Consider the following 57671-nt stretch of genomic DNA (forward strand, 5'->3'; position numbering starts at 1 on the left):
ATTGTACTAGAAACTGAAACTGACTTCAAGTATTGTCCCTTAGCTGCTGCTGGTTTAGCTTTAACTACTGCTTCCATTAAAGCATGAAAGTTTTGAACTAATTTTTCAGCGCCAAAAGATGCTTTTCCAAGTGGTACATGAATAATAGAAGTTTTATCAACTCTATACTCAACTTTACCAGCTTTTATCTCATTTATTGCTCTTGTAACATCAAATGTTACTGTTCCAGATTTTGGATTTGGCATTAATCCCTTAGGTCCAAGTACTCTACCTAACTTACCAACAACACCCATCATATCTGGTGTAGCAACTACTACATCAAACTCAAACCAATTTTCTTTTTGGATTTTATCAACTAATTCATCATTTCCAACAAAGTCAGCGCCTGCAAGTTCTGCTTCTTTAGCTTTTTCGCCTTTAGCAAAAACTAAAACTCTAACTGTTTTACCTGTTCCATGAGGAAGCACTACAGCTCCTCTAACTTGTTGATCTGCATGCCTTGGATCAACACCAAGACTTACAGCAAGTTCGATAGTTTCGTCGAATTTAGCCTTAGCTGTTTTCACCGCAAGTTCCATTGCTTCTGTTGGTGTATATAGAGCAGTTTTATCTACTAGCTTTGCACTCTCTATGTAATTTTTACCCATATTAGTATCCTCCTTCGTGGTTATAACGGTTTTTACCTCCCACGTAATTTATAGAAATTTATTCTTCTACAACTATTCCCATACTTCTTGCTGTTCCAGCTATCATACTCATCGCAGCTTCAATTGATGCTGCATTTAAGTCTGGCATCTTGATTTCAGCTATTTCTCTTACTTTAGCTTTAGAAACTGTTGCTATTTTAGTTTTGTTTGGAACTCCTGAACCACTTTCAAGTCCAACTGCTTTCTTTAATAGTATAGCTGCTGGTGGAGTTTTTAGTATGAAACTAAAAGATCTATCTTGATATACTGTTATTACTACTGGTATTATCATTCCTGGTTGATCAGCAGTTTTTGCGTTGAATTCTTTACAGAATCCCATGATATTAACACCGTGTTGTCCAAGTGCTGGACCAACTGGTGGTGCTGGAGTTGCTTTTCCTGCAGGAAGTTGAAGTTTTATCATTCCTGTTATTTTCTTAGCCATGAGTTTATACCTCCTATATTGTGGTGATGCGGATTAAAAATCCTCCCACTTAGTACCTAGTCTAATTTTTGTATTTGATTGAATTCTAATTCAACAGGGGTTTCCCTGCCAAACATATTAATTAATGCTTTAACCTTGTGCTTTTCCAAATGAATTTCTTGTATTAATGCAACAAACCCTTCTAAAGGTCCAAATGTTACCTGAATGTTCTCACCTATTTCGTAGTCAACAACTATAACTTTTTCTGCAATTCCCATAGTCCTAACTTCTTCTTCGGTAAGAGCCACCGGCTTAGAACCAGGTCCTACGAACCCTGTTACACCTCTAGTGTTTCTAACTATATACCATGATTCATCTGTCATAAGCATTTTAACCATTACATAACCTGGAAATACTTTTTTAAAAGTTATTTTCTTCTTTCCATCCTTTACTTCAACTACTTCTTCCATAGGAACTTGAATATCGTGAACAAATTCTTCAAGATTTCTATTTTCAATTGCTTTTTCTAGGTTGGCTTTAACTTTATTTTCATAACCAGAATATGTATGTACAACATACCATTTAGCTTTATCTGCCATAGCTCAAAGGGTGGAGTGCTCCGTCCCCTACCTCCTTTTTTTTACCTTATTTAAAGATTAGTTTATAGAGGTTATTAAATCCATAATCCAACAAACCCACAAAGATTACAAAAAGAAAAGAAAAACTTGCCACTGCAATAGTTGCCTTTTGAATATCTTTTTTTGAAGGCCAAGTTATTCTTTTCACTTCCGCCTTAAGGTCCTTGAAAAACTTAACTATTCCTTTTTGGTTTGATTTTTCTTTTACTTTAATGTTACCATTAACAGCCATTTCATTCACATCCCCCAACGTTTTGTGTTTTATGCTGTATTATTTTGTCTCTTTATGAAGTGTATGTTTGTGGCAGAACTTACAGTATTTTTTCATTTCTATCCTGTCTGGGTTATTTTTTTTGTTTTTCATTGTATTGTAATTTCTCTGTTTGCAATCAGTACATGCTAATGTTACTTTTACTCTCACAATCTACACCTCCCGGTTTTCCATCTATTTAAGAACGCTAGTGTTTAATAAGCACTATGCTATCTTTACTATTTTTTATTTTACTTAAACAATTTATCACAACTTAATAGATATGTCAATGGATTAGTTCAAGGTGTTTTTTCATTAAACGTTCCTTTTACCACAAGTTCAACATTCATATCTTATTTTCTAGGAACTAGGCATTACGCCTAGCTCCAGTTCATTTCTGATTTAGTTGTGCATTATTTCTTATATTATTTAACTATTGAAGTAACAACGCCTGAACCTACTGTTCTTCCGCCTTCTCTTATAGCAAATCTTAATCCTTCATCCATTGCTACTTGAGTAATTAATTCAACGTTCATGTCTATGTGATCTCCTGGCATTACCATTTCCATTCCATCTGGTAATTTGATTGATCCAGTTACATCAGTTGTTCTGAAGTAAAATTGTGGTCTATATCCGTCGAAGAATGGAGTATGTCTTCCGCCTTCTTCTTTTTTAAGTACATATACTTGACCTACAAATTTATCATGGGGATGTATTGAGCCTGGCTTTGCAAGTACTTGACCTCTTTCAATATCAGCTCTTTGTACTCCTCTTAATAATGCTCCGATGTTGTCTCCTGCCATTGCTTGGTCTAGAAGTTTTCTAAACATCTCGACTCCAGTACATACAACTTTTCTTTTATCTTCGGAAAGTCCAACGATTTCAACTTCTTCTCCAACCTTAAGTATCCCAGTTTCAACTCTTCCTGTAGCAACTGTTCCTCTACCTGTGATTGTAAATACATCTTCTACTGGCATTAAGAATGGTTTATCTGTTAATCTTGTTGGTGTTGGAATGTAAGTATCAACAGCTTCCATTAATTCCATTATGCATTTTGTTGCTTCTTCATCTGATGGATTTTCTAATGCTTTTAATGCTGATCCTGTTATGATTGGAATATCATCACCAGGGAAGTCATACTCACTTAATAGTTCTCTTACTTCCATTTCAACAAGTTCTAATAATTCTGGATCATCTACCATATCTGCTTTATTTAAGAATACTACTATATATCCTACTCCAACTCTGCTTGCTAGTAGTATATGCTCTCTTGTTTGAGGCATTGGACCATCTGCTGCACTAACAACTAGGATTGCTCCGTCCATTTGTGCGGCTCCAGTGATCATGTTCTTTACATAATCTGCATGTCCTGGGCAATCAACGTGTGCATAATGTCTATTTACTGTTTCATATTCAACATGCGCAGTGTTGATTGTAATTCCTCTTTCTCTTTCCTCTGGTGCCTTGTCAATTTGGTCAAATCTAGATGCTTGTGCTAAGCCCTTAGTTGCAAGTACTGCTGTTATTGCTGCCGTTAATGTTGTCTTGCCGTGATCTACGTGTCCTATTGTTCCAATGTTTACATGTGGTTTAGTTCTTTCAAATTTTGCTTTTGCCATTTTGTATTCCTCCTTATTTGAATAATTACACTTTAGTGCAAGTAAACTTATCCTAGTGTGTTGCAGGACCTTAATAATTATGGAGCCCATAACCGGGATTGAACCGGTGACCTCCACCTTACCAAGGTGACGCTCTGCCGACTGAGCTATATGGGCACTTAATTTTGGAGCGGGAAACGGGTATTGAACCCGCGACACCCAGCTTGGGAAGCTGGTGCTCTACCACTGAGCTACTCCCGCTGACGTACAACTTAAAGCTATACACCAGTTATTAATTCTACTATTGTTTGCCTTCCTTGTCAATACATTTTCACCTTTTACTTAGACATTTCTCCAATTTTCTTTTTACTCTTTGAAGAGCATTATCAATTGACTTTGCATGCCTATCTAAATCGCAAGCAATTTCTTGATAGGATTTACCATCTAAGTATGACATTAACACTTCCATTTCCAATTCTGAAAGAACTTCCCCAATTTCATTTTGAATACTTATTACTTCTTCACGGCTTATAACCAGTTCTTCAGGATCGGTAATTTTAGCACCTGATAACACATCCAATAGTGTTCTATCTGATTCCTCATCATATATTGGTTTATTTAAAGAGATATATGTATTAAGAGGAATATGTTTTTGGCGAGTGGCTGTTTTTATTGCTGTAATTATCTGCCTTGTAACACAAATTTCTGCAAAAGCCCTAAAAGAAGATAATCTATCAGCCTTAAAATCTCTAATAGCCTTGTAGAGACCTATCATTCCTTCTTGATAAATATCCTCTTTATCTGCCCCAATCAAAAAATATGACTTAGCCTTGGCTTTTACAAAATTTTTATATTTATTAATTAAATATTCTTGAGCTCTAACATTTCTCTTTTGTGCTTCAATTACTACTTCTTCATCCAACCTATCTTCAAAGCATGACATATCCACACTTACTCTAACTATTTTCTCCAATAAATATCCCCTCCACACCAAACATGTGTCATATAGATGATTATACCTTAGTGGAATTTCCATAGTCAAGACAATTCAAAGGTTCCTTCGTATTTTCTCAAGTTTTTCCAATGTTTTTTCATCTATTCTCTCTTCTATGCTATTCCTTTTTTCCAAATATTTTTTTTCTGTCTTAATTCGTATTTTTTTTTCAATGCTAATTACTTCATGATAAAATTCAATAGAAGACATTCTAATTGCACCTCTTTGAAACGTAACCTGCTGTACTAAAGAGTCAGATGTAACTACGCATATCTCAGATTTTCGACCTATATTATTTACGGTCCTTTCAATGTAATTATCCGCAGTTTCCCCTTCTCTTGTAAAAATCACGACTAAGTCACCTTGTTTTTCTTTTTTTTCAAGGCTTCCTTTAACCATGTGTGCATCAAAAACTATAATCATTTTATAACCTTTAAATTCCGAGTAGTTTTGAAGAGTGTCAATAAGTTGCTGCCGGGAAGATTCATAACTGAAATCTTTAATTGCTTTAAGATTTGGCCAGCTATTAATAACATTATACCCATCAACAAAAAATGTTTTCACGAATTACTTGATTTTTTGTTTCATAATTTCATACATTATTATACCACCCGCAACTGATGCATTCAAAGAGGTTATTTTTCCAACCATAGGTATCTTTACTAGCACATCACATTTTTCTTTTGTAAGTTTAGAAATACCTCTGCCTTCACTTCCAATTACAAGAGCCACCGCACCAGTGAAATCAGTATCAAAAATATAGCTTTCAGCCTCCATATCAGCACCATAAACCCAAACTCCACGTTCTTTGATTTCTTCTATGGCTGCATTTATATTAGTTACTTTTGCTATTTTTACATGTTCAATGGCACCAGCTGAAGTTTTATAAACTATTGGTGTAGCTCCTACATTTCTCCTCTTAGGTATTATTATACCGTGAGCTCCGCATACCTCTGCAGTTCTTATTATAGATCCAAAATTATGAGGGTCCTCAATTTCATCTAAAATAATTATAAAAGGCTTTTCTCCTTTTTCCTCTGCATATTTAAATATATCATTTAATCCAAAGTATTTATAAGGTGTTACTACCGCCATAACTCCTTGGTGTGATGAAGTTTGAGACATTTCATCTAACTTTCTTCGGTCTACTTCTTTGGTAACAATTCCCTTTTCTTTAGCTAATGCTAATACTACACTTATCGATCCTACCAAATCACCTTTGGCGATAAGAATATATTCTATAGTCCTATCTGATTTTAACGCTTCTATAACTGCATTTCTTCCTTCAATTAAATCTTCTCTCAATATTTGGGGTTCAGTTTCACCACTGGCATTATTAGTTCTAGGATTTATTTCAGTTCTCTCTTTAGTAACCTTTTTATTTTCTACTACTTTGTTTTTATCTTCTCTGTTACCTAAGCCGTCATGATTTTCTTTTGCACTTGCATCGTCGCCTCTATATCTTCTGGTAGTCGCTGCTTTTTTTTCATATTTACTACTTGAAAAACTTTTGCCTTCTTTTGAACCACCTTTGCTACTTGAAAATCCTTTGCTTTCTTTTGAACCCGCATCGCTAGTTTTAAATCTTTTAGAAGCTACTCCACTTTTTTCTCCTCTACTACTTGAAGCTCCTTTACTTCCTTTGTTTTCTTGATATTTTTTATTATCACTCATTTTAAATTACCTCTTTCTTTATCAATTTAATTGCGTATTCTTTTCTTATATCCATGGTTTTTCCACAAGACATACCACCTTCAGGACATGGTCCATTGACACAACTTGGTCCTGCATATTTGAACAATATCGGTGCTACAATTCTTACTTGCATAAGCATTGTTTTTGCCATTTGACGTATTTCCCACTGAGCTCTAGTACAACATCTCTGATTAAAGAAATGAATTAGTTCTCTAGCGTTCATAGTAACTATTATTTTAGTTTCGCAAGCATTTGGAAACACATACCGTGCGTCTTCAATAGCTTTTTTTTCAGCTTTGCCCTTTAGAATTTTGTATTGTTTTTCCTCAATCTCTTCAGGACTTGTCAATTTTTTATGAATTAAATACTCTTTTATAAGATTATCTAGCTCATCCCTGTACAATATCTCTACTAAATGATTATACTCTATTTGAACACGATTCATAGATTCTATAAAAATTTTCTTTGCGCTTTCATTTTTCTCTATATCTGGAGGAATTATGTATTCGAATTGTTGGAGCTTTACATATCTCTGACTTTGTTGAGAATAAGAAGCTACCCTATGTCTCACCAATTGATGGGTTAAACTTCTAGATATCCCCTCAATTGCAAAAGTAAAACTCACATGTTCAATTGGTGAATGATGCCCATAAGTCATCAACATATCCAGAAGTTTCCCGGTTTTTTCCTCATCTAAATTTTCTAGTATTTCATCCACACCTACGGGGCTATAACAAAGTTTAGCTGCTGCTGCTACAATTTTTTCAGGATTTGGTGTGTGCTCTATTAATTTAACCACTAGCATAATTACTCATCCCCCAAATCAAAGTTTATAATTTTCTCAAAAATATGGTTTAACCTTTCATTCTGTTCACTTAAATATAAGAACCCTACTAAAGCTTCAAATCCCGTGGCCCACTTATATTCATTCAGATCCGCATTTTTGGGAGTAGTTCCACTTTTTGAATTTCTGCCCCTTTTAAAAATACTAAGTTCTTCTTCACTTAAATTTTCTATAAGGAATTTCATATACTCACTTTGTGCATGTGCTTTTACATATGAAACTGCTTTAATATGAATTTTGTGAGCATTCATATCTCTATTTTTTTCTACAAGATAGGCTCTAATAAACACCTCATAAATTGCATCCCCGACTATCGCAAGCACAAGTGGGTTTAATTGTTTAACTTCATCTGTTGTAAATTTCCCTTTAAGCATATTAAATTCCATGTTTATTCTCCTTTTATATCTACAAGGTTATGTTATTATTCGCAAATTCTTGTTTAATTCTATCAATCACTGAACCTATTTCTATTATTTCATTATCCTCCGCACATCGCAATTTAAACTCAACACTACCTTCAGAAATCTTTTTACCTATAGTAATTCTTATTGGAATTCCAATTAAATCTAAATCCTTAAATTTAACTCCAACTCTCTCGTTTCTATCATCCATAAGAACCTCTACGCCTATTTGTTTCAGGCTATTATAAATTTCCACTGCAATTCTCATCTGCTCTTCATCTTTTATAGATACAGGTACTACTACTACTTGATATGGTGCTAAAGCCATTGGCCATTTTATACCATTTTCATCGTGATGTTGCTCTATAATAGCTGCCATTGTTCTATCAATACCTATGCCATACCATCCCATAACTAGTGGCATATTTTTTCCATCTTGGCCTATAAAAGTTGCTCCCATAGACTGTGAATAAGTAGTCCCTAGTTTCATTATATGTGCTACTTCTATGCCTCTATCAAGGGTAAGCTCCGATCCACACTTAGTGCATTTGTCTCCCTGCGCCGCCTTTCTATAGTCTCCAACCCCGCCCTTAATGTCTCTCTCATAATTAACATTTTCATAATGATATCCTGTATCATTTGCGCCAACCATAAAATTATACATACTAGCTACTTCAACGTCTACTAATAATATATCAGATACAATACCAATAGGGCCTGCAAATCCAATCTCTGCAGAAGTTGCTCTCATTACAGTTTCTTCATCTGCCAATTCAAATTTAACAGCTCCACCTATTGCATTTATTACTTTACTCTCATTTAACTGTCTATCTCCACGTACCATAACAGCAACTACTCTGTCATCCGCTTTAAAGATAAGCGTTTTTGCAAATTTTTTATTTGTGGTATTAAAGAACTTGGCTAATTCCTCTATGGTTTTTACATTTGGAGTTAATGTTTTTTTAAGTTCTTTAAAAGCCTCTTTTTCCCCTGGCTCTGAATTACTTGGTGCATTTTCCATATTAGCGGCATAGCCACAGGTGCTACAAATAATTATCTCCTCTTCGCCCACCTCAGATTTAACCACAAATTCTAATGAAGCCGAAGCTCCACTTGCTGCTGCATCAGCCTCTACATCCTTGCATTTAAGGCTACATCTTGTAAAAATATTATTATAAGCATTATACATTTTATTGTAAGATATATCTAGTCCTTCATTGTTTTCATCAAAACTACAAGTTTCACCCATTATGAATTCTCTTGATCTAATAACCCCAAATCTTGGTGTTTTCTCATCTCTATACGCTGTTTGAATTTGGTATAGATTCAAGGGTAGTTGTTTATAAGATTTAATTTCATTTCTAGCTATATCTGCAAATGCTTCTTCATGGGTAGGTGCTAAACATAATTCCCTTTGGTGTCTATCCTTTAATTTAAACAACTCTTCCCCAAAAATATTCTCTCTTCCAGATTCTATTAATAGTTCTGATGTCAGAAGCATTGATGCTAAAAATTCCTGTGCATTTGCACTGTCCATTTCCCCTCTAACAATTTCTTCAATCTTTTTTATCACTTTTATTCCAAATGGCATATAATTGTAAACTCCTGAGGACATCTTCTTTATCATTCCGGCTCTTAGCATTAATTTATGACTCCATACTTCTGCCTCAGTTGGTACTTCTCTTAATGTACTTATTAACATTTTTGATAATTTCATGAATGTTCCTCCCTATATAGCTTAGGCCTAGTAAAAAAATAACTAATCAGTAAACTAGTATTTTTCTTAGATGCCTTATTTAAAATAATAAGATAGCAAAAAATAAAAAACTCACCCTGTTTTAGGGCGAGTTAATTCGCGGTACCACCTAAATTTGTACTTATTTTTTAACGATATATACTACCGGTAGTTTTGCTACAGCTCCAAAGTGGGTTCAAAACCTTTGAAAATCTCTCAACCTAGTATTTTCTCTCTGTAAAGTGGCCTTTACTATTCCTTATCATTGCCTAATATTTAATTGTAAAAAATATTCTTTATAGTTATTAATAATAATACCTATTAAATGTTATAGTGTCAACTGTGGAATCTTTCTAATATTTGTTTTCCCACTTCTAAATCCTCAGGCGTTGTGATTTTTATATTATCGTAGCTGCCCTCATAAAGATATACCTTATTACCATACCTTTCAACTACCATTGTATCATCAGTTACTATGATATCCTCTTCACTTATTTTCATATGACATTTTAATATAAGGTCATATTTAAATGCTTGGGGTGTTTGAACACAAAATAACTTTTCTCTATCAGGAGTTTGCACGGAAAATCCTAAGGAGTCCACGATTTTAATAGTATCCTTAGGCTTTACCCCACAGGCAGTGGCTCCATATAAATTAGCATACATCACCGCACTTTTAATAATAGATTCGCTTATAAAAGGCCGCGCACCATCATGAATGAGTACAATTTCACAATTTTGTGTAGCCTTCAGACCATTTAGCACGGAATGTTGCCTCTCAATTCCACCAACAATTACATCAACTACTTTTAAAAAATTATATTTATTAATTATTTCTTCTCTGCAATAATCAACTTCGCCTTCAGCAACAACTACTATAATTTCATCAATACAATCGCATTGCGTGAAAGCTTTTAAAGTATAATACAAAATAGGATAATCTTTAATTTTTAAATATTGCTTATTAATACTCTCGCCCATCCTGCTTCCTTTACCAGCCGCCATAATTATGGCACAGTTTCTACTCATAAAAAACCTCACTTACGTAATATGATTAACTTTTTACTAAAGAATCCTTGTTTTTAGCGAAAATCATCCTACCCGCAGCAGTCTGAAGTACTGATGTTACAATAACAACTATATTTTCCCCAATATAACGTCTTCCGCCTTCAACAACAATCATTGTGCCATCATCCAAATAAGCTATTCCTTGCCCGGATTCTTTTCCATCTTTCATCACTTGAATTTTCATTTCTTCCCCTGGAAGAACCACTGGTTTTACTGCATTTGCAAGTTCATTAATATTTAAAACTGGAACCCCTTGAAATTCAGCTACCTTGTTAAGATTAAAGTCATTGGTAATTACCTTGCCATTCAAAATCTGAGCTAATTTCAGAAGTTTGCTATCCACTTCTGCAATATTCGGAAAATCTTTCTCCCAAATTTCAACTTCAATGTTTAATTCCTTTTGAATTTTATTTAATATATCTAGTCCTCTTCTTCCTCTATTTCGCTTAAGTCCATCAGAAGAATCGGCAATATGCCTAAGCTCTTCTAATACAAAAGTAGGTATTATTAGTGGGCCTTCAACAAAACCTGTTTGACATATATCAAATATCCTACCATCAATTATTACGGATGTATCTAGAACCTTAGGGTTTTCATTAGTAAATCCCTTGACCTTTTTATCTTTGAATCCATCTTTCTTTTTAATGCTTGTAAAAAAAGATAAGATTTCGTCTCTTTTTCTAGCGCAAATATCTGCTCCCAAAGCTGCCATTATGACTGTAAAAATAACAGCGATAATATTCCATATAAGAGATTGATATTTAAATAATCCTGCAAATAAAGATGCAATTACAAGACCTATTATTGCTCCACCTGTACCAAAAATAATTTGAGATGTTGGCATCTTTTGCGTGCTTTTCTCCACATAATCCATAAACTTCATTATAAAAGATACTATAATAGGAGATATTAGAAATAAAATAATGCCAAAAATCAAAGTAGAAAAAATGATGAAAATTATTCCCTGAATTGTACCACTTTTAAAATTATTAATCCCAGCTAAATAGCCTGTGCTTAGAAGCATTTCTCCTACTAAGTACCCTATAATTAGCCCTATGATTGTAAAAAGTCCTCTTAGAATTTTTTTTAACAAAAAATTTCACCTCCTTCTGAATTATTAACACTTATTCCAATTTATATCCTGTTATTATCTAATATATACTATAAGTTTCTGTATTTCAATGAAATGTGCCATACAATTAACAATTTGTTAAACTAAATTCCTTATTTTACACATTGCCTCATCCATATTAAGGTCAAGAACTAGCATTATTTCACTAGCTAACATACCTTCAACTCTTTCTAATATTTTTACCTCTCCAGGTGGAAGCATATTTTCTTTTTTTAAATAATATAAGTCTCTAATTACTTGACACATTTTTAGAGTGTTTCCACTTTGTATTTTTTTCTTATTAATTCTATATCTATTATTCCAATTACTTTCTATATAATCAGAATGGCTTGATATTGTGATTAATGTTGTTTCTAGTTCTATTTCACTTAAAACATTTCTTATCTTATAATTTTCAATCTTATCTATAGGAATCATAAAATTCATATTATCTAATAAAAGATAAATGTTTACATATTTATCTTTTATAAAATTCAATTCTCTGCTATCAATATCCTGTACATAACCAGCACCATAATCTGCTAGAAATACTCTTTCACCAATATTTAACATAACATCCCCCCCTATTAATAAAACTGCTATTGGTTTATTATATATTCAGAAGATGAAATTTGTACTTAATTTATTGACAAGAACATAATATAAAACCTATAATTAATATATTGTATTTATTTAAATCTTTATAAGGAGTTGAATACATTGAAAGATTGTATATTTGATAATTTTCAAAATTCTGTAGATGAATCACTATTACGCCATAGAAGTATTTTAGATATAATTACAAAACTTCAAGAGTCTCAGGCAAGAGTTAATAGAGCTGTTGTAAAATCTGTTACCAATTGTGGCTGCATTAAAGTTGAAGCAAAAAAGCAGTATACTCCTGATAATATGGAGGATTTGAATTTGGATACCCTTGGTGCTTCCCTTGATACTCATATGGAAGGTAAGCTTTGTGAAAACTGTAGAGAAGTGCTCGAGAGAGAACTGGGAAACAATCTTTTTTATACTACCTCACTATGTAACCTTTTGGACCTCAATTTATATGATATTATTTTAAAAGAGTATGACAAGATTAACACCTTAGGTAAATATAATATGAGATAGGAATATAGCACAAAATAAGTTAAAACTTATTTTGTGCTATATTTGTTTATCTAACATAAATTGCTCTTTTAATCTTCTTAATCCATTTTTAATAGCTTTAGCTCTTGCTTCGCCTATACCCTCTACGCTATCAAGTTGTTCATAGGACGCCTCCATTGTACCTTTTAATTCTCTAAAGTGCTTAACTAAATTTTCTATAACTGTGGCAGGTATTCTAGGTATTTTATTTAGCATCCTATATCCTCTTGGAGAAATTAGTGTATCCACTAGTGGAACGCCTACATAGCCAATTATTTTAGAAATAAAATCTAAATCTAATAGTTCTTCAGAACTCATATTTTCTATTTGTCTGTACATTTGCGTATAATCCATACCACTTTGACAATAATCTCTTATTAAGAGTATTCCATCCTCTTCAACGCTTCTAATTAACTCATTTAGTTGCATTGAAATTAATCTACCTTCATTTCCTAGTTCACAAATATATCTTTCGATCTCCCCAACTATTCTCATAACCATTTCTGTCCTTTGTATTGATGATATAACATCAAACAAGGTGGCTAAATCTTGAAATTCTAAAAGATTTAGATTACTCACTACTCGCTCAAGAACTGAAACATATTTTTCTAAGGTCTGAATAGCCTGACTTGCCTTTGCTAAGATAACACTACTATCTCTTAAAACATATTTTATATCCTCTTTGTAAACAGTTATAATATTTCTTCTTTGTGATATCGCAACAACAACAGACCCAGTTTGCTTAGCTATTCTCTGAGCAGTTCTGTGCCTTGTTCCAGTTTCAAAAGTGGGTATAGTAGGACTTGGCATAAGTTGAGTATTTGCATATAATATTTTTTTCAAATCACTGCTTATTACAATAGCCCCATCCATCTTTGCTACTTCATATATGTACGCTGGACTATATTCTGCATTTATCCCAAACCCACCATCTACAATGTCTAATATTTCCTTGCTATCTCCTAAAACAATAAGTCCACCAGTTTTAGCTCTTAAAATATTTTCAAGCCCTTCTCTAAGGGAAGTCCCCGGTGCCATTAATTTTAACATATTCATAAGTTCCTTACTTTTCTCTTCTCTCATATTTTTCTCCCTACTTAATAAATATTTTCATTAAAAACTTTTACTTAAAACATCTTTCAATGATTCTGCACCTATAATATTAATATTCTTATTAATAATTTTCTTTTTATTTCTCTCTGGTATAATAATATTTTTAAACCCTAATTTACTTGCTTCGTTAACTATTTTCTCACATTGAGCTACGGGTCTTACTTCACCCGTAAGACCAATTTCACCTACAATAATTGTTTTATCTAGCTTTATTGCTTTACCTTTTACGCTAGACAGTAGTGCAATTGCTAGGCCTAAATCTCCAGAAGTCGTATCCAAATTTAGTCCTCCTACTACATTAACATAAACATCACAATTATAAAAAGGAACTTTTAATTTTTTTTCCAGAACCGCTAAAATAAGACTTAATCTTGAATTATCCACCCCTACAGCAGTTCGCCTAGGCATTATTGCTTTAGTTTCACTAACCAAAGCTTGAATTTCAACTAATATAGGTCTTGTTCCTTCAATTATACCTATTACTACAGATCCTTCTTGACTAAAACTAGTCTCTTCTAGAAAAATACTTGAAGCATTTAATATTTGAGTAAGTCCTTCCTGTCTCATTTCAAATACACCTATTTCACTTGTTGTTCCAAAACGATTTTTCATAGTTCGAAGTATTCTAAATTCTTGATTCCGCTCACCTTCAAAATATAACACTGTATCTACCATATGTTCAAGTACCCTAGGGCCTGCAAGCTCTCCTTGCTTAGTAACATGAGCCACAATAAATAGCGGTGTACCACTAGTTTTACCTATACGCATCAATTCATTAGAGCATTCTCTAACTTGAGAAACACTACCAGGAGCCGAGGTAATAGAAGTTTTAAACAAGGTTTGTATAGAATCAATTATTACAAATACAGGTTTTATCTCATTTATATATTTTTCAATAGTTTCTACATTAGTTTCTGATACTATATACAGCTGCTTTGATACTGCGTTAAGCCTGTCACCCCTCATTTTAATTTGCTCTTCAGATTCCTCTCCTGAAACGTAAAGTACCTTTCCATATTTGTCACATATATTTTTAGCCGTTTGCAAAAGCAAGGTTGATTTACCTATACCTGGGTCTCCCGATATTAATGTTAAAGAACCTTTGACTAGTCCTCCACCAAGCACCCTATTTAATTCTTGGATACCCGTATCAAGTCTTTCATGTTCACTAGATTTAATATCCATTATACTACGAGGTGACGTACTATTGCTCATAGTAACTGCTCTTTTGAATCCAGTATCTTTCATTTCTTCAACCATTGTATTCCAACTGTTGCAACTTGGGCATTTTCCTACCCACTTAGGTTCTTCGTATGCACATTCTTGGCACACAAATACAGTTTTACTCTTTGCCATAATTCTCCCCCCCTTTAAATTCTTTTATACCTATAGGTCACCATCAAATAATAGCAAGTAATATATTGGCTTAATTATTTGCATGTGCCTATTATCTTTATTTTAAACAGTTATACCATATAAATATCATTTGTAAACTAAATTTCGCAATTTCATAAAAATTAAAAAACCACTCAAGAGTGGTTTAAACAAAAAAACTATGCTTTTTAAGTATATACTTTTTACTATATATAAACAACATCAAATGATTAAAGTATTAAAAAGTTTTAAAACTCACCTTACTATTTTTAATAAAAACACTTACATTATCTCCTTTATTAATGTTACCCTTAAGTATTTCTTCAGAAAGCATATCTTCCACCACCTTTGTAATTTCTCGTCTAAGTGGTCTAGCTCCATAAGTACTGTTAAGCCCAGCAAGAGCTAGCTGTTTTTTAGTTTCCTCATCAAAACTAATATTAATTTGTAGTTCCTTAAGGCGCTCCTTCACTACCTCAATCATTAATTCTACTATTTTATATAAATCTTCCTTTTCCAGCGAATGAAATACAATAATGTCATCTAATCTATTTAGAAATTCAGGTTTAAAGGAACGTTTTAACTCTTCCATTATATTTTCTTTCATCTTTTCGTATTCTGAGTTTACATTATTTTCTTTTATATCGAAACCTAAAGACTTCTGTTTTTTTAATGTTGTGGCTCCTACATTCGATGTCATTATAATTATTGTGTTTTTAAAATCCACTGTTTTGCCTTTTCCATCTGTTAGTCTTCCATCTTCTAATATCTGCAGCAAAATATTAGTTACGTCTGGATGAGCTTTTTCAATTTCATCGAAAAGTATAACACAGTAGGGATTTCTTCTAACCTTTTCTGTTAACTGGCCCCCATCTTCAAACCCTACGTATCCTGGTGGTGAACCAACAAGTCTTGAAACAGTATGCTTATCCATATATTCTGACATATCTATTCTTATCATATTATTTTCATTACCAAACATAGCCTCAGCTAGTGCTTTTGATAACTCTGTTTTGCCTACACCAGTGGGTCCTAAAAATATAAAAGAACCTATAGGTCTCTTTGGGTCCTTTAGTCCTACCCTTGCCCGTCTAACAGCTTTTGAAATAGACTTAACGGCTTCATATTGTCCTATTACTCTCCTGTGAAGTACATCTTCTAACTTTAATAGCCGCTCTGATTCCTTTTGAGTCAATTTTTCTATAGGGATATTAGTCCATTTTGATACCACATTGGCAATTTCAAGTTCTGAAACAATTAGTTCATCCGATTGGTTTTGAGTTTTCCAATTATTTTTAGAATTATCTAGTTTATCCTTTAATTGTTTTTCCGTGTCTCTTAGTTTAGCTGCCTTCTCATAGTCCTGTACTGATATAGCATCGGATTTCTCTTTAGAAATTTTGTCTATTTCATCTTCCAAATCTTTTAAATTTGGTGGAGCAGTTAAATTTTGAATTCTTACTTTTGCACCAGCCTCATCAATAAGATCTATTGCTTTATCAGGTAAATATCTATCAGATATATATCTATCGGATAGGCTAACAGCTGCCTCAATAGCGCTATCTGTAATCTTAACTCTATGATGTGCTTCATACTTATCTCGAAGCCCTTTCAATATATTAACAGCTTCTTCTTTACTTGGCTCTCCTACCGTTATAGGTTGAAATCTTCTCTCGAGAGCTGAGTCTTTTTCAATATACCTTCTGTATTCATCTATTGTTGTTGCACCTATGCATTGTATTTCTCCACGAGCAAGAGCTGGTTTTAATATATTTGAAGCATCAATAGCCCCTTCTGCTCCTCCTGCTCCAATAATGGTATGAATCTCATCTATAAATATAATAACATTTCCTGATTCTAGTATCTCTTGCATAACCTTTTTAAGCCTTTCTTCAAACTCTCCTCTATATTTAGAACCTGCAACCATGGAGGATATGTCTAAAGTTATTACTCTTTTATCTTTCAATATTTCAGGAATACTTCCTGTTGCTATTCTTTGCGCAAGCCCCTCTGCTATTGCCGTTTTTCCTACGCCAGCCTCTCCTATAAGGCAGGGATTATTCTTCATTCTTCTACACAAAATTTCGAGTAGCCTTTGAGTTTCATTATCTCTCCCTATAACAGGGTCAAGTTTACCTTCTCTCGCCATTTCAGTTAAGTCTTTACCATAATGATCTAAGGTTTGCGTACCATGTTGTTTTTTTTCTTTTGATAGATTGGCCTTTGGAGTATCTTCAGCACACCAATTGTTTAGTATATCATCTCTTAGTTTATTAAAGTCTGCTCCTAAATTAGCTAAAATTGTGTATGCAACACCTTCTTCTTCTCTAATTAGTGCGAGCAAAATATGTTCTGGACTAATATAATTATGATTTAAATTTCTGGCTTCTATAAGACTTAGTTCTAGTAACCTTTTGGTCCTTGGAGTCAAAGGTATCTCACTTCTTCGCATTTCTACGTCACCTTCACCTTCATACTCCAACACTAACTTTTTTACTCCTTCTGAAGAAATTTTCATATCATTCAATGATTTTTTACATAGCCCATCTTGCTCTTTTAGAAGACCTAAAAGTATATGTTCTGTACCTACATAGCCATGTTTTAATCCCTCGGCCTCTTCTTGAGCATAGACCAATACCTTTTGTGCTCTTTCTGTAAATTTATTAAACATCATATTCAAATACCTCACTTGCTATGAATTTACTTATACTTTTAATTATGCCCACTTTTATTTCATTCTTGCATATCTTAATAGAATATTAATTCCCATATATTTACTATTCTATAAAACTATTTTTTCTCCTTGTCTGAAGCAATAGTTTCGTAATTACTTTTTTTACATTTTCATACATAATATTCACAGCTAATAGTTTTTATAAAATAAAAAGCTTACCTTCTAAAAATTAAGAAGATAAACTTTTACTAAACTAAACCACATATGCCTCTAAAACTTATATTACTTCATCTGGAATGTACCCCTTAAATTGAGCATTATACAATTTCGAATATATTCCAGAAGCCTCTATTAATTCATTGTGGGTACCCTTTTCCTGTATGCCTTGATCTGTAATTACTACAATTTCATCTGCATTTCTTACAGTTGAAAGCCTATGAGCTACTACAAGTGTTGTCCTACCTTTAGATAACTTTTCTAATGATTTTTGAATTATTATCTCTGTAGCATTATCTAGTGCTGATGTAGCCTCATCTAAAATTAATATTGGAGGATTTTTTAGAAACACTCTTGCTATAGACATCCTCTGCTTTTGACCACCAGATAATTTAACTCCTCTTTCCCCAATGTTTGTGTCATACCCATCAGATAGCAACATAATAAAGTTGTGTATATTTGCATTTTTTGCGGCCTCTATTACCTCATCATCAGTTGCATCAGGTCTTCCATATAATATATTTTCCTTTATAGTCCCTGTAAACAAAAATACCTCCTGTTGAACAATACCAATGTTTTGTCTTAAAGATTGCAGTGTAACATCTTTTATACTATTCCCATCAATTAAAATGTCTCCATCAGATAATTCATAAAATCTTGGAATTAAGTGACATAGGGTGGTTTTACCTCCCCCAGATGGTCCAACAATTGCTAAAGTCTTACCTGCCTCTACATGCAAACTCATGTTAGATATAATAGATGTTTTATCGTTATAACTGAATGTTATATCCTTAAGCTCTATATCCCCCAATACATTTTTAAGTACTATAGCATTATCCGTGTCAACTATTGCAGGTTCTATGTTCATTAGCTCAATAAACCTTTCAAAGCCGGCCATTCCTGATTGATATTGCTCTACAAAAGAAGTAAGTCTTCGAATTGGTTGCATAAAAAATTGTATATATAATAAATATGCTACTAAATCAGGTATATTTATCCATTTCTTATACACGAAATATCCCCCGAACCCAATAATAATAACATTTAATATGTCCACAAAAAATTTTATACCTACAGAAAATGTTGCCATATATTTATATGCATATTGCCTGGACTGCTTAAACTGTTCATTACCTTCATCAAACTTTTCCATTTCATATTCTTCATTAGTGAAGGACTTAGAAACTCTTATACCTGATATACTATTCTCTAGGTTTGAATTTACATTTGCAACTTCTTTTCTAACATCTCTAAAGGCTTCTGCCATTTTAATTCTTCTGCTCATAGCAAACCATATCATTAGAGGCACTGTTGCAAACACTATTAATGTGAGCTTTATATTGATAGTACATAGAGCAATAAAAGATCCTATAAGCATAACTGCTGAAATAAATAAATCCTCAGGGCCATGATGTGCAAGTTCTGATATTTCCATTAAGTCATTAATTATTTTAGACATAATATGTCCAGTTTTATTATCATCAAAATATTTAAAAGATAAAGTTTGAAGATGAGAAAATATATCTTTTCTCATTTCATACTGCATTCTCACACCCATAACATGACCCCAGTATTCTATTATATAGTTAAATACTAATTTTAATAAATATAAAATCGCAAGGACCGCCGTAAACATAAACACTCTACTTATATTGTTATTGGGTAGGGCTTCATTTAAAATATTTCTAGTTACCATAGGAAATACAAGATCTAATGAGGCTACTAAAAAAGCACACACCATATCCAATATAAATAACTTTTTATGAGGACCGTAATAAGAAATAAATTTTTTAATCATGATATCTTCCTCCTAATATGTTTCTCTAAAAGTCTAGTGGCAAATAATTGTTATCTCTAAAAAATAAGCAGTAATTTAAAATTACTACTTATTCACAAATATCTATAAAAATCTACTATGCCATAAACTCTTCTATTTCTTCTACAGTTTTAATTATCTGTTTTGAAAGATTTTCGCATCCATCTTCTGTAATCAATAAATCATCTTCTATTCTAATACCCATATTCTCTTCTTCAATATAAAGTCCTGGCTCATTAGTAAGTACCATTCCTGGTTTTAATTCCATGTCACGACTTCCTACATCATGAGTATCTAGGCCTAAATAATGACTTACTCCATGAAAATAATACTTAGATAATTCACTAGCCTCTTTAATAAGTCCAAGCTCTATACATCCTGCCTCAAGTACTCTTTTAGCAGTTTCATTTAAAACTGAGAACAGTATGCCTGGTTTTGCAACTTTCGTTACTGCTTCCTGGGCTCTTAGAACTACATTATAAACTTGCTTTTGTCTCTCTGTAAATTTCCCATTAACAGGGAATGTACGGCTTATATCTGCATTGTAATATTTGTATTGAGCGCCTAAGTCAAATAATACTAATTTACCTTCCTCAAGTTCGCTATTATTCTTATCATAATGGAGTATAGTTGCATTCACGCCACAAGCTGCAATAGTGTGAAAAGCGTAATCTGTTATACCATTACTTTTTAATGTAAAATCAAAATGAGCCTCTAATTGGTATTCTTTCATCCCTGCTTTAGCATTTTGCATTAGTGCTTTTATACCTTTATCTGTAATATCTATAGCTTTTCTTAATAGTTCAATTTCTTCTTCTGATTTTATAAGTCTAAGATTTGCTATTTCATGGTATATGTTTTTCATACTTAAATATGGATATCTTTCTAATGCAACTCTCGCAAAGCTTTGCGCAGAAGTCATTGATAAATGAAACTGTTGTCTTTCAAGGTCCAAACATAAATTTTCTATTTTTGTTCTATCCATAATGGAGCCAAAAACTTCTTCAAATTCTTCTAGAAACAAAACACTTTCTATGCCAGAAATTTCCTTAGCCTGCGTTTCGGGCATTTTCTCTCCTACCCATCTAGCCATAACAGGATCATTTTTTTCTATAAATAGTGTTTCGTCAACTTTACCATTTCTTTTCACTAACATTAAAATAATTTTTTCTCTATTTATGCCTGTTAAATAGTAAAAATTTCTATTTGGAGTGAATGCATATTTTTCATCTCCTGTTTTATATGGTGCCTCACCTGCAAATATCAAGGTTATAGAATTTTCTTCTAATTTATCCCATAAACTTTTTCTGTTTTTAGTAAATATCAACTTTTTCATTCGGATCCCCCCTAAGTAATTATGTATAAAAATATAAAGACAATATATTTTCCCGTTGTCTTTCCCTCTTTATAACATAACACTCAGTCTAAAAAAATTCAATATTTTTTTGTAAATTGTTGTATATTCATTAATACTTAAACTGTGACTATTTCAAAATGTACTATGTGGAAAAATATATTTTACCAATATCTATTAATATGATATATTTTTAGTAAAGAAATATATCGATGCGAGTAAAAATAATATAGAATGGAGGATTTTCAAAGGCTCACATACCTTTGAAGTAGCACTATGGAAAAAACTATATTGGTTGTTGAAGATGATGATAGATTAAGAAAGCTTATAAGTGATTATCTTAAAATAGAAGATTTCAAAGTCATACAAGCCACAAATGGAAAGGAAGCTCTTTTAGAATTCCAAAATGAAAAAATTGATTTAATTATATTAGATGTTATGATGCCAATCTTAGATGGTTTTACGGTATGCAAAACTATTAGAGCCAACTCTGATGTGCCTATAATATTTTTGACTTCCAAAAGTGAAGATGAAGATAAGCTTAAAGGGTTTGAACTTGGTGCTGATGAATATGTAACTAAGCCTTTTAGCCCGAAGGTACTTGTGGCAAGAACTATATCTCTTTTAAAGAGAATAGAAGGTACCATAGGAAGTTCAGGTAATGTAATTGATATGGCAGGCCTAAAAGTAAATCTTTTATCCCGCCAAGTACATGTAGATAATAAAGAAATCAACCTTTCCCCCACAGAGTATGATTTACTAGCCTTCCTAATTAAGAACAAGGGCATAGTTTTATCTAGAAATGCACTACTGGATAATGTGTGGGGTTATAGTTATGATGGAGACATACGAACTGTGGACACACACATAAAAAGATTAAGAGAAAAGCTCAATTATAAATCAAAATTTATTTGCACTGTACGAGGTACAGGTTATAGATTCGAGGTGATTAAGTGAAAAAGCATGGCATTACTTTAAAATTGTTTACTATTACAGTTGTATTCTTATTTATGTTTATAAGTGCAGTAATTTTGATTCAATCCTTATTCTTCGAAAAGTTTTATGTTACCCAAAAGACAAAAGAACTAAAAACTAATGTAGAAAAATTTAAAGCTAACTACAATAATTATACACCTAACAATATTTTTAATGCTATGAGTGATTTTGAAGATAAAAACAATGCAAAAATAGCTATCTTAGAAAATAATGGTACCTTAAAATTAATACAGCAGCCTCTAGTAAAAGAAAAACAATCTAGAGATTCTGAAACAATGATGCTAGCAATTAATAATTGGATATCCTCTTTAGAAAATTATTTTGATGTTTTAAGTACTAAAAAAACAATAGTTTATACTTTTAAACACCCTTCTCTATATACGGACAATTTAGTTTTAGTGTCGCCAGTGCTCGCAAATGGTGAAATAAAAGATATTGTTTTTGTACTATCCACGCTTCAACCTGTTGGTGAGGCTGCTTCCATTACAAGAAAATATTATATTTATGTTTATATAGCTGCAGTAATTTTAATTGCTATACTTTCCTTGATTTATTCTAAAATGATTTCAAAACCACTTATTTCCCTTAACTCCACAGCTTCAAAAATAGCTGAATTAGACTTTTCTGCTAAATGCCCAGTAAATTCTAATGATGAAATAGGTAGTCTAGGCAAAACTTTGAATTTTCTATCTGAAAAACTAGGCATAACACTTAATGAACTTAAAACTGCTAATGAAAATCTTAAGGGTGACATTGAAAAGGAGAAGCAATTAGAGAAAATGAGAAAAGAATTTATTGCTAGTGTTTCCCATGAACTTAAAAGCCCAATAAGTGTTATATCAGGTTTTGCAGAAGGACTTAAAGATGGAATACCTAAAGGTGATGATATAACTTACTATTTAGATGTAATAATTGATGAATCCAAAAACATGAATTCCTTAGTTTGTGACATGTTGGATTTATCACAATTAGAATCTGGAAATTTCAAATTAAACATGTTAGGATTTAATATTACCCAGTTCATTAATTCTATATATAAAAAATTCCAAAATAGCATAAATGACAAACATCTTAAATTAAACATATCAGATGATATGAGTAATGTAGTAGTTTATGGTGATCCCTACCGGATAGAGCAAGTTATAAATAATTTGATTAGCAATGCTATAAGATACACTCCTCACAATAAGACAATAACAATTGCACTCAAAGCGCAGGAAAATAGCATATTAATTCAAATAGAAAATGAAGGAAGTTTTATTGAAAAAGTAGACTTAGATAGAATTTGGGATAAGTTTTACAAAGTCGATAAGTCAGGTAACAAACATCTTGGTGGTACTGGCCTTGGTTTGTCTATAGTTAAAAATATATTATATCTTCATAAAAGTAATTTTGGAGTTTTAAATACAGATGCAGGCGTTTGCTTTTATTTCACTTTAGCGATTATAGAACCCTAATGGTTAAATCATAACATGGCAGTTTTATAATTTTATGCATAATAAAAAAATAAATTTCAGAAAGTCTCCTTCTGAAATTTATTTCTTGAAAATATTTAAAAATTAATAGTGATAGACTACATATATATTACTTAAATCACTTAATATTATAAATCCTCATTGCTATGGCTTCGTAGTACATATTCTACATCTGCAGATAGTACCATTGATTTTGAAATAATCGTTGAATCTAAATAGATATTATTTTCCAGTGGATGTGGTGTTACCATGCCAGGGTAGTCTGAACCATATGCCTGCTCTATTAACCTAGTCTCAATAATATCATCTTTCCCTTTCCTTTTGCGATGTGATATAATACTCGCCATTTTGCGTTCCTCCTTGTTCTACAATAGTAAAATAATTGTTTTCTAACATTTTACATAATATTTTCATTTCTTCAGGACTTTTCATTTTTGAAGTAATTGTTAACTTATCATTTTGCTCAATTAACCCCATATAATCATGAATGCTGCTATAATCACTTAAGTTAATATCAGAAATAAGGTCTAATCTATATTCAGACATTCACTTCTCTCCTCTTTGGCATATTTAATATTAGTGTTTGTAATTCTAGGTAAAATATACGTATTAATATAATATTTTTTATTTATCTAATATCTTTATATTTTAATATTTTAATATTTAAAGCAAAAAAAATAAAACCGTATAACTACGATTTTATTTCATTATTATTTTATTTCTATTCCACATTTCTATGAGCTTCAATTATTTTATCAATTCCCTCTGGAGGTACTTCTTCATATCTTTCAAATTTCACTCTGAAATTTGCCCTAGCACCAGTCATTGATCGTAAATCAGTTGCATAATTAAATAGCTCTGATTGTGGCACCTCCCCTATGACTTTCTGTCCTCTTTCAACAGACTCCATCCCTAGTATTCTACCTCTTTTTTTATTTATATCTGTAATAATATCGCCCATATAGTCTTCTGGACAAGTTACTTCCACGTGCATAATTGGCTCTAATATAACAGGATTTGCTTCTTGAAGACCTTTCTTATAAGCTAAGGTGGCAGCCATTTTAAATGCCATTTCTGAAGAATCCACAGCGTGATATGACCCATCATGTAAGGTTGATTTAAGCCTTATAACTGGAAATCCAGCAAGTACACCATGCTGAATGCATTCTTTTAAACCTTTCTCAACAGCGGGTATATATTGCCTTGGAACTGTTCCACCTACTACTGCATCAACAAATTCTAAATCATCTGCACCGTCTATTCTAGGTTCAAATTTAATTTTTACATCACCATATTGGCCATGTCCTCCAGATTGTTTTTTATGTTTGCCTTGAACATCAGAGGCTTTTCTAATTGTTTCTCTATAAGCAATCCTTGGAATTTCTAATGATACATCAACGCCAAATTTATTTTTCAATTTACTTACTATTACCTGAAGGTGCGTTGAACCTAACCCTGAAATTATAGTTTGTGCATTTTCTGCACTCCTAGCAATTGAGAATGTAGGATCTTCTTCTAATAACTTTGTTAACCCATTAGATATTTTATCTTCATCACCTTTAGATTTAGTTACAATAGCCCTTGAAAATACTGGTTGTGGAAAATCCATAGTATCATACATTAATAGTCTGCCACTATCACAAAGCGTATCTCCTGTAGTAGTATATTGAAGTTTTGAAACAGCACCTATATCACCTGCCTCAATTTCATGAGTTGGAAATTGCTGTTTACCTCTTAAGAAATACAGATTACCCATTTTTTCTTCTTTTTCTTTGTTGGTATTATATACCATTGTATCACTCTTAGCTTTCCCTGTAATTACACGAAACATCGATAGTTTACCTACAAATGGATCCGCAATAGTTTTAAATACTAATGCCGAGAATGGATCAGTATCATTAATTTTAACTTGCATATATTTATTGTTTTTTATATCTTTTGCGCTGTAAAGAGTTGTATCAATAGGTGATGGGAAACATTCAATCATATCTTCTAATAAGGTATTAACTCCTATACCTAGCAAAGCAGATCCACACATTATAGGTGCAATTTCTCCCTGCGATGCTCCTTTTATAAGCCCATGGTATATTTCTTCTTCACTTAGAGAACCCTCATTAAAATATTTATCTAATAAAACTTCATCAGTCTCAGCTACAGCCTCCATAACCATTTGTTTACACTCATCCACTTTATCAATTAATCCTTCTGGAATATCGCTATCTTCCATGTTATGTGTTTTAGGATTAAATATTCGAGCTCTTCTAGATATTACATTTATTACACCTATAAAATTTTCTTCACTACCTATAGGATATTGAATTGGTACTGCAGATATCCCAAACTTTTCTTTTATCTGTTGCAAGACTACTTCAAAATTACTATTTTCTCTATCTAGCTTATTGATAAAAAATGCTCTAGGTAGATTATGCTCATTGATATATTCCCAGGCTTTTTCGGTTCCAACTTCTATACCTGATACACCACAGACAGTTATCATTGCCATATCTACAGCTCTTAAACCCTCAATCATTTCACCTATATAATCAAAATATCCAGGCATATCTACTAAATTTATTTTCACATCTTCCCATTCACTTAAAGCTACCGATGTAGAAATAGATGTTTTTCTCTTCTTTTCTTCACTATCATAATCACTAACTGTAGTACCATCATCAACTTTACCGAATCTATCTATAGCTTTTGTGTAATAGAGTATTGATTCCATTATTGTAGTTTTTCCCGAACCACTATGTCCAACAATTCCTACATTTCTTAGATTGTTGCTTTTATATTCTTTCATATACAATACCTCCTAGCTTTTCGTTAGATATATATTCATTTATACTACCTCTATCATATATTCTACCTTTAAATAAAAAATCCTTTTTAAATGACTAAATTTTCTAAATAGTCTGAGAGTATCACTAAACATTATATTATCCCTTAAAAAACATAAAAGTATCAATAATATAAAAGTATCAATAATATAAAATTATTGATACTTAAGTATATATTTATAGTAAATAGAAGTTATTACTAATAATCTATATTTACTATAAAAATTTATGTAGTATATGTTATAACAGAATAATTTTCTACAAAATAAAAAAAAGCTATTAATTAGCTTTTGAATACTTTAAATAAAATGGCTCCGCGAAAAGGATTTGAACCTTCAACCTATCGGTTAACAGCCGAGTGCTCCACCGTTGAGCTATCGCGGAATATTTTAACCTGGCGACGACCTACTCTCCCACAAGGTTGCCCCTGCAGTACCATTAGCGCATTGAAGCTTAACCTTCGTGTTCGGTATGGGAACGGGTGTTACCTTCATGCCATAATCACCAGATTGAGAAAATTTATATTCTCTCAAAATTGCACAGTGAAATTTTCGCTTATATATATTAAGGTCAAGCCCTCGACTTATTAGTATTAGTCAGCTGAACATGTTACCATGCTTACACCTCTAACCTATCAACCTGGTGTTCTTCCAGGAGTCTTACTAACACCGTGCTTACGCACGAGTTATGGGAAATCTCATCTCAGGGTGGGCTTCACGCTTAGATGCTTTCAGCGTTTATCCCTTCCAAACATAGCTACCCAGCGATGCCACTGGCGTGACAACTGGTGCACCAGAGGTTTGTCCATCCCGGTCCTCTCGTACTAAGGACAGCTCCCTTCAAATTTCCTACGCCCGCGACGGATAGGGACCGAACTGTCTCACGACGTTCTGAACCCAGCTCGCGTGCCGCTTTAATGGGCGAACAGCCCAACCCTTGGGACCTACTTCAGCCCCAGGATGCGACGAGCCGACATCGAGGTGCCAAACCTCCCCGTCGATGTGGACTCTTGGGGGAGATCAGCCTGTTATCCCCGAGGTAGCTTTTATCCGTTGAGCGATGGCCCTCCCACGAGGTACCACCGGATCACTAAGTCCGACTTTCGTCCCTGCTCCACTTGTAGGTGTCGCAGTCAGGCTCCCTTCTGCCTTTGCACTCTTCGCGCGATTTCCAACCGCGCTGAGGGAACCTTTGAGCGCCTCCGTTACTTTTTTGGAGGCGACCGCCCCAGTCAAACTGCCCACCTAACAATGTCCTGTGACCAGATTCATGGCCTCCAGTTAGAACCTCAGTACTGTCAGGGTGGTATCCCAAGGATGACTCCACACAGGCTGACGCCCATGTTTCTCAGTCTCCCACCTATCCTGTACAGACAATACCGAAATTCAATGCTAAGCTACAGTAAAGCTCTACGGGGTCTTTCCGTCCAATCGCGGGTAGCCAGCATCTTCACTGGCACTACAATTTCGCCGGATGTGCTGTTGAGACAGTGCCCAAATCATTACGCCATTCGTGCGGGTCGGAACTTACCCGACAAGGAATTTCGCTACCTTAGGACCGTTATAGTTACGGCCGCCGTTTACTGGGGCTTAAGTTCATACCTTCGCTTGCGCTAAGTAATCCCCTTAACCTTCCAGCACCGGGCAGGCGTCAGCCCCTATACATCAGCTTTCGCTTTAGCAGAGACCTGTGTTTTTGCTAAACAGTTGCTTGGGCCTATTCTCTGCGACCTACTTTCGTAGGCACCCCTTCTCCCGAAGTTACGGGGTCAATTTGCCGAGTTCCTTAACAGCAATTCTTCCGATGGTCTTAGGATTCTCTCCTCACCTACCTGTGTCGGTTTGCGGTACGGGCACCAATATCCTCGATAGAGACTTTTCTTGGCAGCGTGGAATCAGATACTTCAGGAATAAATTCCCTTCCCCATCACATCTCAGCGTTAAGAGCAAACGGATTTGCCTGCTTGCTCCGCCTAAATGCTTAGACACACATCCAATAGTGTGCACATCTTATCCTCCTGCGTCATCCCATTTCTAATAACGTCCATTGGTGGTATCGGAATATCAACCGATTGTCCATCACCTACGCCTTTCGGCCTCGGCTTAGGTCCCGACTAACCCTGAGAGGACGAGCCTTCCTCAGGAAACCTTAGGTTTTCGACCGTTAAGATTCTCACTTAACTCTCGCTACTTATGCCAACATTCTCACTTCTGTACCGTCCACCACTCCTTACGGTATGACTTCAGCCAGTACAGAAAGCTCCTCTACCGCGTACACATAGTGTACACCCATAGCTTCGGTGGTAAGTTTTAGCCCCGGACATCTTCGGCGCAGGATCTCTTGACTAGTGAGCTATTACGCACTCTTTGAATGAGTGGCTGCTTCTGAGCCAACATCCTAGTTGTCTTAGAAATCCCACATCCTTTTCCACTTAACTTACACTTTGGGACCTTAGCTGATGGTCTGGGCTGTTTCCCTTTTGACTACGGATCTTATCATTCGCAGTCTGACTGCCGAAATAAAAGTATATGGCATTCGGAGTTTGATAGAGTTCAGTAACTGTTGTCAGCCCCTAGCTCATTCAGTGCTCTACCTCCATTACTCAATTAATCGACGCTAGCCCTAAAGCTATTTCGAGGAGAACCAGCTATCTCCGAGTTCGATTGGAATTTCTCCGCTATCCACAGCTCATCCCATGGTTTTTCAACACCAACGTGGTTCGGACCTCCACGGAATTTTACTTCCGCTTCATCCTGGCCATGGATAGGTCACCCGGTTTCGGGTCTACGACATGCAACTATACGCCCTATTCAGACTTGGTTTCCCTTCGGCTCCGTACCTTAAGTACTTAACCTCGCTACATATCGTAACTCGTTGGCTCGTTCTACAAAAAGCACGCCGTCACACATATAAAGTGCTCCGACCGGTTGTAGGCACACGGTTTCAGGTTCTATTTCACTCCCCTTCCGGGGTTCTTTTCACCTTTCCCTCACGGTACTTCTTCACTATCGGTCACTAGGTAGTATTTAGCCTTGGGAGGTGGTCCTCCCTGCTTCCCACAAGGTTTCACGTGTCTCGTGGTACTCTGGATTAGATCTGACTGTTTTTCCTTTTCATTTACAGGCCTATTACCTTCTGCGGAGCAGCTTTCCAGCTATCTTCAATTAAGGAATTGCAGTATTTATGATCTATCCTCAACCCCTAGGTCAAAGACCTAGGTTTGGGCTCTTTCCCTTTCGCTCGCCGCTACTTAGGAAATCGATGTTTCTTTCTCTTCCTCCGGGTACTTAGATGTTTCAGTTCCCCGGGTCTACCTCTGCATACCTATTTATTCAGTATGCAGTACATAGTTGTTACTATGTGGGTTCCCCCATTCGGAAATCTTTGGATCACAGGCTATTTGCGCCTACCCAAAGCTTATCGCAGCTTAACGCGTCCTTCTTCGGCTCCTAGTGCCAAGGCATTCGCCATGCGCCCTTTGTAGCTTAACCTTTATCTTTATCTATTTGCATAGATAATTTCGTCTATTTACATAAACGTTTTAATTCATTTTGCGAAATTGTATTAAATCCATCTAACTACTTACGTAGTTTTAACTTATTAAAACAACTTTAATTTCACTGTGCAATTTTCAAAGAACATTTTTAGAAAGATTAAATTTTTAGTTAACTCAGAAGAGTTAACTAAAATTAGTCTCTCAAAATTAAACAGAGAATAGGTTACGAGTAATTACAGTAGATGTTTTGCATTGACCGAAGTCTTTGCATCTACTCCCTAGAAAGGAGGTGATCCAGCCGCAGGTTCTCCTACGGCTACCTTGTTACGACTTCACCCCAATCATCAATCCCACCTTCGGCCGCTGGCTCCTTACGGTTACCTCACGGACTTCGGGTGTTACCAACTCTCATGGTGTGACGGGCGGTGTGTACAAGGCCCGGGAACGTATTCACCGCGACATGCTGATTCGCGATTACTAGCAACTCCGGCTTCATGTAGGCGAGTTGCAGCCTACAATCCGAACTGGGATGAGTTTTTGAGTTTGGCTCCACCTTGCGGTCTTGCATCTCTTTGTACTCACCATTGTAGCACGTGTGTAGCCCTAGACATAAGGGGCATGATGATTTGACGTCATCCCCACCTTCCTCCCGGTTAACCCGGGCAGTCTCACTAGAGTGCTCAACTTAATGGTAGCAACTAATGATAAGGGTTGCGCTCGTTGCGGGACTTAACCCAACATCTCACGACACGAGCTGACGACAACCATGCACCACCTGTCACCCTGTCCCGAAGGACTTCGCCCATCTCTGGGTTATGCAGGGGATGTCAAGTCTAGGTAAGGTTCTTCGCGTTGCTTCGAATTAAACCACATGCTCCGCTGCTTGTGCGGGCCCCCGTCAATTCCTTTGAGTTTTAATCTTGCGATCGTACTCCCCAGGCGGAATACTTATTGTGTTAACTGCGGCACCGAGGTTCGACCCCCGACACCTAGTATTCATCGTTTACGGCGTGGACTACCAGGGTATCTAATCCTGTTTGCTCCCCACGCTTTCATGCCTCAGCGTCAGTTACAGTCCAGTAAGTCGCCTTCGCCACTGGTGTTCTTCCTAATCTCTACGCATTTCACCGCTACACTAGGAATTCCACTTACCTCTCCTGCACTCTAGACACCCAGTTTCAAATGCAGCACCCAAGTTAAGCTCGGGTATTTCACATCTGACTTAAATGTCCGCCTACGCATCCTTTACGCCCAGTAAATCCGGACAACGCTTGCCACCTACGTATTACCGCGGCTGCTGGCACGTAGTTAGCCGTGGCTTCCTCCTCTGGTACCGTCATTATCGTCCCAGAAGACAGAACTTTACAACCCGAAGGCCTTCATCATTCACGCGGCGTTGCTGCGTCAGGGTTTCCCCCATTGCGCAATATTCCCCACTGCTGCCTCCCGTAGGAGTCTGGACCGTGTCTCAGTTCCAATGTGGCCGATCACCCTCTCAGGTCGGCTACGCATCGTTGCCTTGGTGGGCCGTTACCTCACCAACTAGCTAATGCGCCGCGGGTCCATCTCAAAGTGGAATTTTCCGAAGAAAAATCCTTTGATGTCTCGATCATGCGATCAAAACATATTATGCGGTATTAATCTCCCTTTCGGGAGGCTATTCCCCTCTTTGAGGCAGGTTACCCACGTGTTACTCACCCGTCCGCCGCTAATTCACCCCGAAGGGTTTCATCGCTCGACTTGCATGTGTTAGGCACGCCGCCAGCGTTCGTCCTGAGCCAGGATCAAACTCTCAATTTAAAAGTTTACACTTTTTATTTGAAATGAATAATCTGCGCCAACTGTTAAGCTGGTTAGCAAGCTCATTACATACTTTTTAGTCTTACGACTAAAATTACTTTTTTATCTAAAGTAATTAACTGGTCTAACGAAATATTATTTCGCTATTTTACCTATTTCTCTGTTTAATTTTCAAAGACCAACTGTTTCTTTTGTATTAATCGTCAACCGACGACTTCTACAATATTACTAGATATTATTTGTTTTGTCAACAACTTTATTATTTTTTTAAATTAGATTTAAAAAATATTAATTGCTAACTTATCAAACTTTACTTTATCGTTACTCATTCGTAGCGACAAGGAGTATTCTATCATAATAATAAAGTTGTATATTTTAGATTTATTGTTATATATCAGTTTTATTCTTCATTTACTTCATATTGCTACATATTTCATTGTTTTAGCTATATTGACACACATGGTTAAGTATATAATAATTGATCTACATTTAAGCATATTATGCATTTATTTTCAAAAGTTATTAACAATTTTATGTGATTATTCAAAGCAGGTTTGACCTCTTGCATACTAATTCCAATATACTTTATTGCTCTTTGATTAAATTGTATATTCCGACATTGGATTTTATATTATTCTCAAGGCATGGTGTTCTTTATAAACACCATTCTGAATGTAACACAATTACTTATGTTACATTTCAAATATCAACACTTAATATTAAAACCCACATCTAATTGATATGGGTTTACTTTTACAATATAAAGTCTTTTTAGGAGTAGTACTATAAAGATCAAATATTTACCTTATCCTCAGGTAATGAGTTTATTTTGCTATTGCTATTATAGTATAACTACGCCCATAGCCATAAAACATATACCCACAATCTTTAGTAACGTCTTTTCATTAACCTTATTAGCATAGCTAGAGCCTAGAATTGCGCCAAGGACTGCCCCCACAGCTAAGAAACTACCCAATTCAAAGTCTATCTTACCTCTAGCAGCATAACCGACAGTAGAGGAAAGAGCTGTTATGGCCATTATAAGAGTAGAAGTACCTATAGCCTTATGAAGTGGGAATGACATTAATATTATTAAAGCTAAAAGTATCAAAACTCCACCACCAGCTCCAAATATTCCACTTAATATTCCTATGCCTAATCCTATAATTAAAGCCGCTAGTATTTTTTGCCTTTCTGTTTTAAAATGAATAAATCCACTTATAGTATCTGATGAATCACTTTTCTCTTTATAGCTCTTACGGAACATTGATAACCCTGCAATAACTAACACAACTCCAAAGCTAGAGGACAGGTTACCTTCTCCCATTTTACTTGCAAATAATGCACCTAATTGAGCTCCAATAATAGAAGTTGAAGCTATCCAGATACCTGATTTAAGCTCTATATTCCCATTCTTGTAGTAAGAATAAGATACAGTTAAAGAAGCTATAACATCCACAAAAAGACTTGTACCTATTGCGGTATGAACACTAACTTTAAAGAGTATTATTTTACATTAAATAGTTTAAATTTAATACTAATTACTTTTTCTATTTATTTCAGAGTTATAAATTTTGCAGCGGTTTCTTCCAGATTGTTTAACATGATACATAGCTTTATCCGCTTTATTAATTAAAGTGTCTATATTTACTCCATCATATGGATATACTGCCAACCCAATACTAATTGTGACAATTTCAAAATTACAATAGGATTTAATTACATTAGAGTTGCAGATTTTTAATCGGATCTTTTCAGCAGTATTAAAACCTTCTTTACCAGAATAATTGTCTAATAAAATTACGAATTCTTCTCCACCATATCTAAAAATACCTTCATTTCCATTAGTAGCTTCACGAATAATTTTTGCAACCTCCTGCAGTACTAAATCACCTTTAATGTGTCCATAAGTATCATTTACCAGCTTAAAGTGGTCAATATCACAAAACAATATAGTCATCAAACTAATTTCTTCTGATACCTTTCTTTCGAAATATTCATACAGGTATCTGTGATTATAAACAGAAGTTAAACAATCAGTAATGGAGAGTTTTAAAAGATGCTCACTTTCACTTTCCATAAGTTCAGCATACTTATTAATCAGTTCTTTAAACTCATTTTTCATGTTTAAGATTAAATCATTCCCTTTCTCTGAATTAATAATATTCTCTACACCAAATTTACCTAAAAGTGCAATTTTATAATGATTGTCTATTTTCAATAAAATAGCTTTTACTATGTAAAAGCTAAAAAGCCCCACTGTGTACCCAGCTACAAGGCAACCAATACAAAAAGCTACTTTCCTTTCAGGTATCCATATAATAAAAAAGCCTGCGTATATAGGGAATATTGCTCCCATCACTAATCCGAAGGTGCATAAAACTGCCTTAACCATTTTCATCGGCTTTATATATATCACAAAATAGTCCTCCTTTGTTATATAGAGCTAACCTCCACATTCAATAATTACATTTAAATTCAATTTTATGAAATATTTAAATTGTCGCTTAAGTGTTTTAAATGCTTGTGATGTAGTTTGATAATAAAAAGCACTCTTCTTACTATTCTACAATAATTATACAACTCCTTCAAACTTTGTATTTTTTATAACAATACTACTAACTTATTAGACGATTTCATTACATTAAACAGTTTATTTGTAATTATTATTAAAAGTCTACAAACATACCAACTTTAAATACTGATAAATACCACATCCATTTTTTTATATAAAATAAAAAAAACCGTTCAGGGTGATTGCTAACACCATAACCGGCTCATTTCTATATTATGCCATATCACATTCGACATATGTCTTCATTAAGGTTACCTTCAACAATCTCAATTATTGTCAAGAAAGAGTACTTTTTATTCTATTTACAATACAGAACTCATCTCCTTAATTTAGCGTAGGTTTTTCCTAATTATCCTTGACAAAGGATACATTTTAAAGCGAGTTTGTATTTTTTAGCATCTACAAATAAAATAAATTTTAGAATTACTTAGTGAAGTTAAAGCATTCTAGCAATATATACTTTTCATTATAAAATAAAAAAAACAGTCCAATATGGACTGTTTTTTTGGTGGAGATAAAGGGAATCGAACCCTTGACCCCCTGCGTGCAAGGCAGGTGCTCTCCCAGCTGAGCTATATCCCCTTATGGTGGACCTTCAGGGACTCGAACCCCGGACCGACCGGTTATGAGCCGGTAGCTCTAACCAGCTGAGCTAAAGATCCATAAATTACCTGGCGACGACCTACTCTCCCACAAGGTCACCCCTGCAGTACCATTAGCGCATTGAAGCTTAACCTTCGTGTTCGGTATGGGAACGGGTGTTACCTTCATGCCATAATCACCAGATTCGTTAATATCCACCAATACTATTAAATTTTAAAAAAATGGCTCCGCGAAAAGGATTTGAACCTTCAACCTATCGGTTAACAGCCGAGTGCTCCACCGTTGAGCTATCGCGGAACATTACCTAGCGACGACCTACTCTCCCACAAGGTTGCCCCTGCAGTACCATTAGCGCATTGAAGCTTAACCTTCGTGTTCGGTATGGGAACGGGTGTTACCTTCATGCCATAATCACTAGATTGAGAAAATTTATATTCTCTCAAAATTGCACAGTGAAATTTTCGCTTCATATATATATTAAGGTCAAGCCCTCGACTTATTAGTATTAGTCAGCTGAACATGTTACCATGCTTACACCTCTAACCTATCAACCTGGTGTTCTTCCAGGAGTCTTACTAACACCGTGCTTGCGCACGAGTTATGGGAAATCTCATCTCAGGGTGGGCTTCACGCTTAGATGCTTTCAGCGTTTATCCCTTCCAAACATAGCTACCCAGCGATGCCACTGGCGTGACAACTGGTGCACCAGAGGTTTGTCCATCCCGGTCCTCTCGTACTAAGGACAGCTCCCTTCAAATTTCCTACGCCCGCGACGGATAGGGACCGAACTGTCTCACGACGTTCTGAACCCAGCTCGCGTGCCGCTTTAATGGGCGAACAGCCCAACCCTTGGGACCTACTTCAGCCCCAGGATGCGACGAGCCGACATCGAGGTGCCAAACCTCCCCGTCGATGTGGACTCTTGGGGGAGATCAGCCTGTTATCCCCGAGGTAGCTTTTATCCGTTGAGCGATGGCCCTCCCACGAGGTACCACCGGATCACTAAGTCCGACTTTCGTCCCTGCTCCACTTGTAGGTGTCGCAGTCAGGCTCCCTTCTGCCTTTGCACTCTTCGCGCGATTTCCAACCGCGCTGAGGGAACCTTTGAGCGCCTCCGTTACTTTTTTGGAGGCGACCGCCCCAGTCAAACTGCCCACCTAACAATGTCCTGTGACCAGATTCATGGCCTCCAGTTAGAACCTCAGTACTGTCAGGGTGGTATCCCAAGGATGACTCCACACAGGCTGACGCCCATGTTTCTCAGTCTCCCACCTATCCTGTACAGACAATACCGAAATTCAATGCTAAGCTACAGTAAAGCTCTACGGGGTCTTTCCGTCCAATCGCGGGTAGCCAGCATCTTCACTGGCACTACAATTTCGCCGGATGTGCTGTTGAGACAGTGCCCAAATCATTACGCCATTCGTGCGGGTCGGAACTTACCCGACAAGGAATTTCGCTACCTTAGGACCGTTATAGTTACGGCCGCCGTTTACTGGGGCTTAAGTTCATACCTTCGCTTGCGCTAAGTAATCCCCTTAACCTTCCAGCACCGGGCAGGCGTCAGCCCCTATACATCAGCTTTCGCTTTAGCAGAGACCTGTGTTTTTGCTAAACAGTTGCTTGGGCCTATTCTCTGCGACCTACTTTCGTAGGCACCCCTTCTCCCGAAGTTACGGGGTCAATTTGCCGAGTTCCTTAACAGCAATTCTTCCGATGGTCTTAGGATTCTCTCCTCACCTACCTGTGTCGGTTTGCGGTACGGGCACCAATATCCTCGATAGAGACTTTTCTTGGCAGCGTGGAATCAGATACTTCAGGAATAAATTCCCTTCCCCATCACATCTCAGCGTTAAGAGCAAACGGATTTGCCTGCTTGCTCCGCCTAAATGCTTAGACACACATCCAATAGTGTGCACATCTTATCCTCCTGCGTCATCCCATTTCTAATAACGTCCATTGGTGGTATCGGAATATCAACCGATTGTCCATCACCTACGCCTTTCGGCCTCGGCTTAGGTCCCGACTAACCCTGAGAGGACGAGCCTTCCTCAGGAAACCTTAGGTTTTCGACCGTTAAGATTCTCACTTAACTCTCGCTACTTATGCCAACATTCTCACTTCTGTACCGTCCACCACTCCTTACGGTATGACTTCAGCCAGTACAGAAAGCTCCTCTACCGCGTACACATAGTGTACACCCATAGCTTCGGTGGTAAGTTTTAGCCCCGGACATCTTCGGCGCAGGATCTCTTGACTAGTGAGCTATTACGCACTCTTTGAATGAGTGGCTGCTTCTGAGCCAACATCCTAGTTGTCTTAGAAATCCCACATCCTTTTCCACTTAACTTACACTTTGGGACCTTAGCTGATGGTCTGGGCTGTTTCCCTTTTGACTACGGATCTTATCATTCGCAGTCTGACTGCCGAAATAAAAGTATATGGCATTCGGAGTTTGATAGAGTTCAGTAACTGTTGTCAGCCCCTAGCTCATTCAGTGCTCTACCTCCATTACTCAATTAATCGACGCTAGCCCTAAAGCTATTTCGAGGAGAACCAGCTATCTCCGAGTTCGATTGGAATTTCTCCGCTATCCACAGCTCATCCCATGGTTTTTCAACACCAACGTGGTTCGGACCTCCACGGAATTTTACTTCCGCTTCATCCTGGCCATGGATAGGTCACCCGGTTTCGGGTCTACGACATGCAACTATACGCCCTATTCAGACTTGGTTTCCCTTCGGCTCCGTACCTTAAGTACTTAACCTCGCTACATATCGTAACTCGTTGGCTCGTTCTACAAAAAGCACGCCGTCACACATATAAAGTGCTCCGACCGGTTGTAGGCACACGGTTTCAGGTTCTATTTCACTCCCCTTCCGGGGTTCTTTTCACCTTTCCCTCACGGTACTTCTTCACTATCGGTCACTAGGTAGTATTTAGCCTTGGGAGGTGGTCCTCCCTGCTTCCCACAAGGTTTCACGTGTCTCGTGGTACTCTGGATTAGATCTGACTGTTTTTCCTTTTCATTTACAGGCCTATTACCTTCTGCGGAGCAGCTTTCCAGCTATCTTCAATTAAGGAATTGCAGTATTTATGATCTATCCTCAACCCCTAGGTCAAAGACCTAGGTTTGGGCTCTTTCCCTTTCGCTCGCCGCTACTTAGGAAATCGATGTTTCTTTCTCTTCCTCCGGGTACTTAGATGTTTCAGTTCCCCGGGTCTACCTCTGCATACCTATTTATTCAGTATGCAGTACATAGTTGTTACTATGTGGGTTCCCCCATTCGGAAATCTTTGGATCACAGGCTATTTGCGCCTACCCAAAGCTTATCGCAGCTTAACGCGTCCTTCTTCGGCTCCTAGTGCCAAGGCATTCGCCATGCGCCCTTTGTAGCTTAACCTTTATCTTTGTCTATTTGCATAGACAACTTCGCCTATTTAAATAGACGGTTTGATTGATTTTGCGAAATTGTATTAAATTCATTCATAACTACTTACGTAGTTTTAAACTTATTAAAACAACTTTAATTTCACTGTGCAATTTTCAAAGAACATAAAAAATGGTGGGTCTAAATGGACTCGAACCATCGACTTCTGCCTTATCAGAGCAGCGCTCTAACCAGCTGAGCTATAGACCCATTAATGGTGGAGGTAAAGGGAATCGAACCCTTGACCCCCTGCGTGCAAGGCAGGTGCTCTCCCAGCTGAGCTATACCCCCATTTTTGGAATTTCACTTTAGAAAAACTATTTATTAGTTAACTCGGAAGAATTAATTTAACTCTAAAGAGTAACTAAAATTAGTCTCTCAAAATTAAACAGAGAATAGGTTACGAGTAATTACAGTAGATGTTTTGCATTGACCGAAGTCTTTGCATCTACTCCCTAGAAAGGAGGTGATCCAGCCGCAGGTTCTCCTACGGCTACCTTGTTACGACTTCACCCCAATCATCAATCCCACCTTCGGCCGCTGGCTCCTTACGGTTACCTCACGGACTTCGGGTGTTACCAACTCTCATGGTGTGACGGGCGGTGTGTACAAGGCCCGGGAACGTATTCACCGCGACATGCTGATTCGCGATTACTAGCAACTCCGGCTTCATGTAGGCGAGTTGCAGCCTACAATCCGAACTGGGATGAGTTTTTGAGTTTGGCTCCACCTTGCGGTCTTGCATCTCTTTGTACTCACCATTGTAGCACGTGTGTAGCCCTAGACATAAGGGGCATGATGATTTGACGTCATCCCCACCTTCCTCCCGGTTAACCCGGGCAGTCTCACTAGAGTGCTCAACTTAATGGTAGCAACTAATGATAAGGGTTGCGCTCGTTGCGGGACTTAACCCAACATCTCACGACACGAGCTGACGACAACCATGCACCACCTGTCACCCTGTCCCGAAGGACTTCGCCCATCTCTGGGTTATGCAGGGGATGTCAAGTCTAGGTAAGGTTCTTCGCGTTGCTTCGAATTAAACCACATGCTCCGCTGCTTGTGCGGGCCCCCGTCAATTCCTTTGAGTTTTAATCTTGCGATCGTACTCCCCAGGCGGAATACTTATTGTGTTAACTGCGGCACCGAGGTTCGACCCCCGACACCTAGTATTCATCGTTTACGGCGTGGACTACCAGGGTATCTAATCCTGTTTGCTCCCCACGCTTTCATGCCTCAGCGTCAGTTACAGTCCAGTAAGTCGCCTTCGCCACTGGTGTTCTTCCTAATCTCTACGCATTTCACCGCTACACTAGGAATTCCACTTACCTCTCCTGCACTCTAGACACCCAGTTTCAAATGCAGCACCCAAGTTAAGCTCGGGTATTTCACATCTGACTTAAATGTCCGCCTACGCATCCTTTACGCCCAGTAAATCCGGACAACGCTTGCCACCTACGTATTACCGCGGCTGCTGGCACGTAGTTAGCCGTGGCTTCCTCCTCTGGTACCGTCATTATCGTCCCAGAAGACAGAACTTTACAACCCGAAGGCCTTCATCATTCACGCGGCGTTGCTGCGTCAGGGTTTCCCCCATTGCGCAATATTCCCCACTGCTGCCTCCCGTAGGAGTCTGGACCGTGTCTCAGTTCCAATGTGGCCGATCACCCTCTCAGGTCGGCTACGCATCGTTGCCTTGGTGGGCCGTTACCTCACCAACTAGCTAATGCGCCGCGGGTCCATCTCAAAGTGGAAACTCTAAAGAGAATCCTTTGATGTCTCAATCATGCGATCAAAACATATTATGCGGTATTAATCTCCCTTTCGGGAGGCTATTCCCCTCTTTGAGGCAGGTTACCCACGTGTTACTCACCCGTCCGCCGCTAATCCACCCCGAAGGGTTTCATCGCTCGACTTGCATGTGTTAGGCACGCCGCCAGCGTTCGTCCTGAGCCAGGATCAAACTCTCAATTTAAAAGTTTACACTTTTTATTTGAAATGAATAATCTGCGCCAACTGTTAAGCTGGTTAGCAAGCTCATTACATACTTTTTAGTCTTACGACTAAAATTACTTTTTTATCTAAAGTAATTAACTGGTCTAACGAAATATTATTTCGCTATTTTACCTATTTCTCTGTTTAATTTTCAAAGACCAATTTGCGTTGTCATCATGTGACGACTTTTACTATTATAATTCTTTTTTTTCTCATTGTCAACTGTTTTAAAAAAACTTTGATAATGAATTTTTAATTCATCACTATGAACATAAAGTTAATTTACATCCGTTTGTTCCAGCGACAATTAATATAATATCATATGTGTAAACCGTCCTTTGTTTATAATCATTGATTATATGAATTTATTTTCATTTTTATAGTTATTTCTACCATATATGACCGTTTGCTTATAATGATACGCTAGGAGCATTTGTTGGGCATTTAACTTTAAAATACATAAAAACTCCAGTAAGAACGTTCTTTTCTTACCAGAGTTGTTATTAATCCATTATCTAGGACTCTTGTACTATAATGCCATTATTATTTCCTTATACTTATTACCGCGTACTTCAAAATCTTGAAACATATCAAAACTTGCACATCCTGGCGCTAAGGTAACTACATCACCGGGACTTGCAACTTTTTTAGCTGCGTTAATTGCTTCATCAAAAGTTTCAGCTATTATAATTTCTAGTGAAATTTTCTTTTCTTTTAATATCCTTTCAAAAACTTCTTTTATTTTATATTTAGTGGCACCTACGAGTATGAGTGTTTTAATATTTAAGTAGCCTTGCTCTGCTAGTGGTTCAAAAGGTATTTGTTTATCATATCCTCCTGCAATTAGTATAACCGGTTTTTCAAAAGCTTTAATACTTGCTATAGTCCTTGTTGGACTAGATGCTATTGAATCATTGTAATACATAACTCCGTCTACTTCCCTCACGAACTCGCCTCTATGAGCCACCCCCATAAAAGTAGTAGCTACTTCTCTCATGCTCTCAACTGATGCTTCATCTTCCGTTGCACAAAAGGCAGTTAGCATATTTGCCACATTATGCATTCCCTTTATCTTTATTTCTGCGCGGCTACATACTACCTTGTTCATAATGAATAAGTTATCATTATGAAAATATGCACCGTCTTTTAGTTTCTCTTTTAAACTAAAATACTTTACTTTTCCCTCAGCTTCTTTTGTGAGTTCATAAGTCAATGCGTTATCTTTATTAAGTATAAGGAGACCCGACTTACTTTGATATTTAAATATGTTCCTCTTCGCATCTATATATTCTTCGATATCTTTATGGATATCCAGATGATTTGGGCTTAAATTTGTTACTACTGCTACATCTGTAGAGACAGTCATAGTCATAAGCTGAAAGCTTGATAATTCTAATACTACCTTATCAGCTTTACTTATTTCTTCAATATTTGCAAAAAGTGGAGTTCCTATATTCCCTCCAACCCAGGTTTTATATCCTTCTTGTTTTAATATATTATATATTATTGTAGTGGTAGTTGTTTTTCCATCGCTACCAGTGACACCAAAAGTTTTTGCGGGACAATATTTTATGAACTCCTCCATTTCTGATGTTATATAAGTTCCGTATTCTTTTGCTTTTAAAAGAGCCGGGTTATCTATTCTCATAGATGGCGTTTTAAAAATAACATCAAAGCCTGTTAAGTCATCTAAGTAATCCTCACCTAAAACGAGCTTTACACCCTCTTCTTCAAAATCTGTTGCTACCTTTCCAAGTAAACTATAAGTTTTTTTATCGAAGGCTGTAACAACGGCCTGCAGCTCCACTAGGAAATGTATTAAAGGAATATTGCTAACCCCTATACCTACAACTCCTACTTCTTTTCCTTTTATAAACTCTTTAAATTCACTAAAATTTTTCTTCATATAACCCTCCATGCACTCTTTATATATTTCATATTATGTTATTAATTTTACAAATCTCACTCTACTAATTATAACACTTAAATCATTGCCTGTGGTACTGCAATATTGTGGATTTCAGAAGGAGATTTATATCGCAATTGGAGTTTTGTCTTAAATTTATTTTATAAAAAAATAGCCTATAGTATAAATGTAGCCTCTTAAGGCTCATTTCATACTACATGCTATCCTCTTAATTACAATTTAAAATTGTAGTTTTTCTTCTATGAATTTTTCTAACTCATCTATATTTAGTCTTATTTGGTCCATTGTATCTCTATCTCTAACTGTTACTGTGTTGTCTTCTAAAGTATCAAAGTCCACAGTTATACAGTACGGAGTGCCTATTTCATCTTCTCTTCTATATCTCTTTCCTATACTGCCCGCCTCATCATAGTCTACATTGAATTTTTTACTTAGCATAGCAAAAACTTCATTAGCTTTTTCTGATAATTTTTTACTTAGTGGTAAAATAGCTGCCTTAAATGGTGCAAGTGCTGGATGTAAATGAAGCACTGTTCTCACATCTCCATCTTTACCACCTTTAACTTCTTCTTCATCATAAGCATTAACTAAGAATGCAAGAGCAACTCTATCTGCACCAAGTGATGGCTCTATACAATAAGGTACATATTTTTCATTAGTTATAGGATCTAGATAGCTCAAATCATTTCCTGAATGTTCCATATGTTTCTTTAGGTCATAATCAGTTCTATCAGCAATTCCCCATAATTCTCCCCATCCAAAAGGAAACAAGAATTCTATATCACAAGTAGCATTACTATAGAATGATAACTCCTCAACGCCATGGTCTCTAAATCTTAAATTTTCCTTATCCATTCCCAAATTATATAAGAAATTAGCACAGAACTCTTTCCAATATGCAAACCATTCTAAATCCGTACCTGGCTTACAGAAGAATTCCAATTCCATTTGTTCAAATTCTCTTGTTCTAAAAATAAAATTTCCTGGTGTTATTTCATTTCTAAAAGCCTTTCCTACTTGACCTATACCAAAGGGAACCTTTTTTCTTGAAGCCCTTTGTACATTTTTAAAGTTTACAAAGATACCTTGAGCGGTTTCTGGCCTTAAATATATTTCTGATTTTCCTTCTTCAGTTATTCCCATAGAAGTCTTAAACATTAAATTAAATTTTCTAATATCAGTAAAATTTTTCTTTCCACATTTTGGGCATACTATTCCCTGTTTTTCCATATATTCTTTTAATTCTTCGTTTGTCCATCCATCCGCACTAGCCACTTCTGCTCCAAGAGCTGTCATATGGTCTTCTACTAATTTATCTGCTCTAAATCTAGCTTTACACTCTTTACAATCCATTAGTGGGTCTGAAAAGCCTCCAACGTGACCTGTAGCAACCCATACTTCTGGATTCATAAGTATAGCGCAATCTACACCCACATTATATGGACTTTCTTGAACAAATTTTTTCCACCAAGCTTTTTTAACATTGTTTTTAAATTCAACGCCTAGAGGGCCATAATCCCATGAGTTAGCAAGACCCCCATATATATCCGATCCCGGAAATACAAATCCTCTGTTTTTACATAAACCAACGACCTTATCCATGCTTTTTTCAAATACCATGTTAATGCCTCCTAATTTTTTAATAGTGTAATGTTTTAAATATGTTCTTGTATTTTAAGTACAAAAAAAAGACTATACCTTAAGGGACGAAAATCAATTCCGCGGTTCCACCCTTATTGGCACAAGCCCTACTCTAAGTTCTATACACTCAAAAGTTCCGTTCACAATAACACTTTGATTGTTTACACCAGCCACAATCTCTCTTTTAAAGTACTACTACTACTCTTCTTTATCATAGTGAAATATTTCATTATATTAATATTATACTAAACTTCATGTTATTGTCAACAATACCGTGGAATGTTGAAGCAAAATTGCGAAATTACAATATAGAAGTTTGTAATTTTATTATTACTAGGTTCAAAAAATAAAAAAATGGCTCCGCGAAAAGGATTTGAACCTTCAACCTATCGGTTAACAGCCGAGTGCTCCACCGTTGAGCTATCGCGGAATAATATCTTTTTTAATAACAATATTATTATAACATATACAATTTAAAATTCAATAGTTTTCATGTTTTTTTATTATAATTTTATTAATAAGTACAAAAGTATAAGGGATATTTTAGATTAACTAAAATATCCCTTATAGATAAACTGTTTAAATTACTGAACTGGTTTCATTGTAGGGAATAGGATGACATCTCTTATTGAAGCGGAGTCAGTTAAGAACATTACTATTCTATCAATGCCTATACCTAGCCCTCCTGTTGGAGGCATTCCTGTTTCTAATGCACTCATAAATTCTTCATCTATTAAATAAGCTTCATCATCGCCTAGTTCTCTTTCATTTGCTTGTTGCATAAATCTCTCTCTTTGAACTACTGGATCATTTAACTCTGAGTATGCATTACACACCTCACGCCCAAATACAAAACCTTCAAATCTCTCTGTATACTCTGAATTTCCTCTCTTTTTCTTAGTAAGAGGTGATATTTCTACAGGATAATCACATAAGAATGTTGGCTCTATTAAATGCTCTTCTGCATATTCTTCAAATAGTGCATTTAGTATATCTGCTTTTGAACAATCTTTTATCTCTTTTTTAAATTCTAAATGCTTTTCTTTAGCTATTTTTCTAGCTTCGTCATCAGTACTAATCAGATCAAAATCTACACCTGAATATTCTTTTACTGCATCTACCATAGTAATTCTTCTCCATGGTGGAGTAAAGTCTATTTCAGTGCCTTGATAATTAACCTTTGTAGTTCCATGGATTTTCTCACAAACATAAGCAACCATATTTTCCGTAATTTCCATCATATCATTATAATCTGCATAAGCCTCATATAGTTCTATCATTGTGAACTCTGGATTATGTCTTACATCCATTCCTTCATTTCTGAAGTTTTTACCCATATCATATACCTTTTCAAAACCAGCAACAATAAGCCTTTTTAAATATAGCTCTGTTGCTATTCTAAGATACATATCAATGTCTAGGGTATTATGATGAGTCATAAATGGTCTTGCTGCAGCGCCTCCAGCTATTGGAGCCAAAATCGGAGTCTCAACTTCTAAGAACCCTTTATTATCTAAGAATTCTCTAATATATCTGATTATTGCTATTCTCTTCATAAAGGTCTGTTTTACTTCTGGATTCATTATTATGTCTACTTCTCTTTGTCTATATCTTAAATCTGGATCCTTTAAGCCATGCCATTTTTCTGGAAGTGGTTTTAGAGACTTAGCTATAAGCTGAAAATCCACTATATGTAATGATATTTCACCAGTTTTTGTAACAAATGGTGTTCCAGTTACGCTTAAAAAATCGCCTATATCAAAAGTTTTATATTCTTTTAATTTTTCTTCGCCTACATCATCTATTTTTATGTAGAGTTGAATCTTACCATATCTATCATGAACATCAGAAAAACCAGCCTTACCATGAACTCTTTTAGACATAAGTCTACCTGCTACAATAACTTGTGTACCTATTAATTTCTCATAATTGTCTTTAACCTCTTGTGATGTATGGGTTCTTTCAACTTTGTATACATCAAATGGATCCTTGCCTTGTTCTTGCAAATCAGATAATTTACGTCGTCTTATGGTTACCTGTTCATTATATTTAGCTTCAAGTTCATGTAAATCCTTTTCTTCAATCTTTTCTTCGTTTGACATTAATATCCCTCCTGATTTCCTCTAGCGCATTAAATTTTAGTCCGCACTATTTCTTATGTATATATATTTCTTTAGGGTACCTAACAACAATAAATTGTTAGGTACCCTTATATAGTATAAAAATTAAATAATTTAAAAAACTAACCTCTTTTAACTTCTAATACTTCGTATTTACCTATACCATCAGGAACTGTCACTTCGATAATCGCTCCTGCTTTCTTTCCTACGAGTGCACTTCCAACTGGTGATTCATCTGATATCTTATTTTCCATTGGATCTGCTTCTGCTGAACCCACAATATAAAATTCGACTTCCTCATTAAACACGTAATCCTTAACCTTAACTACAGACCCTATGCTTACTACATCTTTTTCAATTTCATTTTCATCTATAACGCTTGCATTTCTTAGCATATTTTCTAATTGTATTATTCTACCCTCTACAAACGCTTGCTCATTTTTAGCTTCATCATACTCTGAATTCTCACTCAAATCTCCATATCCCAATGCTACTTTTATCTTTTCTGTTATATCTTTTCTCTTTACGGTTTTAAGAAATTCTAATTCGTCTTCTAATTTTCTTATTCCCTCATAGGTCATTACATGTTTTTTTGGTTCGCTCATTTCTTTCTCCCCTTTTAAATTTTTATTAAATGTTTTATCAACTATTCATAAAACCGCAGTACTGTTTTTGTTAAAACATAGCAGATTCGTGCACCTTATATAATATTTTTACTCTAGATTTTCTTTGTACAATTTTTCACATTCAAATTAATGAATCATTGGGGCTCAAATTCATTATTAGAATAACAATCCATATAACCATATTAGCACATTATAAATCAGACCATTAGTATTGTCAATATGTTGACTGAAAAATACACTAACATATTACATTATTGTTGAATTTTATTTCTTTTAAATATATACCATTATACTTAAGAGCTTTTTCAATGTCCCTCTCTTGCATTTGACATAATATCGATGCTATAAGTTCCATGGAAAACCCAACTTCAAAAGTGTTCCAAGGTACCTTATAGCTTACATCATTTACAGCAATATTATTGTTTTCCTTGCTCATACTATTGTCTAGGAGCCATACTAATTTACCCGAACTAAATTCATAATCTGTAGATGAAATAATAAAATCCGCTATTTTAATAGCATAGAGTTTATCATTTGTTACAATAGGTGATACCCCAAAATTAGCAATTATATAATCTGCCAATTTTCTGGCTTTTGCCAAGTCCCATGACAAAAATACAATATATTTGCTTTGCTTTGCCAGTTCTACAATAATATTATAGTTTATCATGTCGCTCGCATCATATACCACAATGCAAGAATTCTTAAGGCTTTTATTTCTCATCCTAAGCATAAGTTGTATACTTTTTATAACACTAAAAGCCAAAAATCGTTTTTGAAATGAATTGAAATAATTATAATCAAAGGGTCTTAGTGTTTTTAATGATAATTGTGCTTCTTTGCATTTGTATATTTTTTGGGCATAGGTTAAGTTATTTAAGTATGAACTTTTATTAAAATTAGGTGGAAGCCTTACACTTGTAACCCTAATATCTAGTTCTTTAATGTATTCGTTACTTATTAACTTTATCTTTCGTTTATCTTTAATCTTACTTAAAAATCCGAATTCATTATAGGAATTATCAATATTTGAGGTTACACATAAAATTGGCTTCATAAATTTGCACCTTATAAATTAATGTACTATTATATTATTCCGTATTAATTATATAAATTCATAATTTAATTTAAAAATTATTGAGTTACCATTTTCAAATATTCTCTATAATCTAAAAGAAGTTTTAATACCTCATCATATTTATTTTTAGTGTTTATTTTTTCTTTTATTTCAGTGCAGTTGTTAAGCCCTTTAACATACCAGGCTGTATGTTTTCTCATTTCTCTAACCGCTTTAATTTCTTCATAATATTTTGTGGCTAAATCTAAATGCCTTATGCACATATCTATTTTTTCTACCGCGGTAGGAAATATTACGTCCTGACCCTTTATTGCCTGCATAATCTCTCTAAAAATCCAAGGATTACCTCTGGCTCCTCTTGCAATCATTATAGCATCGCAATTCGTGACTTCCTTTATTCTTATAGCATCCTCTACTGAAAATACGTCACCATTACCTATTACAGGAACTTTAACACTTTCTTTTACAGCCCTTATAATATCCCAATCAGCCTTGCCTTCATACATTTGTTCCCGAGTCCTGCCATGCACTGCAATAGCATCTATGCCTGCATCCTCCATGTATTTAGCAAATTCTACAGCATTAATATTATTTGAATCAAATCCCTTCCTAAACTTTACTGTAACAGGCTTTGTAGAAACCTTTTTCATTTCTTTTATTATTTCAGCTGCGAGTTTTGGATTTTGCATCAAAGCCGATCCTTCACCATTTTTTATTATCTTAGGCACAGGACAACCCATGTTTACATCAACCATACATATATCATCTCTTGAATTGAAGATCTCACAGGCACTAGCCATAATTTTAGGATCATTACCAAATATCTGAATGGCTACAGGTTTCTCCACTTCTGAAATTTTCATAAGAGCCTCTGTATTAATGCTTCCATAATATAGCCCTTTAGCGCTTACCATTTCAGTATAAAGAAGACCGCAACCTAATTCCTTGCATAATCCTCTAAATGCAATATCCGTAATTCCTGCCATAGGAGCTAAAAAAACATCATTTTTAAAATGGATATTTGATATTTTCATTAAATCACCTATTCCCTATTTTTTTCATAAATCATTCTAAGACCTTCTAATGTTAAATATGGATGAAACTCATCAATAGTAGAACAATCTCTACTTATTAATTTTGAGAGTCCACCTGTTGCCACGACAAAAGGCTCTTCTTCTCCCATACTAATCATTTCGCTTTTCATCCTATTAACAATATAGTCTACTTGGCCAATATATCCGTATATTATGCCAGCCTGCATGCTTGAAACAGTATTTTTACATATAACCGTTTCCGGTTTTATAAGTTCCACCCGAGGAAGTTTTGCCGCTCTTTCAAATAGCGCTTCAGAAGCTATTTTAATACCAGGGCATATAGTCCCCCCTAAATAATTAGCCTCTTTACTTATAGCACAAAAGGTTGTGGCTGTTCCAAAATCTATTAAAATTAATGCTCTTTTATAAATTTCATGGGCTGAAACAGCGTTAACAATTCTATCCGCGCCTACTTCTTTGGGATTATCATATTTTACATTTATCCCTGTCTTGACTCCTGGACCTACTACCATAGGTGTCAGTTTAAAATATTTTCTTATCATATGTTCTAATGAGTACATTATATTAGGAACAACTGAGGATATTATTACTCCTTTAATTTGTTCTATTTTAATGTTTCGCTGATAAAACAATTGCATTACTTGAATCCCATATTCGTCAGCAGTTTTTTTTGAATCAGTAGATAGTCTCCACTCTACAAGTAACTCTTTTCCCTTAAAAACTCCCAAAACAGTATTAGTATTTCCAACATCTAAAACTAAAATCACTTTATACACCGCCTATATAATATAAAGCAGCGTGTAAGCTGCTTTATGTTTTTTCATTGCTAAAAACGTAAGAATAGCACATAAAATATTATAAAATATTAGTTTTAACTATTCCCAATTTAACAATTTAATTTTAACAACTTGAACATATTTGTCAAGTTAAATTTTTATAAGAAGTTTTTCATGATAATAAGTTTTGTAAAAAATACATTTTATTTATGTTCATTTGTTGGTAGTTCATATTGGATTTCATCTAATATTTCTTTTTGGTCACTTAGCAAATTATATAATTGTAATTTCATTGTACCTTCTCTTTCAGCACTCAAAAAACTAGTATATAGGCTAACTAAGTTTTTCTCACAACTTACTATGTTGCTAGCCCTGAGCTCTGCTTCCTTAATATTTGAATTGCTAGAAATCTGCATTTTAACACTACCTTTCTAAATATTTTTGAAGCTCCGAAATATGTAGATTATGTTTGCTGGTTAATTCTTCACACAGACTTATTGACCCTTCATTGCCAATAACATTTGCAAACTCCATATACTTATTTACAATGTCTTTTTCATCTTGGATTAAACTTTCAATTGAGCTTTTTTTATACATCATAAAATACCAACTCCTTTTCAATATTATTCTCCAAAAGGAAAGGTATATTCAATTTTTAAATAATACATTAATTTTAAAAAAACAAAACCCCCTATCTATTTACTAGATAACGAGTTTTGTTTTTTTAATATTTACAAATATGTATGTAGCTATTATTTCCCGAAAATAGTTAGTAGAACCCCCGCTGCAACAGCCGTTCCGATTACACCTGCTACATTAGGACCCATAGCGTGCATAAGCAAGAAGTTACTTGGGTCTGCTTTTTGTCCCACTACTTGTGATACCCTTGCTGCCATGGGCACTGCTGAAACTCCAGCGGAACCTATTAATGGGTTTACCTTACCCTTTGTAACTTTACACATAATCTTTCCTATTATAACTCCTGCTGCAGTACTTATAGAAAAAGCAATGGAGCCTATAACAATTATTTTTAAAGTATCCAATTTTAGAAACATTTCTGCTTTTGCTGTGGCACCAACAGTTACCCCTAAAAATATAGTTACCACATTTATTAATCCATTTTGAGCTGTATCAGATAATCTACCAACCACACCAGACTCTCTAAACAAATTTCCCAGCATTAGCATTCCAATTAGCGATGCTACAGATGGAAGCATTAAGCCTACTACTAGTGTAACTACTATTGGAAAAATAATTTTCTCAATTTGCTTAACCTGTCTTAATTGACCCATTTTAATAGTTCTTTCTTTTTCTGTAGTTAATAATTTCATTATCGGTGGCTGTATCAAGGGCACTAAAGCCATATATGAATAGGCTGCAACAGCAATTGGTCCTAGAAGGTGTTTTGCCAACTTACTAGTTAAAAAAATGGCTGTAGGACCATCTGCTCCCCCTATAATACCTATTGATGCTGCTTCCTGTGGAGTAAACCCCATAAGTATTGCAGTAGTAAATGCAAAGAATACTCCAAATTGTGCACCCGCCCCCATAAGCACACTAGATGGATTTGCTATTAATGGGCCAAAATCCGTCATAGCACCTACCCCTAAAAATATTAGAGGTGGATATATATCTAGTTCTACCCCTTTGTATAAGTAATAAAATAACCCTCCTGCTTCATTTCCATGTGGCCCAGCCATAATATTAGTAATTGGTAAATTTACGAGTAGCATACCAAATGCTATTGGCAGAAGAAGTAATGGTTCAAATTTCTTCCCTATAGCGGCATATATGAGTAGACACGCTATCCCTATCATTATAAGATACTGCAAATTCAGTTTAACAAAGCCAGAAGAAAGCCATAAGTCCTTTAATACTTGTAAGATATCCATTTATATTACCTCTCTCCCTTGTTACTCAATAACCGCTAGTATATCCCCAGTATTAACACTTGCTCCACTAGTTACACTTATTTCTAGAATTTTCGCATCATGTGGTGCCATAATTTCATTCTCCATTTTCATAGCCTCGAGTATAAACATTACTTGTCCTGTTTTTACATTATCACCGGGATTCACATTGACTTTAAGCACAGTTCCAGGCATTGGGCATTCTATTTTTTCACCGGTAGTTACTGTTTTCTTCACTTCTACCTTAGACGATGGTTTAGATTTTTGTGGTGCCTCCTTAGTTACTGCTACCGTTGCGGGGCTACTAGCAAACTCTCCCACCACCTCTTCAACTTCTACTTCATATGAAATTCCATTAACTTTTATATTGTATTTATTCATTTTTACTCCTCCTAACTATCCCTTTAAATTACTTTCAATTGCAGATATTCCCCAGCCTGAGTTGTTACTTATTCTTTTAATTGACTTTATTTTTAAACTTGATTGAGGTATATCTAGGTATGAAGCTAAAACTGCAGCTATTACCGCAACTACTTCTAAATCATCTTCAGGTTCTGGTTCAACTTCTACTGTCTCTATCTCTTCTTCCTTTTCCTTATAAATTATACCTACCTCATGATTTGCATTTTTTTTTGCTACAGTGTTTATTATAAAGCTTTGCAGTTTAATTATATATTGCAAAATAATCAGCAGGGCAAAAACTATGGTCATGGCTACAAACGTAGTACTTAACGCATCTAAAAATGAAAATTTCATACATCTATTCCCCCTATATTAAAGTAGTTCCATGTTTTTTAGGGTACTTTATCTCTCTCTTAGTATGGAGCATATCTAAACTTGCAAAAACTCTCTGTTTTGTCTCTGAAGGCATAATAATATCATCTATAATTCCTTTTTCCGCTGCACTATATGGACTAGTTACCCCTTCTATATATTTAAGTATCATTTCTTGTTCCTTTAATTTAGGATGCTCTGCTTGAACTATTTCATCCTTATGTAAAATTTTTATTAGTGATTCTGGCTGGGTTACTGATATTTTAGCAGTTGGCCAAGCATAACAAATATCAAAAGCTACTTCTTTGCTTGCAAATGCTAAAAACCCAGCGCCATAAGCTTTCCCTATAATTAGTGAAACCTTTGGTACCGTCGCCTCAATTAATGCATATATCATTTTTGAAGCGTGAGCAGATAATCCATTTTGTTCTTCCTTTAAGCTGACCTCAAATCCATCAGTATCAACGATGCTTACTATAGGAATATTGTAACAATTACATATTTTAACAAGCCTACTGACTTTTTCTGAAATTCTAATATTTAAATTTGCATGCTCTTTTTCTGCATTAGAAATTATGCCAGTAGTGAGTCCATTTATTTTGGCTAAGCAAGTTATAATACTAGGTTCCCAATTACTATTTAATTCAATAACACTATCCTCATCAGCTAAGGCCCTCATTACTTCGTATGAATTAACCATTTCATTACTGGCCATTTCGTTCAAGTTATTATTTAAAACGTTTAAATTAGGTGTTTCCTTGCCCATTGGTGCCGCTTCCATATTGTTAGAAGGAATATATTCAAGAATTTTTTTTACAATTATAAATGCCGCTGCATCATTTGCTGCAACAATCTGAATGCTTCCATTCTCACTACAATTGCTAGCACTTGAATACATTTTACTATTTACATATTTTTCTTCTTCGCTTGTAAGCCTTTTATCAGAGCTTATTCCTAGCTCGGAAGAATTATGGACCATTATTGTAAAATCACTCATTGTTGCACTTAGTGCTGCAATTCCGAGACATGGACCTGCAATTACTGCTATTTGTGGGACTACTCCGGAAAGCTTGGCATTTCTCTTTAATATGCCTCCATAGGAAGTTAAAATATCTAATCCCTCTGATAATTTAGCCCCTACTGAGTCGAAAACTTGTATTAGTGGAGCTCCCATTTTAATTGCCATATCCATAACATTGCAAATTTTATTGCTATTTGCAATGTTGACAGCTCCTCCATCTACTGTATAGTCTTGAACATATATATATACTAACTTCCCATGGACAGTTCCGTGCCCCGTTATTACTCCAGCACCATTGTTTCCTACTAAAGCACCTATTTCAATAAATGAGCCTACATCTAGAATAGATTTTATTCTTTCTCTTGCAGTCATTTTGTGTAGGTTATGCTGCATTTCTATTTTAGAATCTCCGCCACCTTGGTGAGATTTTTTTACAACTTCAATTAAGTTATCTACCTTATCCATATCCATACCTCCTATTTATAAATCATGAAAATTCCCGCCCATAATGATAATATCATAGGTCATGAATTTTGTATATTTATTTTTGCATGTAATATTTCATTTTTCTGTTTATTCAAAAAAAATAAGGTTGTTATAGAATATATTCTATAACAACCTTATTTACATTAAATTAGAATAAACCAGATATAGTACCATCTTCAGCAATATCCATTTTATCAGCTGCTGGTACCTTAGGAAGACCAGGCATTGTCATTATGCTACCCGTCAAAGCTACAATGAATCCGGCTCCATTAGAAATCTTAACTTCTTTTACATTTATTGTGAAATTTCTTGGTCTTCCTAGTAAACTTGGATTATCCGATAGTGAATTTTGAGTTTTAGCAACACATATAGGGAGTTTATCTAATTCAAGTTTTTCTATTTCGGCAATTTGTTTATTTGCAGAAGAGCTATATTCTACTCCATCTGCCCCATATATTTCTGTGGCAATAACACCTATTTTTTCTTTTATAGTTAGCTTGTGATCATATAAAACCTTAAAGTTACTTTTTTCATTTTCCATAGTATCTAATACTTTGTCTGCTAACTCCTGGCCGCCATCTGCACCTTTTTCCCATACTTCGGTTAATGCTACTTTAACACCCATCCTGCCACAAAATTCACTTATGTACTGGATTTCTTCTTGCGTATCAGCCATGAATTTATTTATTGCGACTACTACAGGAACTCCGTATTTCTTAATGTTTTCTATTTGTTTTTCTAGATTTTCTATTCCTTTTGAGAGAGCTTGTACATTAGGCTCGTTTAGTTTATCTTTTTTTATTCCACCATGATGTTTAAGTGCTCTTATTGTAGCCACAAGAACAACACAATCTGGCTCTAAATTACCATATCTACATTTTATATCAAAGAATTTCTCAGCCCCTAAATCTGCTCCAAATCCAGCTTCTGTTACAACATAGTCGCCAAGTTTCAAAGCCATTTTAGTAGCAAGTAGACTATTGCAGCCATGAGCAATGTTTGCAAAAGGTCCACCATGTATTATTGCTGGTGTGTTATCAAGGGTCTGAACTAGGTTTGGTTTTATAGCATCCTTCATAAGTAGTGCCATTGCACCATTTACTTTTAAGTCACTGCAATAAATCGGATTACTTTGCAGGTCATAGGCTACTAAAATTTTGCCCATCCTCTCTTTTAGATCCATAAGGTTTTCAGATAAACATAAAATGGCCATTATTTCTGACGCAACGGTTATCATAAAGCCGTCTTCGCGCACAAACCCGTTAGGCTTACCACCAAGTCCAACAACAATATTTCGAAGAGCTCTATCATTCATATCCATGACTCTTCTAAATATGATTCTTCTGCTATCAATTCCTAAATCATTACCTTGATGAATATGATTATCTATAGCAGCTGATAGTAAATTGTTAGCTGCGGTTATTGCATGCATATCCCCAGTAAAATGTAAATTTATATCCTCCATTGGCACCACTTGAGCATACCCGCCACCAGCAGCTCCACCTTTAACGCCGAATACGGGTCCAAGGGAAGGTTCTCGAAGTGCTATCACTGCATTCTTACCTTGCTTACATAACGCTTGTCCAAGCCCTATTGTAACCGTAGATTTCCCTTCCCCTGCAGGAGTTGGATTGATGGCTGTAACTAATATTAGCTTACCATTTTTTTTGTTTTCATTTCTTTTTAGTACATCTAAAGAAATCTTTGATTTATATTTTCCATATAAATCAATATCATCCTCAGTTAATCCCATTTTTTCTGCCACCTTAAGTATTGGCAGCATCTTAGCACTTTGTGCAATTTCTATATCACTTTTCATATACTCCACCCCTTATATATAAATTAAACAGAATATAATCCTGTATTGAAATTATTTCTGTCTTAGTCCTATTTGTGTTTTCCTTACATTATATCAGATGTTGAGGGAAAAATGCAGTAAAGATTTCAGAAAATTTGAGCAAATGTTAAAAATATATATCTGAAAATTCTATATTTATCTTCTCTACAAATTCATTATTAATACAATTATTATTTGTATCATATTTTCCTTCTATATCAATAGTTCTACTGGGGAGTTTTAAAATGAATTCTGATCCACTACCATACTTACTATTTAAAGAGATACTTCCACAGTGTAAATTAGCAAGGGATTTTACTAAGGACAGTCCAATTCCGCTGCCTTCTCTATTTCTTGATGTAGACTTATCAGCTTGTATAAACCTTTCGAAAATAGCATCTTGCAAATGCTCTGGAATACCTATGCCTGTATCTTTTACCGATATAAAAATATTACAATCACACTCATAAATATTCACAAATATATCTCCCTTTTCTGGTGTGAACTTAACTGCATTGGATAATAAGTTTAACATAATTCTTTCTATTTTTTCTAGATCACAAGCAATTATCTTTTCCTCAAACTCAGTATCAAAGATAAGATTTATATTTTTATTTTCTATATATTCTGCTACAGATAAGGTTATATCCTCTACAACTTTTACTATATCTTCATTTTGCAAATCAACTTGAAAATAACCTGCATCCATTTTTGTAATATCTATTAGGTTTCCAATAAGGCGTATCAGTCTATAGCAGTTTTGTTTAATTGTTTTTATATACTTACTTATTGTATATTTATTTATCGGTCCCTTTCTGCAGAGCAAATCTATCATTTGCTCTGCAGAAAAAATCACATTTAACGGGGTACGAAGCTCATGAGATATGTTTGCAAAAAAATCCGTCCTAAGCTTCTCATATTCCATAGTTTCATTTAAAATTCGATTCTTTTCCTCATACAAAAGCTCGGCCCTTATAACTTGTATTTCTGCCTCATGTCTCATTGTTATCTCTTTTATTAAAAGTTCATTTGAAATAGTTAATTCCTTTTCTGTGTTTTTAACGTCTTTTGCTGCCTTCAAATATTGCATTTCTAATTCCTGGGTATGTTTTAATATAATCTTCTTGTTTATAAAATTCTCCAAATGCAATGAAAAATTTATTTTTGAAACTAGTAAAACTAATACAATAGCGAAAGTAGCATTTATTATGTTCCCAGTTAAATCATAAAAATTATCAGAAATCATATAAATTCCAACAATTAATATTACATATGTAGATAGATAAATAATTAGACTTTCACTTAGGCTTAAAATCATGGTACTTGCAATACAAAATACCAGGATAATATATGCAGAAATCTGTTTGTGAGTTAATTGGGCGTTAATAGTAAGAAAAGTGCACCATAGGGCTAATGCGTATATGTATGTTAAATTAAATATCTTTTGATTCACTTTCTTAAATAGTTTTGTTTTGATACCTTGACTAATACATAAAAAATGAATACCACATATTATTAATAATACAATATGAAAATAAAGTAAATTTTTATACCCTTGATTATTTAGCCAATTATCTTTAAACTTAATAATATCTACGTATAGCAGTATGAGATCCAAAATTATAATAAAAAATGAAATACTTTTTATCCTCTTTGAGTTTATTAAATTTGTTTCTTGCATAAATTCTAATTTATCTTCCACAATAATATCATTAAACCCAGAAGTAAATATTTTTTTTAACTTTAATACACCATTTTTCTTCATTTCATCCACTCTCCTGTTGACCTATACATATTATTGTATAATTTCAACATTGTTGTAAAAACTCCTTCATGTTTTGATAATTTTTTTAATATTAAATAAGTTTAAAAAAAAGACATACAGTTAATTAACTGTATGTCTTTAAAACTAGCTAAATTTTTGATAAATCAATGCTATCTGTATCTGGTCTAGCAATTATTTCCTCAAAATCTGTTCCTTCGAGCTTTTCGTGTACAAGTAGTTCTTGAGCTACAGCGTGGAGTTTATTTATATTTTCAGTAAGGATTTTTTCAGCCTTTGCATAGGCTTCATCAAT

44 protein-coding genes, 9 tRNA genes and 7 rRNA genes (2 of these 60 running past the window's edge) are annotated in these 57671 nt (G+C 35.1%); 3 read left to right on the top strand and 57 right to left on the bottom strand.

What is annotated here, in order from left to right:
* The 17 genes from rplA to G9F72_RS24690 all read right to left on the bottom strand — a co-directional run.
* A protein-coding gene (rplA, locus tag G9F72_RS24610) for a 50S ribosomal protein L1 (protein ID WP_164959269.1) crosses the window boundary here: on the bottom strand, nt 1-647 show its 5' portion. The gene continues 43 nt to the left of window position 1, outside the view; only the first 647 of its 690 coding nucleotides appear in the window; the start codon lies at nt 645-647; its stop codon lies off the left edge, out of view.
* A 58-nt stretch (nt 648-705) separates the two neighbouring features.
* Entirely contained in the window at nt 706-1131 is a 426-nt protein-coding gene (gene rplK, locus G9F72_RS24615) for a 50S ribosomal protein L11 (RefSeq protein WP_164959270.1), read from the bottom strand.
* Nucleotides 1132-1187: 56 nt separating this feature from the next.
* Nucleotides 1188-1709 carry a transcription termination/antitermination protein NusG gene (gene nusG, locus G9F72_RS24620; RefSeq protein ID WP_164959271.1) on the bottom strand — a complete coding sequence of 174 codons (522 nt, stop codon included), beginning with the start codon at nt 1707-1709 and terminating at the stop codon, nt 1188-1190.
* 46 nt (nt 1710-1755) lie between these two features.
* Nucleotides 1756-1980: a preprotein translocase subunit SecE gene (gene secE, locus G9F72_RS24625; protein WP_164959272.1), complete on the bottom strand. Its 225-nt coding sequence runs from the start codon at nt 1978-1980 to the stop codon at nt 1756-1758.
* Between the two features lie 39 nt (nt 1981-2019).
* Nucleotides 2020-2169 (bottom strand): 50S ribosomal protein L33, encoded by a 150-nt coding sequence (rpmG, locus tag G9F72_RS24630; protein ID WP_125002828.1) that lies wholly within the window; start codon nt 2167-2169, stop codon nt 2020-2022.
* A gap of 254 nt (nt 2170-2423) precedes the next feature.
* Nucleotides 2424-3617 (bottom strand): elongation factor Tu, encoded by a 1194-nt coding sequence (gene tuf, locus G9F72_RS24635; RefSeq protein WP_164959273.1) that lies wholly within the window; start codon nt 3615-3617, stop codon nt 2424-2426.
* Nucleotides 3618-3697: 80 nt separating this feature from the next.
* Nucleotides 3698-3773: transfer RNA gene (locus G9F72_RS24640), tRNA-Thr, on the bottom strand.
* A 9-nt stretch (nt 3774-3782) separates the two neighbouring features.
* A tRNA-Gly gene (locus G9F72_RS24645) sits at nt 3783-3857 on the bottom strand.
* A gap of 70 nt (nt 3858-3927) precedes the next feature.
* A complete protein-coding gene (sigH, locus tag G9F72_RS24650) occupies nt 3928-4539 on the bottom strand; it encodes an RNA polymerase sporulation sigma factor SigH (protein ID WP_411955972.1) in 612 nt (203 codons plus the stop codon).
* A gap of 105 nt (nt 4540-4644) precedes the next feature.
* Nucleotides 4645-5154 carry an NYN domain-containing protein gene (locus tag G9F72_RS24655; protein ID WP_164959275.1) on the bottom strand — a complete coding sequence of 170 codons (510 nt, stop codon included), beginning with the start codon at nt 5152-5154 and terminating at the stop codon, nt 4645-4647.
* A gap of 3 nt (nt 5155-5157) precedes the next feature.
* Nucleotides 5158-5943, bottom strand: coding sequence for a 23S rRNA (guanosine(2251)-2'-O)-methyltransferase RlmB (gene rlmB / locus G9F72_RS24660; protein WP_224676321.1), 786 nt, complete (start codon nt 5941-5943; stop codon nt 5158-5160).
* A 322-nt stretch (nt 5944-6265) separates the two neighbouring features.
* Nucleotides 6266-7090: an FAD-dependent thymidylate synthase gene (gene thyX / locus G9F72_RS24665; protein ID WP_187356103.1), complete on the bottom strand. Its 825-nt coding sequence runs from the start codon at nt 7088-7090 to the stop codon at nt 6266-6268.
* Between the two features lie 2 nt (nt 7091-7092).
* Nucleotides 7093-7515, bottom strand: a complete 423-nt coding sequence (locus G9F72_RS24670) for a Mini-ribonuclease 3 (RefSeq protein WP_164959277.1) — start codon at nt 7513-7515, stop codon at nt 7093-7095.
* 19 nt (nt 7516-7534) lie between these two features.
* Nucleotides 7535-9247 (bottom strand): proline--tRNA ligase, encoded by a 1713-nt coding sequence (locus G9F72_RS24675; protein WP_164959278.1) that lies wholly within the window; start codon nt 9245-9247, stop codon nt 7535-7537.
* Nucleotides 9248-9601: 354 nt separating this feature from the next.
* Nucleotides 9602-10294 (bottom strand): 2-C-methyl-D-erythritol 4-phosphate cytidylyltransferase, encoded by a 693-nt coding sequence (ispD, locus tag G9F72_RS24680; RefSeq protein WP_164959279.1) that lies wholly within the window; start codon nt 10292-10294, stop codon nt 9602-9604.
* A gap of 25 nt (nt 10295-10319) precedes the next feature.
* Nucleotides 10320-11426, bottom strand: a complete 1107-nt coding sequence (locus G9F72_RS24685; protein WP_164959280.1) for a PIN/TRAM domain-containing protein — start codon at nt 11424-11426, stop codon at nt 10320-10322.
* Between the two features lie 117 nt (nt 11427-11543).
* A complete protein-coding gene (locus tag G9F72_RS24690) occupies nt 11544-12017 on the bottom strand; it encodes a CarD family transcriptional regulator (protein ID WP_164959281.1) in 474 nt (157 codons plus the stop codon).
* Between the two features lie 147 nt (nt 12018-12164).
* Between G9F72_RS24690 and G9F72_RS24695 the strand changes: the two genes are divergently transcribed.
* Nucleotides 12165-12569, top strand: coding sequence for a DUF1573 domain-containing protein (locus G9F72_RS24695; protein ID WP_164959282.1), 405 nt, complete (start codon nt 12165-12167; stop codon nt 12567-12569).
* Between the two features lie 36 nt (nt 12570-12605).
* Here the strand turns inward: G9F72_RS24695 and disA are convergent, their stop codons facing one another.
* From disA to G9F72_RS24720, 5 genes are all read right to left on the bottom strand, one after another.
* On the bottom strand, nt 12606-13670 hold the full coding sequence (disA, locus tag G9F72_RS24700) for a DNA integrity scanning diadenylate cyclase DisA (RefSeq protein ID WP_164959283.1): 1065 nt from the start codon (nt 13668-13670) through the stop codon (nt 12606-12608).
* Between the two features lie 30 nt (nt 13671-13700).
* Nucleotides 13701-15056, bottom strand: coding sequence for a DNA repair protein RadA (gene radA / locus G9F72_RS24705; protein ID WP_164959284.1), 1356 nt, complete (start codon nt 15054-15056; stop codon nt 13701-13703).
* Nucleotides 15057-15312: 256 nt separating this feature from the next.
* Nucleotides 15313-17748, bottom strand: coding sequence for an ATP-dependent Clp protease ATP-binding subunit (locus G9F72_RS24710; protein WP_164959285.1), 2436 nt, complete (start codon nt 17746-17748; stop codon nt 15313-15315).
* Nucleotides 17749-18025: 277 nt separating this feature from the next.
* Nucleotides 18026-19762 carry an ABC transporter ATP-binding protein gene (locus tag G9F72_RS24715; RefSeq protein ID WP_164959286.1) on the bottom strand — a complete coding sequence of 579 codons (1737 nt, stop codon included), beginning with the start codon at nt 19760-19762 and terminating at the stop codon, nt 18026-18028.
* Between the two features lie 115 nt (nt 19763-19877).
* Nucleotides 19878-21116, bottom strand: a complete 1239-nt coding sequence (locus G9F72_RS24720; RefSeq protein ID WP_164959287.1) for an aminopeptidase P family protein — start codon at nt 21114-21116, stop codon at nt 19878-19880.
* Between the two features lie 294 nt (nt 21117-21410).
* Between G9F72_RS24720 and G9F72_RS24725 the strand changes: the two genes are divergently transcribed.
* Both G9F72_RS24725 and G9F72_RS24730 read left to right on the top strand, forming a co-directional pair.
* Nucleotides 21411-22091 (top strand): response regulator transcription factor, encoded by a 681-nt coding sequence (locus G9F72_RS24725; protein ID WP_164959288.1) that lies wholly within the window; start codon nt 21411-21413, stop codon nt 22089-22091.
* Entirely contained in the window at nt 22088-23587 is a 1500-nt protein-coding gene (locus tag G9F72_RS24730) for a sensor histidine kinase (RefSeq protein ID WP_224676246.1), read from the top strand. Before G9F72_RS24725 ends, G9F72_RS24730 begins: the two co-directional genes overlap by 4 nt.
* 146 nt (nt 23588-23733) lie before the next feature.
* On the opposite strand, the gene G9F72_RS24735 is transcribed toward G9F72_RS24730, so the two are convergent.
* From G9F72_RS24735 to ftsH, 35 genes are all read right to left on the bottom strand, one after another.
* Nucleotides 23734-23952, bottom strand: a complete 219-nt coding sequence (locus tag G9F72_RS24735) for a hypothetical protein (RefSeq protein WP_164959289.1) — start codon at nt 23950-23952, stop codon at nt 23734-23736.
* Nucleotides 23909-24151: a hypothetical protein gene (locus tag G9F72_RS24740; RefSeq protein WP_164959290.1), complete on the bottom strand. Its 243-nt coding sequence runs from the start codon at nt 24149-24151 to the stop codon at nt 23909-23911. The genes G9F72_RS24735 and G9F72_RS24740 overlap by 44 nt, the downstream gene beginning before the upstream one ends.
* Nucleotides 24152-24326: 175 nt before the next feature.
* On the bottom strand, nt 24327-26405 hold the full coding sequence (gene fusA / locus G9F72_RS24745) for an elongation factor G (protein ID WP_164959291.1): 2079 nt from the start codon (nt 26403-26405) through the stop codon (nt 24327-24329).
* Nucleotides 26406-26751: 346 nt separating this feature from the next.
* Nucleotides 26752-26826: transfer RNA gene (locus G9F72_RS24750), tRNA-Asn, on the bottom strand.
* A gap of 8 nt (nt 26827-26834) precedes the next feature.
* A 5S ribosomal RNA gene (gene rrf, locus G9F72_RS24755) occupies nt 26835-26951 on the bottom strand.
* Nucleotides 26952-27008: 57 nt separating this feature from the next.
* A 23S ribosomal RNA gene (locus tag G9F72_RS24760) occupies nt 27009-29933 on the bottom strand.
* 287 nt (nt 29934-30220) lie between these two features.
* Nucleotides 30221-31738: ribosomal RNA gene (locus G9F72_RS24765) — 16S ribosomal RNA — on the bottom strand.
* The 16S, 23S and 5S rRNA genes sit together here with 1 tRNA gene alongside, the layout of an rRNA operon.
* Nucleotides 31739-32579: 841 nt before the next feature.
* On the bottom strand, nt 32580-33248 hold the full coding sequence (locus G9F72_RS24770; protein WP_164960211.1) for a sulfite exporter TauE/SafE family protein: 669 nt from the start codon (nt 33246-33248) through the stop codon (nt 32580-32582).
* 27 nt (nt 33249-33275) lie between these two features.
* Nucleotides 33276-34157, bottom strand: a complete 882-nt coding sequence (locus G9F72_RS27495) for a GGDEF domain-containing protein (protein ID WP_164960210.1) — start codon at nt 34155-34157, stop codon at nt 33276-33278.
* Between the two features lie 662 nt (nt 34158-34819).
* Nucleotides 34820-34895, bottom strand: a tRNA-Ala gene (locus G9F72_RS24780).
* A 3-nt stretch (nt 34896-34898) separates the two neighbouring features.
* A tRNA-Ile gene (locus G9F72_RS24785) sits at nt 34899-34975 on the bottom strand.
* A 7-nt stretch (nt 34976-34982) separates the two neighbouring features.
* Nucleotides 34983-35099, bottom strand: a 5S ribosomal RNA gene (gene rrf, locus G9F72_RS24790).
* 39 nt (nt 35100-35138) lie between these two features.
* Nucleotides 35139-35213, bottom strand: a tRNA-Asn gene (locus tag G9F72_RS24795).
* A 5-nt stretch (nt 35214-35218) separates the two neighbouring features.
* Nucleotides 35219-35335: ribosomal RNA gene (gene rrf, locus G9F72_RS24800) — 5S ribosomal RNA — on the bottom strand.
* Between the two features lie 60 nt (nt 35336-35395).
* Nucleotides 35396-38320: ribosomal RNA gene (locus G9F72_RS24805) — 23S ribosomal RNA — on the bottom strand.
* A gap of 160 nt (nt 38321-38480) precedes the next feature.
* A tRNA-Ile gene (locus tag G9F72_RS24810) sits at nt 38481-38557 on the bottom strand.
* A gap of 5 nt (nt 38558-38562) precedes the next feature.
* Nucleotides 38563-38638, bottom strand: a tRNA-Ala gene (locus G9F72_RS24815).
* Between the two features lie 168 nt (nt 38639-38806).
* A 16S ribosomal RNA gene (locus G9F72_RS24820) occupies nt 38807-40322 on the bottom strand.
* A 549-nt stretch (nt 40323-40871) separates the two neighbouring features.
* Nucleotides 40872-42248, bottom strand: a complete 1377-nt coding sequence (gene murD / locus G9F72_RS24825) for a UDP-N-acetylmuramoyl-L-alanine--D-glutamate ligase (RefSeq protein WP_164957075.1) — start codon at nt 42246-42248, stop codon at nt 40872-40874.
* 240 nt (nt 42249-42488) lie between these two features.
* Nucleotides 42489-43889 (bottom strand): glycine--tRNA ligase, encoded by a 1401-nt coding sequence (locus G9F72_RS24830; RefSeq protein WP_164957076.1) that lies wholly within the window; start codon nt 43887-43889, stop codon nt 42489-42491.
* A gap of 376 nt (nt 43890-44265) precedes the next feature.
* Nucleotides 44266-44340, bottom strand: a tRNA-Asn gene (locus tag G9F72_RS24835).
* Between the two features lie 154 nt (nt 44341-44494).
* Entirely contained in the window at nt 44495-46012 is a 1518-nt protein-coding gene (gene lysS / locus G9F72_RS24840) for a lysine--tRNA ligase (protein ID WP_164957077.1), read from the bottom strand.
* Between the two features lie 140 nt (nt 46013-46152).
* Complete coding sequence (gene greA / locus G9F72_RS24845) at nt 46153-46635, bottom strand: transcription elongation factor GreA (protein WP_164957078.1); 483 nt, start codon at nt 46633-46635, stop codon at nt 46153-46155.
* 259 nt (nt 46636-46894) lie between these two features.
* Nucleotides 46895-47713 (bottom strand): hypothetical protein, encoded by an 819-nt coding sequence (locus G9F72_RS24850; protein ID WP_164957079.1) that lies wholly within the window; start codon nt 47711-47713, stop codon nt 46895-46897.
* A 77-nt stretch (nt 47714-47790) separates the two neighbouring features.
* A complete protein-coding gene (gene dusB / locus G9F72_RS24855) occupies nt 47791-48768 on the bottom strand; it encodes a tRNA dihydrouridine synthase DusB (protein ID WP_164957080.1) in 978 nt (325 codons plus the stop codon).
* Between the two features lie 8 nt (nt 48769-48776).
* The gene (locus G9F72_RS24860; protein ID WP_164957081.1) at nt 48777-49556 is read right to left on the bottom strand and encodes a type III pantothenate kinase; all 780 of its coding nucleotides are present in this window, start codon (nt 49554-49556) and stop codon (nt 48777-48779) included.
* A gap of 212 nt (nt 49557-49768) precedes the next feature.
* Nucleotides 49769-49981, bottom strand: a complete 213-nt coding sequence (locus G9F72_RS24865; protein WP_164957082.1) for a hypothetical protein — start codon at nt 49979-49981, stop codon at nt 49769-49771.
* Nucleotides 49982-49988: 7 nt separating this feature from the next.
* Nucleotides 49989-50165, bottom strand: a complete 177-nt coding sequence (locus G9F72_RS24870; protein WP_164957083.1) for a hypothetical protein — start codon at nt 50163-50165, stop codon at nt 49989-49991.
* Between the two features lie 152 nt (nt 50166-50317).
* On the bottom strand, nt 50318-51457 hold the full coding sequence (locus G9F72_RS24875) for a sodium ion-translocating decarboxylase subunit beta (protein ID WP_164957084.1): 1140 nt from the start codon (nt 51455-51457) through the stop codon (nt 50318-50320).
* A gap of 21 nt (nt 51458-51478) precedes the next feature.
* Nucleotides 51479-51856: a biotin/lipoyl-containing protein gene (locus tag G9F72_RS24880; protein WP_164957085.1), complete on the bottom strand. Its 378-nt coding sequence runs from the start codon at nt 51854-51856 to the stop codon at nt 51479-51481.
* Between the two features lie 15 nt (nt 51857-51871).
* The gene (locus G9F72_RS24885) at nt 51872-52231 is read right to left on the bottom strand and encodes an OadG family protein (RefSeq protein WP_164957086.1); all 360 of its coding nucleotides are present in this window, start codon (nt 52229-52231) and stop codon (nt 51872-51874) included.
* 13 nt (nt 52232-52244) lie between these two features.
* Entirely contained in the window at nt 52245-53735 is a 1491-nt protein-coding gene (locus G9F72_RS24890) for an acyl-CoA carboxylase subunit beta (protein ID WP_164957087.1), read from the bottom strand.
* Between the two features lie 169 nt (nt 53736-53904).
* Nucleotides 53905-55575 (bottom strand): formate--tetrahydrofolate ligase, encoded by a 1671-nt coding sequence (locus G9F72_RS24895; protein ID WP_164957088.1) that lies wholly within the window; start codon nt 55573-55575, stop codon nt 53905-53907.
* 145 nt (nt 55576-55720) lie between these two features.
* On the bottom strand, nt 55721-57358 hold the full coding sequence (locus G9F72_RS24900; RefSeq protein ID WP_164957089.1) for a sensor histidine kinase: 1638 nt from the start codon (nt 57356-57358) through the stop codon (nt 55721-55723).
* 148 nt (nt 57359-57506) lie between these two features.
* Nucleotides 57507-57671, bottom strand: partial view of an ATP-dependent zinc metalloprotease FtsH gene (gene ftsH / locus G9F72_RS24905; RefSeq protein ID WP_164957090.1) — the 3' end only. 1671 nt of this gene lie beyond the right edge of the window; 165 of the gene's 1836 nt are visible here — the last part of the coding sequence; its start codon lies beyond the right edge, outside the window — the gene reads right to left on this strand; the stop codon is at nt 57507-57509.

The organism is Clostridium estertheticum, from assembly GCF_011065935.2.
GTDB lineage: Bacteria > Bacillota > Clostridia > Clostridiales > Clostridiaceae > Clostridium_AD > Clostridium_AD estertheticum_A.

What these genes read in the sequence shown, in the direction of transcription:
- rplK (WP_164959270.1), bottom strand. Translation starts at nt 1,131, where the DNA reads ATGGCTAAGAAAATAACAGGAATGATAAAACTTCAACTTCCTGCAGGA.
- nusG (WP_164959271.1), bottom strand. Translation starts at nt 1,709, where the DNA reads ATGGCAGATAAAGCTAAATGGTATGTTGTACATACATATTCTGGTTAT.
- secE (WP_164959272.1), bottom strand. Translation starts at nt 1,980, where the DNA reads ATGGCTGTTAATGGTAACATTAAAGTAAAAGAAAAATCAAACCAAAAA.
- tuf (WP_164959273.1), bottom strand. Translation starts at nt 3,617, where the DNA reads ATGGCAAAAGCAAAATTTGAAAGAACTAAACCACATGTAAACATTGGA.
- sigH (WP_411955972.1), bottom strand. Translation starts at nt 4,539, where the DNA reads ATGTCATGCTTTGAAGATAGGTTGGATGAAGAAGTAGTAATTGAAGCA.
- thyX (WP_187356103.1), bottom strand. Translation starts at nt 7,090, where the DNA reads ATGCTAGTGGTTAAATTAATAGAGCACACACCAAATCCTGAAAAAATT.
- G9F72_RS24670 (WP_164959277.1), bottom strand. Translation starts at nt 7,515, where the DNA reads ATGGAATTTAATATGCTTAAAGGGAAATTTACAACAGATGAAGTTAAA.
- G9F72_RS24675 (WP_164959278.1), bottom strand. Translation starts at nt 9,247, where the DNA reads ATGAAATTATCAAAAATGTTAATAAGTACATTAAGAGAAGTACCAACT.
- ispD (WP_164959279.1), bottom strand. Translation starts at nt 10,294, where the DNA reads ATGAGTAGAAACTGTGCCATAATTATGGCGGCTGGTAAAGGAAGCAGG.
- G9F72_RS24690 (WP_164959281.1), bottom strand. Translation starts at nt 12,017, where the DNA reads ATGTTAAATATTGGTGAAAGAGTATTTCTAGCAGATTATGGTGCTGGT.
- disA (WP_164959283.1), bottom strand. Translation starts at nt 13,670, where the DNA reads ATGAGAGAAGAGAAAAGTAAGGAACTTATGAATATGTTAAAATTAATG.
- radA (WP_164959284.1), bottom strand. Translation starts at nt 15,056, where the DNA reads ATGGCAAAGAGTAAAACTGTATTTGTGTGCCAAGAATGTGCATACGAA.
- G9F72_RS24710 (WP_164959285.1), bottom strand. Translation starts at nt 17,748, where the DNA reads ATGATGTTTAATAAATTTACAGAAAGAGCACAAAAGGTATTGGTCTAT.
- G9F72_RS24715 (WP_164959286.1), bottom strand. Translation starts at nt 19,762, where the DNA reads ATGATTAAAAAATTTATTTCTTATTACGGTCCTCATAAAAAGTTATTT.
- G9F72_RS24720 (WP_164959287.1), bottom strand. Translation starts at nt 21,116, where the DNA reads ATGAAAAAGTTGATATTTACTAAAAACAGAAAAAGTTTATGGGATAAA.
- G9F72_RS24725 (WP_164959288.1), top strand. Translation starts at nt 21,411, where the DNA reads ATGGAAAAAACTATATTGGTTGTTGAAGATGATGATAGATTAAGAAAG.
- G9F72_RS24735 (WP_164959289.1), bottom strand. Translation starts at nt 23,952, where the DNA reads ATGGCGAGTATTATATCACATCGCAAAAGGAAAGGGAAAGATGATATT.
- G9F72_RS24740 (WP_164959290.1), bottom strand. Translation starts at nt 24,151, where the DNA reads ATGTCTGAATATAGATTAGACCTTATTTCTGATATTAACTTAAGTGAT.
- fusA (WP_164959291.1), bottom strand. Translation starts at nt 26,405, where the DNA reads ATGAAAGAATATAAAAGCAACAATCTAAGAAATGTAGGAATTGTTGGA.
- murD (WP_164957075.1), bottom strand. Translation starts at nt 42,248, where the DNA reads ATGAAGAAAAATTTTAGTGAATTTAAAGAGTTTATAAAAGGAAAAGAA.
- G9F72_RS24830 (WP_164957076.1), bottom strand. Translation starts at nt 43,889, where the DNA reads ATGGTATTTGAAAAAAGCATGGATAAGGTCGTTGGTTTATGTAAAAAC.
- lysS (WP_164957077.1), bottom strand. Translation starts at nt 46,012, where the DNA reads ATGTCAAACGAAGAAAAGATTGAAGAAAAGGATTTACATGAACTTGAA.
- greA (WP_164957078.1), bottom strand. Translation starts at nt 46,635, where the DNA reads ATGAGCGAACCAAAAAAACATGTAATGACCTATGAGGGAATAAGAAAA.
- G9F72_RS24850 (WP_164957079.1), bottom strand. Translation starts at nt 47,713, where the DNA reads ATGAAGCCAATTTTATGTGTAACCTCAAATATTGATAATTCCTATAAT.
- dusB (WP_164957080.1), bottom strand. Translation starts at nt 48,768, where the DNA reads ATGAAAATATCAAATATCCATTTTAAAAATGATGTTTTTTTAGCTCCT.
- G9F72_RS24865 (WP_164957082.1), bottom strand. Translation starts at nt 49,981, where the DNA reads ATGCAGATTTCTAGCAATTCAAATATTAAGGAAGCAGAGCTCAGGGCT.
- G9F72_RS24870 (WP_164957083.1), bottom strand. Translation starts at nt 50,165, where the DNA reads ATGATGTATAAAAAAAGCTCAATTGAAAGTTTAATCCAAGATGAAAAA.
- G9F72_RS24875 (WP_164957084.1), bottom strand. Translation starts at nt 51,457, where the DNA reads ATGGATATCTTACAAGTATTAAAGGACTTATGGCTTTCTTCTGGCTTT.
- G9F72_RS24880 (WP_164957085.1), bottom strand. Translation starts at nt 51,856, where the DNA reads ATGAATAAATACAATATAAAAGTTAATGGAATTTCATATGAAGTAGAA.
- G9F72_RS24885 (WP_164957086.1), bottom strand. Translation starts at nt 52,231, where the DNA reads ATGAAATTTTCATTTTTAGATGCGTTAAGTACTACGTTTGTAGCCATG.
- G9F72_RS24890 (WP_164957087.1), bottom strand. Translation starts at nt 53,735, where the DNA reads ATGGATAAGGTAGATAACTTAATTGAAGTTGTAAAAAAATCTCACCAA.
- G9F72_RS24895 (WP_164957088.1), bottom strand. Translation starts at nt 55,575, where the DNA reads ATGAAAAGTGATATAGAAATTGCACAAAGTGCTAAGATGCTGCCAATA.
- G9F72_RS24900 (WP_164957089.1), bottom strand. Translation starts at nt 57,358, where the DNA reads ATGAAGAAAAATGGTGTATTAAAGTTAAAAAAAATATTTACTTCTGGG.